Genomic DNA, 55,873 nt, shown 5'->3' on the forward strand with positions numbered 1-55,873 from the left:
CTGGGTGCCCGGCTGACCGAGCTCTCCAAGGAGCAGGCCTCGTACCTGGGCGTGCCGATCGAGGGCCCCTACAAGCCGGACCACTACCGCTACTGAGCTACGGCATCTGAGATCGGGTCGGCTTTTCAGCCGGCCCGATTTCGGTTTTTGGGCGATCAGCCGGCCCGGCTTCGGGTGTGGGGCGGGTCAGCCGGCCCGGTTTCGGTTTTTGGGGCGGACCCAGGTCCAGACGCAGTAGACCAGCCAGGTGACCGCGACCGCGGTGGCCAGGAAGCTGAGGTGCATCGCGTCGAGGAGGAGGACGACAGCCAGCACGGCGAGCCAGGGGAGCAGCACCTTCACCCCGGCAACGCTACTGGCTGGGGGTGTCCGCGGGACAGACAAGGAGCGGCGGGCCGGTGTTTGCCGCCACCGGGCCCGCCGTCCAGTCCCTGCGTCTCGATCAGAGCATGTGTTGGGCCTGTGGACCCACTACCTGTACAAGTTCTGACTCGAGCACTCGGAGCCACCGCCGCTGGACGCTACGCAGCGTCGTGACGATCGGGCGGCTGGGTGTCTCGTCGACCGGGATCAGCACCGCGTGGTCGCCAGGGAGAACCATCAGCCAGGCGACCACACGCCCGCCCGCGCCATCCTCGCCACGCTGGTAGAGCGCGAAAAGGGTCGGCTTTTCATCGACGAACACCAAGCCGAGTCGCAGCTGCCAGGGCAGCTCAGGAAGCTCGGGGACCAACGTCTGCTCGTCCAACACGGCTGCCTCCCACGGTCTCGACCCGACTTGGTGGCTGCTCGTCGACTTCGTTGTCGCGGTACATCCCCAGAGTGCATGGCGCGCGTCACAGATGCAAGTGCATCTGATGCCATCTTGTTGCAACCTCGCAGCTCAACTTGCGTGTACGGTATGCACGATGGCAGTGAAGCCAAGCCCGACCACACTGCGACGGCAATTGGGCGCCGAGTTGCGCCGCTTACGCGCCGACCGCACGGTGGCGGACGTGGCCGCTGAGCTCGGCTGGTCAGAATCCAAGCTGAGCCGCATCGAGACCGCCCATACGGGCGTCCGGCCCAAAGACCTGGACCGGCTGCTCGAGGCGTACGCCGTCGCCGAGGACGCCCGAGTACGAATCCGGGCGCTCGCGGGGCAGTCCCGGCAGCGCGCGTGGTGGGAGGCTTACGGTGACGTGCTCCCCAACGCCTACGAGACGTACATCGGCTTCGAAGCCGAAGCGGTCGCCATCTACAACTACGAGGCACAGATAGTGCCCGGGTTGTTGCAGACCGCGGAGTACGCGAGCGCCGTCATCCAGGCGGATGGCATCTACGAAGAGGACGAGGTGCACGGCCAGCGGGTGGCTGTGCGGATGGCACGTCAGGCTGTGCTGACGCGCGATCCGCCACCCAAGCTTTCCGTGATCCTCGACGAGGCGGTCCTGCGCCGTCAGATCGGCGGGCCGGACGTCATGCGCCGCCAGCTCGGCAGCCTGGCGGAGGCCAACGAGCGCAAGATGGTCACGGTCCAGGTCCTCCCCTTCTCGACCGGTGCCCACCGTGCCTTGGCGGGATCGTTCATCATCCTCGAATTCGGCCGGGACGGAGAGCATCCGCTCGTCTACAGCGAAGGCATGACCGGCGGCGTCTTCCGCAGCCGCGCGGACGAGCTCCGGAGCTACTGGATGAGCTTCGAGTCGCTTCGCGCCACCGCGCTCAGCCCGAGGAAGTCGGTCGACTTCATCCACTCGGTCGCGCAGGGCGAAGCCTGATCAACCAACATTCCGAGAGAGGAAGTACCGGGGAGATGTTCCCTGCGTCCAACGACGAAGGGCTGCTCTGGTTCAAGAGCAGCCGCAGCGCGGGCAATGGTGCCTGCGTCGAGGTGGCTTTGGCGGGGTCCGACGCGATCGCGATGCGCGACTCCAAGGATCCGCGTGGCCCCGTCCTACGCTTCTCTGCCGCTTCCTGGCAGCGCTTCGTGGCTGATGTTCGAGTGGGGGAGTTCGACCAGCCGCGGTCCTGAGGTAGACAGACACATTCAGGGCGGTCCCTTTCGGGTCCGCCCTGATGCATTCCCGCGGCCTGTAAAGGGTCTTCAGCGGCCTCTTCGCCTCTGGCCTCTGAGGCCGAGCGCTCTTCGCCCCATGATCAGTCGGGTGTGGCGCGGCGCAGCGTGCTGGCCACCGGCGGGCGGCGCATGCCGGTCCAGTCGGGCTGCTCGGCGGTGGGGCCCAGCCACGGCGGCCTCGGCCAGGCGTGGCTCGGCCAGTCTTGCGGCGCGCCGGGCGGCACCGGCACCGGCGGGCGGGTCATCGACGTCGCCGGGCGCGACGGCATCGCGAGGCCCGGCCAGAGCGCCGCGGTGGCCGCGCGGGCACGGGCGAGGCGGTGGGCGGCCCGGCGGTGGCGCTCGGCGAGCACGGCCGCCAGGTAGGCCCAGCCCGGCACGCCCGGCGGAGGCGGCGGCGTGGTCTTGGCCAGGATCTCTCCGGCGAGCGACTGCCCCAGCCGGCTCCGCTCCGGCTCGGAGAGGCCATGCCCGCGGGCGAGGAAGTGGCGCACGGCCAGCGCGAGGTCGTCGTCGAGCCCGGTCAGGTCGAGGGTGGCCGCCCAGGCCGCCAGCGGCGGCGGCATGCCGGGCACCCAACCCCACGAGGCCGGCGTGCGCTCGTGGATCACCATCGTGCCCGCGGCGAGGTCGCCCAGGCGCTTGCCGCGCGGGTTGGCGAGCATCGTGGCGAGGCTGGCGACCCAGGTGACCAGCGGCAACACCAGGCCGGGCCACTCCACCGCGACGCCGACCAGGCTGCGGGTCAGCGCGTGGCGGAAGCGCACCGGCCCGCCGTCGTCGCGGACCACCCGGAGGCCGACCGCGAACTTTCCGACGGTGCGGCCGCCGGTGAGCGTCTCGCAAAGTGTCGGGTAACCCACGAGCACCAGTACGGCACCCACGGTGAAGAGGGCGCCCTCCAGGGCGGCGTCGACCGGCGCGCTGGACAGCACCACCGCCACGATGATCAGCAGGGCGACCGCGAGCACGAGCTGGACGGCGATGTCGACAAGCAGCGCGAGGACCCGGGAACCGACCCGGGCCACGCGTACCTCCAGCTCGACCGCCTCACCGCTGACGAGTACGCCGGCGGGGGCGTGGACTTGCGCGGTCACCCGACAAGTGAACACCATGTCGGGCGTGGACCTCGACGCGTACGTCGCCGAGCACGACGCCGAGTGGCGGAGGCTCGAGCAGCTTTCCCGCGGCCGGCGGCTGACCGCGGCCGAGGTCGACGAGCTTGTGGCGCTCTACCAGCGGGCCGCCACGCACCTGTCGGTCGTACGCAGCCGCTCGCCCGACCCGGCGCTCGTCGCGCGGCTGTCCCGGCTCGTCCTGGCCGCCCGCGCCACGATCACCGGCGGCAGCCGACTCTCCTGGCGGGAGGTCGGCCGCTTCTTCACCGAGGGCTTCCCGCTCGCCGTCTACCGGGCGTGGCCGTGGTGGTCCGGGGTCGCGGTGGCGTTCACGGTGCTGACCGGCTTTCTCATGTGGTGGGTGGCCGGACATCCGGAGAGCGCGGCCGCGTTCATCGGCGAGGAGGCCGCCGAAGACCTCGTCGCGTCGGAGTTCGCCGGCTACTACACCGAGTTCCTCCCGTCCACGTTCGCGTTTCACCTGTGGACCCACAACGCCTGGCTGGCGGCTCAGTGCCTCGCCTCGGGCGTGCTGATCGTGCCGGTCCTCTGGCTGCTGTGGAACAACGCGCTCAACCTCGGCGTGGTCGGTGGCGTGATGATCTCGTACGGCCGCGGTGACCTCTTCTTCAGCCTGATCACGCCGCACGGCCTGCTGGAGCTGACCGGCATCTACGTGGCGGCCGGCGTCGGCCTCCGGATCGGCTGGTCCTGGATCGCGCCCGGCCCCCACCGCACCCGCGGCCGCGCGGTGGTCGAAGCGGCCCGAGACGGCATGCTCGTCGCCGTCGGTCTCGTCGGTCTCTTCGCGGTGTCGGCGGTGATCGAAGCGTTCGTGACACCGTCGCCGCTGCCCACGGTCTTCCGCATCGGCATCGGCGCGGCGGTCTGGCTGGCGTTCCTCGGCTACGTAGTCATCCTGGGCAGCGCCGCGGCGGCCAAGGCCCGTGCGCAGTCTCAGTGACCGACCACCCAGACCCAGATTCGAGCTACCGCGACGTCCGTCGTGGTCCAGACCGCTGCTCCCGCGGCCGCACCCGTCCGCCGCTGGTCGCGCTCACCCCTGCGCGCAAGCGGCGGGAGGAGAATGAGGGCAGGCGGATTGAGCTCGCGCCAGGCGGTGGCCGACGTTTGTCCACAATGCCCGTTGCCGGATCGGCAATCTGGGAAAGCAACCGGGGTTTCGTCGCCGTGAGCGGCGCGATGGCGGAGGTAGGCCCCCGAAGACCGCCAACGGGGCTTGTCCCGCGGACCTGGCAGCGGACGGCCGGGGATCTCGGCTCGGTCTGCGAGCCGCCGGCCGGGAGCGGTGCCCGCGGGAGCATACGGTCTGCCGCTGACGCGGACACGGGCAAATATGCCTCGAAGAAACGCCACCACGGACCGCGACGCTGACTCCAAAGGCTTTTTACAGCTTTCCGGCCTGCTTGAGGGCTAGGTAGGTGTCGGCGACCCGGGAGGCGAACGCGTCGACCGGGGCGTCGAGCACCTCGACACCGTGCCGGCTGAGCGCCGAGCGCACCCGGTCGCGCTCGCCGAGCGTGCGCAGCGCGGCGGCCGCCAGGTAGGGGTCTCCCTGGGCCTCGGCCAGCAGCGGGTCGTGTACCGCCGCCACGAGCACCTTGTGTCGGGTGGCCAGCCGGGGCAGCACCGGCAGGAGGCCGTCGCCGAGTGCGCCCGGCTCCAGGGCGGTGAAGAGCACCACCAGCGCGCGCTTGCGCTCCCGCCGCAGCACCTCGCCGACCACCAGCTCGAAATCGGTCTCTACAAGGGACGGTTGGAGCGGCGCGAGGGCGTTGACGAGCCGGGGCAGCAGCACGTGCCGGCCGCCGGAGGCGGACGCCCGTACGGCCGTGTCGACCGCGAGCAGGTCGACCTGGTCGCCGGCGCGGAGGGCGAGCGCGGCGAGCAGCAGGGCGGCGTCGATGGCCGCGTCGAGCCGCGGCTCGGCACCGGCGAGCACAGCCGAGGTGCGGCCCGTGTCGAGTACGCACACCACCCGCCGGTCGCGCTCGGGCCGCCAGGTGCGCACGAGCACATCCGAGCGGCGCGCGCTGGCCCGCCAGTCGATCGAGCGCACGTCGTCGCCGATCACGTACTCGCGCAGTACGTCGAACTCGGTGCCCTGGCCCCGCCCGCGGGTGACCGTGGCGCCTTCGAGCGTGCGCAGGCGGGCGGTCTTCTCCGGCAGGAAGCGCCGCGAGTCGAAGCGGGGCAGCACCCGGAGCGTCCACTGTGGCGTCTCGGGGCGGCCGGCGCGCTGGCGGAAGGCGAGCCGCATCGGCCCGTACGAGCGGAGGGTCAGCCGGACCGCCGGCCGGTCGCCACGACGGGTCGGGGTCAGCGAGGTCTCGACCGTCACCGCGCTGCCCGGCTCCACCACGACCCGGTGCACCGAAGGACTTGCGCCGGCCGAGGGCACCCACGAGTCACGGATGTCGGCGTGCAGCACCCGCGGCGAACGGTTGGCCACGCGCAGCGACACCGTCGCAGTCTCGCCGGAGCGCACGGTGCGCGCGCCGTCGCGGGTGAGCTCGATCTCCCGCAGCGGGGCGGCGAGCGCGAGGTCCATCGTGGACAGCACCAGCACCGCGCCGGCGAGCACCGCCAGCCCCAGCCACGGCGACGGCCACAGCGGCAGCGTGGCCGAGGTGAGGGCCAGCAGGAGGGCGGCGCGGCCGGTGACCATCAGCGCGGCGTCGGCACGGTCGCGAGCACCGAGTCGAGTACCGAGTCGGCGGTCACGCCTTCCAGTTCGGCCTCGGGGCGCAGCCGCACGCGGTGCCGGAGCGTCGCGCGGGCGACCGCCTTGATGTCGTCCGGGGTGACGTAGTCGCGCCCGGCCAGCCAGGCCCAGGCCTTCGCGGTGATCAGCAGCGCGGTGCCGCCGCGCGGCGAGGCGCCGAGCTCCAGCGAAGGTGAGGTGCGGGTGGCCCGGCAGAGGTCCACGATGTACGCGAGCACCTGCTCGGCCACCCCCACCCGCTGCATGCTCGCCCGGCCGGCGGCCAGGTCGGTGGCGGTGGCGACCCGCTGCACGCCGGCCGCCTTGAGGTCACGTGGGTCGAAGCCGGCGTGGTGCGCGCGCAGCACCCCGATCTCCTCCTCCCGCGCCGGCAGCGGCACGGTCAGCTTGAGGAGGAACCGGTCGAGCTGGGCCTCCGGCAAGGGGTACGTGCCCTCGTACTCGATCGGGTTCTGGGTGGCCGCCACGATGAACGGCTCGGGCAGCGGCCGGGGGATGCCCTCGACGGAGACCTGGCGCTCCTCCATCACCTCCAGCAGCGCGGACTGGGTCTTCGGCGGGGTGCGGTTGATCTCGTCCGCGAGCAGGAGGTTGGTGAAGACCGGCCCGGTGCGAAACTCGAAGACCGCGCTGCGCGGGTCGTAGACCGGTGAGCCGGTGACGTCGCCCGGCATGAGGTCGGGCGTGAACTGGAGCCGCTTGGCATCCAGGTCCAGCGCCGCGGCGATCGTGCGCACGAGGAGCGTCTTGGCGACACCGGGCACGCCCTCCAGCAGCACGTGGCCCCGGCACAGCAGGGCGATCACCAGGCCGGTGACGATGGCGTCCTGGCCGACCACGGCCTTGGCCACCTCGGTGCGCAGCCGGTGCAGGGCGGCGCGGGCATCGTCGGATCCCGCGGGAAGGGTCACCGTGCTCTCCTTACGGCTTCGACCAGTGCGTCCAGGTCGGCCTGGAGGCGCCGCAGGTCATCGTCGCTCTCGGGGGTGGGGCCGTCGAGCAGGCCCTCGATCAGCTCCGGGTCTCGCCCGGTCGCCGCGGCGGCGGCGTCCACAAGCGACACTTCGGGCGTGGGGTTGAGCAGCTGCGCGAGCCGGTCTCGGGCCGCCGCCCGCAGCATGTCAGCGGTGGGCCCGCGGGCCTTGGCCCGGCGGTAGAGCCGGCCCCGGCCGTGTACGGTCTCCGCCGCCCGCACCGTCACCGGCAGCGGCTCGGTCACCGGCGGGCCGAGCCGGCGCGCCCGCCACAGCGCGAGCAGCACCACGGCCAGCGCCAGCTGGATCAGCAGTGCCCAGAACCATGGCGGAAACGCGTCCCACAAGGGGTTTTCGTCGTCCACATCGGAGGCTGACGGGTCTCCCGACGACTCCTCGCCGTCCGGACCGCCGGAGCCGTCGCCCTCCCCGGAGGTGCCGTCACCGGAGCCGTCGCCTTCCCCTTCGCCCTCGCCGTAGCCGCTCTCACTCGGGTCAGGGCCGAGCGAGGGCGGTGCGCCGCTGGACGAGCCGGGCTCGTCGGCGACGCCGGGCGGCGGCTCCAGCTTGTGCACGTCGAGCCAGACCACCCGGGAACGGGCGGCGAGCAGGCCGGTGGCGAGCGCCTCGTTGCCGTGCTCGCCGATCCGGTCGTTGCGGAACGGGTCGCTCGCGCCGATCACCACGAGGTCGGCCCGCTGCCAGGGCAGCCGTACGACGCCGGCGCCGTAGCAGCGGATGCCCTCGCCCTGGTACCGCTGGCGCAGCGCCGCCGCCCGGCCGGCCGTGCGCGCCTCCTCGACCGGGCAGTCGGGCAGCACCGCCTGGGCCGCCCAGCGCCGCCCGCCCGGGCTGAGCGGGATCCCGGCGCTGTCGAGCGCCTGGCGGGCCGGGTCGACGAGCACGATGCGCGTGGTGGGCGGCATCAGCCGCAGCATCGCGAGGTAGTCGGGGTGCACCACCCGCGGCACCGGCACGAAGAGGGTCGCGTCGCCGTCGTACGCCGCGACGAGCGCGTCCGACGTGCGGGTCATCCGCTGTACCTGTACGCCCCGCGCCGCCAGCGCCCGCGCGAGCCGCTGCCCACCGATGCCGTCCGCGCTCGCCGGGCTGAGGAACGCGGGGTCGCTCGGGTCCGGCTCGTTCACCGCGTACGCCACACCGGTCACCGCGAAGACGAGCCCCACCACGCCCAACGGGATCGCGAACCGGTGCCATCGCCTCATGAGAGCGCCCGGTGTAGCTGGTCGGACAGCTCGCGCATCCGCTGGTCGTGCTGCGCGCCGGCGGGGCGCTCGCCGTACCAGACCTCGGAGAAGACGCCGCCCGCGGCCCGCAGCGGCGCGTCGACGACCGGCCGGGCTCGACCGGCCGCGCCGGCCAGCTCGGATACCGTCCACCCTGGACGGTGCTCGACCACCTGCCGGTCGACGAGCTCGCGCACCATGGCGCGGAGCCGCTCGCGGACCGCCTCGGCATACCGGCCCTGGGCGGCGAGCCGGTCGGCCAGCGAGACGAACGCGGCCGCCGGGAGGTCGGGCAGCTCGTCGCCGCTCGTGTCTAGCACCGGCCGCACCGGCTCCTGGACGTCCCGCTTGCGGCGGCGGAACGGCCAGTGGAAGCGGGGCCGGCGGAGGCGGGGCATCCGCAGGCGCGGAAACCGGCGCGGCACCCAGCGCGGCCACCAGTACCAGCCGGCACCGGCGAGGGCCGCCGCCAGCAACAGGGCCAGCGCGGCCAGCGGCAGCGGGACCACGTCACCGAACGCCGCGACCCCCTCGGTCCACCAGCGGCTCACCGCGCCACTCCCAGCAGGGCCGGGGTGACCTGGCCGCGGCGTCCGGCCCGGGAGAGCAGGATGTCGAGGCCCTCGGTGCGCATCCGGGTCTCCAGGTGCAGCACCGCGTCGAGGCAGGCCAGCGTCGGGTAGGCCACGGTGTTGACCAGCAGCCAGGCCAGCGCGCTCATCGGTGCGGTCCACTCCGCGCCGCCGAGGCTGAGCGCGTCGAGGGCGGCGTAGGCGCCCAGACCCAGGGCCACCCGGATGGCCAGCCAGGCCACGTAGCCGAGGACGCGGATGCTGGCGGCGCGCAGGCCCGCCCGGCACGCCAGCCTCGCGGAGCGCCACAGCGCCCGACCGGGTCCGAGCCGGTCGAGTACGACGACGGGAGCGGCGAGCCCGAGCAGCCCGTACACGAGGAACCAGGCCGGACCGGCGATGGCGGCGACGAACATCGTGGCACCGACCACGACGGCGACCACCGCCACCGCCCCGAAGCGGCCACCGGCGGGTCGCAGGAGCTGGCGGGCCGGCGGCCGCTGCCCGAGCAGGTCGGCGCCGGCGGCCCGGGCGGTCAGCCCACCCAGCAACGCGATGATCGTGACCTCGGTGGCCGCGCCGGCGGCGAGCAGCACCCAGAAGATCTCCAGGTGGCGCAGCTCGGGGAAGTCGGGCAGGTAGGCCGGGGGCTGTGCGTCGGCGGCCAGGCGCAGCGGGGCGAGCAGCGCCTGCTCGACCGCCGCCAGCACCGCCGCCACGGGCAGTAACGCCCGCCCGTTCGCGCGCAGCAGCGACACCGCGGCGTCGAGCAGCTCGCCGACGGTGAGCGGGCGCAGCGGCAGCAGCACTGCGCCATCCTGGCACGGGTCCGCTAACCGGTCGAACCCGTGCGGTCTCCGCTGCTAGATCGCCCGATTTGTCATAACCCCTGGTGAGGGCGGTCCCATGGATCGGACGCGAGGTGGAATATTGAACGCATGAGGGCACGGGTACTGGTTGTCGACGACGATCCTGCGCTGGCCGAGATGCTCGGCATCGTCCTGCGCAGCGAGGGCTTTTTGCCGTCTTTCGTCGCCGACGGTGAGCGGGCGCTGGCCGCCTTCCGGGAAAACCGGCCAGACATCGTGCTGCTCGACCTCATGCTGCCCGGGATGAGCGGCATCGACGTGTGCCGGTCGATCCGCGGCGAGTCCGGCATCCCGATCGTGATGCTCACGGCCAAGAGCGACACCGTCGACGTGGTGCTCGGCCTGGAGTCGGGCGCCGACGACTACGTGGTCAAGCCGTTCAAGCCCAAGGAGCTCGTGGCCCGGATGCGGGCCCGGCTCCGCCGGGGCGAGGATGCCGCCCCCGAGCTGCTGACCATCGGGCCGCCGGGCAACCAGATCACGATCGACGTGCCGGCCCACACGGTCAGCCGCGACGGCGACGAGGTCAAGCTGACGCCGCTGGAGTTCGACCTGCTGGTGGCCCTGGCCCGCAAGCCGCGCCAGGTGTTCACCCGCGAGGTGCTGCTGGAGCAGGTCTGGGGCTACCGCCACGCGGCCGACACCCGCCTCGTCAACGTGCACGTGCAGCGCCTGCGCGCCAAGATCGAGCCTGACCCGGAGCGTCCGGAGATCATCCTGACCGTGCGAGGCGTGGGCTACAAGGCGGGCACCGGATAGCCTGGTTTCGCCGTGGCTAGTGATGTACGTTCCGTAGCCGCGCTGGGTGCGCGGGCGCTGGCGGCTGCCCACGACCTGTGGCGCCGCGCGGCCCGCCGGGGTGCGGTGGTGGCCGCGCCCCTGCACAACACCTGGCGGCGCTCGCTGCACTTCCGGGTCGTGGCGATCACGCTGGTCGCCTCCAGCCTGCTGGTCGGCGCGTTCGCCTACCTGGTGGCCACGCAGAGCACCAAGATCCTGCTCGACCGCACGCAGAGCGCCGCGCGGACGCAGCTGGAGGCCGACGCCGAGTACGCGGGTGAGCAGCTGAGCATCTTCAACAACGCGTACGACCCGAAGGTGCAGACCACCCTCTTCCAGATCGCCACCAACCTCTCCCGGGGCGACCCGGAGCAGGGCGGCGCGATCGTCGCGTTGACCGCTCGCGAGCAGCCCAACCTCAAGCCGGTGCAGGTCACCCCGGTCATCAGTGCCGAGCTCCAGCGCGGGGTGGCGGTCGACGGCCGGGTCAAGTACCAGATCCGCACCCACGACTTCGGCGCCGGCCCGACCAAATATCTCGTCTCCGGCACGCCGGTGCCGACCGGCTTCGGGCAGGTCGAGCTCTACTACATGGTCCCGCTGTCGACCGAAAACCAGACGGCCGTGCAGATCCGCACGATGGTGCTGCTGACCGGCGTGGCGCTGGTGATCCTGCTCGGCGTGCTCTCCGCGCTGGTGACCCGGCTGGTGGTGCGGCCCGTCCGGGTGGCCGCGCGCACCGCCCAGCGCCTCTCCGCCGGCCTGCTCGACCAGCGCATGGCCGTGCACGGGGAAGACGACCTTGCCCTGCTCGCCGCGTCGTTCAACCAGATGGCGACCAACCTCCAGCGCCAGATCGTGCGTCTGGAGGAGATGTCCCGGCTTCAGCGGCGCTTCACCTCGGACGTTTCGCACGAGCTGCGCACGCCGCTGACCACCGTGCGGATGGCAGCCGACCTGATCTTCACGGAACGCGACGAGTTCGACCCGGCGGTCGCCCGCGCGGCCGAGCTTCTCCAGGCCGAGCTCGACCGGTTCGAGAGCCTGCTCACCGACCTGCTGGAGATCAGCCGTTTCGACGCCGGGTTCGCGATGCTCGACGCCGAGCCCACCGACCTCGTGCCGGTGGTGCGCCGCGTGGTCGACCGGCTGGAGAGCCTGAGCGAGCGCTGCGGCGTGCGGGTCGAGCTGACCATGCCGGAGACGCCGGTGATCGCCGAGGTGGATCCGCGCCGGGTGGAGCGGATCCTGCGCAACCTCGTCGGCAACGCGGTGGAGCACGGCGAGGGGCGCCCGGTCTCGATCGCGCTCGGCGTCGACGAGTCCGCCGTGGCGGTGACCGTGCGAGACCACGGCATCGGGCTGCGCCCCAGCGAGGAAAAGCTGGTGTTCAACCGGTTCTGGCGGGCCGACCCGTCACGGGCGCGGCAGACCGGTGGCACCGGGCTCGGCCTCTCGATCAGCCTGGAAGACGCACGGCTGCACGGCGGGTGGCTGGAGGCCTGGGGCGCCCCGGGCCAGGGCGCTCAGTTCCGCCTCACCCTCCCGGTGCGGGCCGGCGACCGGCTGACCTCGTCACCGCTGCGGCTCGTTCCGCCGGACGCCGTGCCCGGACACGCGGTGGATGCCCGGCCCACCAATTCCACGCTGGAGGTGACCGCGTGAGGCGCCGCACGGTCCTGGCCGCCGCGGCCGTGGCGGCGGTGGCGATCGGCGTGGCCGGGTGCGGGATACCGGACGAGACACAGGTGCGGGACATCGGCGCCGGTCCGGCTCCCGGGTTCGCCACCGGCGGCACCCCGGGCCAGGGCCCGCCCAGCCGAGACAACGCGACCACCAAGGAGGGCTTCGTCACCGACTTCCTGGCGGCGGTGGCCGGTGACCCGAAGAAGACGAAGCCGACCGATCGGATCCGGCGCTACGTGACCGAGAGCGCCCAGGATCAGGTCAAGGAGCGCGAAGACGCCGTCATCAACGTGGTGCGCCGGCAAGGGGAGCCCGTGTTCGCCAAGCAGAAAGACGGCACCTGGCGGGTCACGCTCAAGGTGGACCAGATCGGCGTGCTCAGCGAAGTGGGCTCGGTCGATCCGGCGGTGCTTCCCGCCGGGCAGCACACGTACACCTTCTACATCGGCGGCACGGAGGGCAAGACCGACTGGTTCGTCACGAAGCCCCCGCAGGACCTGCTGTTGAGCACCGAGGCGCTGCGCGACTACTACCTCCAGCGGACGATCTACTTCTGGAACAAGGACCGGACCGCACTGGTGCCCGACAACCGGTACATGCCCAGCGAGCTGGAGGAGGGCCAGCAGCCCACCGAGATCGTGCGGTGGCTGACCACCGGTCCGTCGGCTTGGATCAAGCAGTCGGTCAGCCCACTCAACCTGGGCAGCCAGGGCAACCAGAACGTGCCGTACCCGAGCGAGCGGCTCGAGGTCGGGCTCAACGCCGAGGCGGCCGAGCAGCCGATGCCCGCCATGAAGGACGTCGACGTGCTCGACCAGCTGGGCAAGCAGCTGATGTGGTCGCTGCGGCCATATCTCAGCGCGGGTCTGGAGCTGCGGGTCGAGGGGCAGGGGCCGCGCACGTTCGAGCCGGACGCCGCGTTCTTCGCGGTCAACCCGGCGCACCGGCGGTCCAATGCGCCCGGCCAGGAAGCCGTTCCGCAGCGGTTCGCGCTGTACCAGGGCAAGATCTACCGGCTCAAGGGTTCGGCGGGCGGCGGCACGGACCCGTTGCCGCAGCTGCTTCTCGAGCAGGGCGTCAACGAAGGGCTCGACTCCGCCACGCTGGCCCAGGAGACCGGCGACGACGGCGTGCAGACGGCAGCGGCACTCGTGTCGCGGCAGGGCCAGCAGTTTCGGCTGCGTGTGGGCGACGGCACCAACCCGTTCACCAAGAGCGGGCCGTACGCGGAGATGAGCCGGCCGGTCCTGCTCAAGATGCCGATGGACGCGGGGCTCGTCGTGATCAACAAGCGCCTCTACCGGTTCACCCTGGACGGCGGTGTGCTGGAGCAGGTGCCCGTGGCCAAGCTCGACGGGACGATCACCGATGTCGCCGCCGCACCGGACGGCAGGCGGATCGCGCTTGTCGCCGGGGGAAAGGTGTACGTCGCGGGCCTCGCGCGCGGCAGGCAGATCGAGCTCGCCAGCGAGGCAAGGGTGGTGCCGACCCGGGTCCGTGACGCGACCGCGGTCGACTGGGGCGAGGAGACGTGGCTCGTCGTCGCCGGCACGGTCGACCTCAAGCCGGCGGTGTGGCACGTGACGGCCGACGGCGCGATCGAAAACCAGCACACCGAGGACGCCGGGGGCAGGATCAACCACCTGGTGGCGTACCCCGTCGATCCGGTCGTCGGCGGCCCGGCCCAGGCCCTGATGTTCGACCGCGGGGGCGCCGCGTTCGACCAGGCAGGTGGCGACAAGCAGGTCGAGGCGGGCGAGGTGGTGGGTGCGCCGGGCGAGTTCGACCCGGCTGACGTGACGGCCCCGTTCTTCCTGATGGACTGACCCGATGGGCGGCTGGGCGGGTCTCGTCGACCTCGTACTGCCGGCTGGCTGTGCGGGCTGTGGCGCGGAGCGGATCCCGCTGCGGTACGGCGTCTGCGCACCGTGCGCCGAGGCGCTGGAAAGCCTTCCGCCCGCTCGGACCGCACCGACGCCCGTGCCGCCGGGGCTGCCGCCGTGCACCGCGCTCGGCGTCTACGACGGGGTGCTGCGGGACGTGCTGCTCGAGTACAAGGAGCGCGGCCGGCACGGCTTGGCGGTGCCGTTGGGCGCGCTGCTCGCGGACGTCGTGGCCGCCGCGGTCGGCGGCACCGGCGAAGGTGTACTCCTCGTGCCGGTGCCGGACACCGCGAAGGCCGCGCGGGACCGGCACGGTGACCACATGGTGCGACTTGCCCGGCGGGCCGCGGCGCGGCTGCGGCGGGCGGGCTGGCCGGCGGCGGTGGCCCGGCCACTGCGTGCGCTGCCTCGGCCCGACTCGGTGGAGCTCGGTGCGGCGGAGCGGGCCGCGGCGGCGGAGTCGGCCTTCCGGATCCGGGCCGGACGGGTGCCCGCGCTGCGCCGGGCGGCCGCCCGGCGGGCGGTCGTGGTGGTCGACGACATCGTCACCACGGGCGTCACCCTGGCCGCGGTCAGCCGGGAATTGCAATCCGTCGATGTGCATGTCGACGCGGTCTCGGTGCTCGCAGCCACTCAGTTGCGTTACGGGTAGTAGGGCCCTTTTCACCCCATCGTGCTAGGTGGGCGAATCTTCCCGAAACGGTCTTGGGCGGAGGGGTGACTAGTGAGCGCATAGGAGTTAGCGTCGTCTTCACCGGGGTAGGACCATCGGTTCAACCACCGGAAGGGCAGACGCAACCGTTCTGCCCCTCGCAGCCGGAGAGGAGGCGCAAATCCTTCACCGTCATCCGGCATCCGGCCGGTGACGTCACCACAGAACCATCGTGGGGGAGGTCACGCGTGGACATCGTCGTCAAGGGGCGCAACGTCGAAGTGCCCGATCACTACCGCGTACATGTAGGCGACAAGCTCGCCAAGATCGAGCGCTATGACCAGAAGCTCATCCGTGTCGACGTCGAACTATTCCACGAGCGAAACCGGCGACAGTCGGACTACTGCCAGCGCGTAGAGATCACCGTCTACTCTCGGGGGCCGGTCATCCGGGCTGAGGCGTGCGCCAAGGACTTCTACGGCGCACTCGACTCCGCGATCGCCAAGCTCGACACCAGGCTGCGCCGTGCCGCCGACCGGCGGCGGGTGCACCGCGGCCGCCACACGCCCGTCTCCGTCGCCGCGGCGACGGCGGGCCTGCCCACCTCGTGGCTCAACGAATCCACGGCTGCCGCGCCCAGCGGATCAAAGGCCGCCACGGCCGTCGCGGCTCCGGTGGAGGAGCACGACGACGACCAGCCCTGGCACATCGTCCGGGAGAAGGAGCACCCGGGCGAGCCGATGACCATCGATGACGCGCTCTTCCAGATGGAGCTCGTCGGGCACGACTTCTATCTCTTCCTCGACAAGGAAAACGGCCGGCCGAGCGTCGTCTACCGGCGCAAGGGCTACGACTACGGGATCATCGCCCTGTCAGTCTGAGCCCGCTCCACGTCGCCGGCGAGTAGGCCGTACACAACGTCGTCGACGCGGGTGCCGGAGATGCCGGGCAGCCGTCCGCGGAGGTATCCCTCCCGGCGGAATCCGGCTTTCTCCAGCACCCGCTGAGACGCGGCGTTGCCCGGCAGGGTGCCCGCGGTGAGGCGCCCGATGCCGGCTTCGCCGAGCGCCCAGCGAGCGAGCAGGCGCACCGCGCGGGTCGGCATGCCGCGACCCCGCCACGCCGGCAGCATGGCGTATCCGATACCGGCCGTCGCCGTACGCGGGTCCTCGTAGTAGATGCCGATCGTGCCGGCGGGCGTGCCCGTCGCCGCGTCGGCGATGACGAGGTCGGCCCGCTCTCCGGCCAGCCACCACCCCTCGGCGCGGGCGCAGCGCAGCTCGACCTCTTCGCGGTCGGGCACGATCGGCGGCACGCTGGTGCCGGCCACGTCCGGCAGTGACAGCAGGGCGTGCAGGAAGTCGGCGTCGCCCGGGCCGACCGGCCGCACGGCCACGACACCGTCGCTGAGCGCGCCGCCGGGCAGGTCGGGCAGCAGGCGCCGGGTCGGGCCCGGCGGATCGCCGGCGAGGCGGGCCCAGACCACGAGGTCGTACCGGCCGTGCATGCCCTGCCCGGCGCCGCGGCGCACTCCCTCGCGCTGGAATCCCACGGCGAGCGCGACCCGCTGGCTCGGCGCGTTGGCCGGGTCGGTGAGCAGCTCCAGGCGGCTGAACCCGCGGTCGAACGCCCAGGCCGACAGCGCCCGCGCGGCGGCCGTGGCCACGCCCCGGCGGCGGGCCCACCGCGCCACCCAGTAGCCGATCTCGCCCTGGCCGCGCTCCGGCACGATCCGGTTGATGCCCGCGCCGCCGATCAGCCGGTCGGTGGCCGGGTCGGCGATGGCGTACGCCGCGCCGCCGGCCGCCCACGCCGAGGGCACGCTGTGCGTGATCCAGTGCACCGCGTCCTCTCGCGTGTAGGCCTTGGCGTGCGGCTCCGAGTACCCGGCCGCGAGATCATCGACGTCCGCCTCACGAAACGGGCGGAGCCGTACCCCATTCGCGTGAATGACCATCACGGGACGAGCCCTCCCACCCAGGCGTCCTTGCGCTCGCCGCGGTGGGCGAGGCCGGCGCGTTGCGTGCCCTCGATGGTGAACCCGGCCTTCTCCGCCACCCGCCGGGAAGCCACGTTGCCGACGTGCGCCCGCCACACGATGCGGGCCAGGCCGAGCGAGCGGAAACCCCACTCGCAGATCGCGGACAGGGCCGCCGTGGTGTATCCGCGGCCGCGCACCCCGGGCGCCGCCAGGAAGCCGATCTCGGCGACGAGCGGGTCGTGCGCCGAGACGATCAGGTCGATCGCGCCGACCCAGGAGCCGTCCGGATCGGCGATCGCGTAGATCGCGCCCTCGCCGCGCCCCCACCTGGTGGGCGTGATGCGCAACGCGAAGTCTTCGGCGTGGGTGCGGTCGTACGGGTCGGGCACGGTGGTCCAGCGCACGCTCTCCGGATCGCGGCAGGCCTCGACCATCGCGTCGAAGTCGCGCGCCTCGGGCGGGCGCAGCCGCAGGCCGCCCTTCACGGTGAGCACCGGCTGCTCCCCGTCGAACAGCCGCGCCCGGCGCACCACCAGCTCGTCGAGCACCGGATCCATCGGGGCGCCGGGGAGCAGCGACCCCACCCAGGCGTCCACGCCGCCGTCGGCCAGCCGCAGATAACCCTCTATCCGGAACCCGGCGCGGAGCGCGACGAGCCGGGAGGCGTGGTTGCCGACCGCGGCCTGCCACACGACCCGCCGCATGCCGAGACCGTCGAAGGCCCACCGGGAGACCGCCCGCGTGGCGCGGGTGGCCACACCCCGGCCCCGGGCCCAGGGCGCGGTCCAGTAGCCGACCTCCGCGGAGGAGAGCACGCGGTCGATGGTGACCAGGCCGCAGGAGGCGAGCAGGTCGCCGCTGTCCGGGTCGACGACCGCGAAGTGCGCGCCGGTGCCCCGCTCCCACGCCGCGGCCGAAAGCTCGGTGACGTAGTAGCGGGCGTGCTCGGGCAGGTAGGGCGACGGCACCTGGGTCCAGCGCTGGATCGCCGGATCCTGGCAGGCCCGGTGGACCGCGTCGGCATCCGTCGCCCGCCACGGCCGAAGAAACAGTCCTTGATCGTGGATCTCCGGTTGGATGTTCGCTCGCGCCCCCACGCGGTCATGTTGCCGTACTGTTCGCGGCGGGCATAACCGTATCGGCCACGTCTCTGAGGCAAAATGTCCGCTTTGGCGCTATCGCCGGAGACGTGGCTGACAGTTGCGCCGAAGGTGCGCCTACGATGGTTCGGCAGACTGCCCCAGGGGAGCGTTGACCCGTGACGATTTTGGAAAAGGTCCTTCGTGCCGGCGAAGGGCGCATGCTACGGCGGCTCAAGGCAGTCGCCACCGCTGTCAATTCACTCGAGGACGAGTACACCGACCTCACCGACGCGGAGCTGCGGGAGCTGACCGATCAGTACCGCCAGCGGATCGCCGACGGCGAGACCCTCGATGACCTGCTCCCCGAGGCGTTCGCTACCGCTCGCGAGGCGGCGTCCCGCGTGCTCGGCCAGCGACACTACGACGTCCAGGTGATGGGCGGTGCCGCGCTGCACTTCGGCAACATCGCCGAGATGAAGACCGGGGAGGGCAAGACGCTGACCTGCGTCCTGCCCGCGTACCTCAACGCGCTCTCCGGTAAGGGCGTGCACGTGGTCACGGTCAACGACTACCTGGCGCAGCGCGATGCCGAGTGGATGGGCCGGGTGCACCGGTTCCTCGGCCTGAGCGTCGGCGTGATCCTGCCCAACCGCCCCTCGGCCGAGCACCGCGCGGCGTACGAGTGCGACATCACGTACGGCACCAACAACGAGTTCGGCTTCGACTACCTGCGCGACAACATGGCCTGGTCGAAGGAAGAGCTCGTGCAGCGCGGGCACAACTTCGCGATCGTCGACGAGGTCGACTCGATCCTGATCGACGAGGCGCGCACCCCGCTGATCATCTCCGGCCCGGCCGAGCAGTCCGCCCGGTGGTACACGGAGTTCTCGTCCGTCGTGGCCCGGCTCCAGCCCGGCAAGGACGGGGAGGGCGACTACGAGGTCGACTACGCCAAGCGCACGGTCGCGATCACCGAGCGGGGCGTCGCCAAGGTCGAAGACCGGCTGGGCATCGACAACCTCTACGAGTCGGTCAACACCCCGCTCGTCGGCTACCTCAACAACGCCATCAAGGCGAAGGAGCTGTACAAGCGCGACAAGGACTACATCGTCAACGACGGCGAGGTGCTGATCGTCGACGAGTTCACCGGCCGCATCCTGCACGGTCGCCGTTACAACGAGGGCATGCACCAGGCCATCGAGGCCAAGGAGCACGTCGAGATCAAGCAGGAAAACCAGACGCTCGCGACGGTGACGCTGCAAAACTACTTCCGGCTGTACGACAAGCTTTCCGGCATGACGGGCACCGCCCAGACCGAGGCCGGCGAGTTCAACAAGGTCTACAACGTCGGCGTGGTGTCCATCCCGACCCACCGTCCGATGATCCGCATGGACAAGCCCGACGTCATCTACAAGACCGAGAAGGCCAAGTTCAACGCGGTCATCGAAGACATCGCCGAGCGGCACGCGATCGGCCAGCCGGTCCTGGTCGGCACGGTGTCGGTGGAAAACTCCGAGATCCTCTCCCAGCTCCTGCGCCGCAGGGGCATCCCGCACGCGGTGCTCAACGCGAAGTTCCACGCCAAGGAAGCCGAGATCATCGCGCAGGCAGGGCGTAAGGGCGGCGTGACCGTGGCCACCAACATGGCCGGCCGCGGCACCGACATCCTGCTCGGCGGCAACCCTGAGCACTTGGCGGCAAACGAGCTGCACCAGCGCGGCCTCGACCCGGTCGAGCACGAAGACGACTACCAGAAGGCACTGGAGGAGATCCTCCCGCGCTGGAAGCAGGCGTGTGAGGAGGAGGCCGAGGAGGTCGCCGCCGCCGGTGGGCTGTACGTGCTGGGCACCGAGCGCCACGACTCCCGCCGCATCGACAACCAGCTGCGCGGCCGCTCCGGCCGGCAGGGCGACCCCGGCGAGTCCCGCTTCTACCTCTCACTTCAGGACGAGCTGATGCGCCGCTTCCGGGCCGGCGCGGTCGAGGCCGTCATGGAGCGCTTCAACATCCCCGAAGACGTGCCGATCGAGTCCAAGATGGTCACTCGGCAGATCAAGAGCGCGCAGGGCCAGATCGAGGGCCAAAACGCCGAGATCCGCAAAAACGTCCTCAAGTACGACGAGGTGCTCAACAAGCAGCGCCAGGTGGTCTACGCCGAGCGCAAGCGGGTGCTCGACGGCGAAGACCTGAGCGAGCAGGTCAACCACATGATCGACGACGTCATCGAGGCGTACGTCATGGGCGCCACCTCCGAGGGCTACGCCGAAGACTGGGATCTCGAGCAGCTCTGGACCAGCCTCAAGCAGCTCTACCCGGTCGGCGTCACCATCGAAGACCTCGAAGAGGAGGCCGGCGGCGAGCGCAACAACCTCGACGCCGACTTCCTGACGGCCCGCCTCAAGGAGGACGCGCACGCCGCGTACGAGCGGCGCGAGGAAGAGCTGGGCTCCGAGGCGGTCCGCCAGCTGGAGCGCATGGTGCTGCTCCAGGTGATCGACCGCAAGTGGCGCGAGCACCTCTACGAGATGGACTACCTCCAGGAGGGCGTGGGCCTGCGGGCGTACGCGCAGCGCGACCCGCTGGTCGAGTACCAGCGCGAGGGTTACGCGATGTTCGCCACGATGATGGACGGCATCAAGGAGGAGACGGTCGGCTTCCTCTACAACCTGGAGGTCCAGGTCGAGGAGGCGGCGCCCGCCGCACCGGCCGCCCCGACCGGCCCGGCCCCGCTGCCGATGCCCGACGACGCCACGGTCGAGATCCGCGCCAAGGGCCTGGGCCGCCAGCGCCCGCAGCAGCCACTCCAGTACTCCGCCCCGACCATCGACGGCGCGGCCGGTGACGGCGCCGTCTTCGTCGAGCAGGAGCAGGACTCCGCGCCCGCACTCGGCCTGGGCGGCCCGACGCCTCCCCGCGCCAGCGGCCGCCGCCCGTCGCCGTCGCCGAGCCAGGCCTCGAGCGGCACCGGCCCATCCCGCAACGCGCCCTGCCCGTGTGGCTCCGGCAAGAAGTACAAGCGCTGCCACGGCGCACCCACCGCCGGCGCCTGACAGCTAGGCAACGATCGAGGGCCCCCGTCGTGGGGGCCCTCGTTTTAGGCACATTTGCCCCGGTCCGCGCCAGCTGCGGACCGTATGCTCCCGCGGGCACCGCTCCGGTCGCGGCTTCGGCGTCGCTGGCGCTCGCCGAAACCTCGACGCTCCGCTGCCAGGTCCGCGCGACACGACGGGCGTCGCGGTAGCTGGAGCCCCGGGGCGCCCACCGCCTACGTTCGCAGATGAGCGCCCTGGGGGTCGGCACGCCGGGACTGAGTAGGGCTCGGGGCTTGTCAGACAAGGCGGACGGCGGCGCACTGCCAACGGCCGCGCTTGCGCTCCAGGCGGAAGGCCACCGCCCAGGTGCGGTCGAGCAGCCCGAGCGCGGCGGCGCCCTCCGCGACGCCGGCTCTGGGCTCGCAGACACGGAGGTGGCGCAGCACCACGAACTTGGCCTCGCGCGGGAGGAGGCGGGCCGGGTCCTGGAGGCGGCGGAGGCCGTCGGCGCGCTCTATGCAGGCGGCCAGCTGCTCGATGATGGCCGCCGCGTTGTAGCCGGTGAGCCCGCGGATGTGGCCGACCGGGCGGTAGCCGTTGAGGATTTCGAGGCAGACGTCGAGGAAGCGGCGGGCGGCGCGCTTGGTCTCCGGCGAGGCGTCGGCCAGGGCGGAGGCGGGTGGGGGCGTCGTGTCGCCGGCGCTGGCCTCGGCGGCGGGGAGCGAGGGGACGCCGGAGCGGACCCGCGGCACCGGGATCGGCGCGTGCCGGCGGTGGCGGGTGGCGCCGTCGAGCTGGAGGGGGAGCTGGTCCCAGAGCTGAGGGGTGGCCTCGTCGTCGAAGGGCGGGTCGAGGGCGGGCGCGGGCCGGAGCCGGATGGCAGGGCGAACCTTAGTGATCATGCAACACCCCGATCAGGGTCAGCGATCTTGCGTTTGCCTTCGTTTGCCTCCGATACCATCAGTTTCCGGCAACAACCAGCCACCCGTCAACGACCTGTGGATAACCCGGATTGGGGCTCACTCCACCAGCGGGTTGCTCTGCACCCACTCGGCGGTCTCGGTGTACTTGCGCTGGATGTACTCCTCCAGCTTGGCCCTCTCCACCCGCCACTGGCCCCGCCCGCCAATCTTGATCGCGGGGAGCTCGCCACTGCGCACCATGTGGTAGACCTGCGAATCCGAGACGTTGAGCTCGGCCGCCACCTCGGAGAGCAGCAGGAAACGGGGGGTCACTGCTTTAGTTTGCCATCGACGGCTTGCGAATCGACCGTGCGGCTCGCGAGTGGGCTGGAGTACACCACGCTGGTCGTGACCGCGCCCAGCCCGCTGATCCGGCCGGCGACCTCCTCCAGGTGGCGCATCGAGCGGGCCACGACCTTGAGCACGAAGCAGTCTTCGCCGGTGACGTGGTGCGCCTCGATGATCTCGGGCGTGGAGTCGAGCAGGGCGTGAAACGGCCGGTAGTTGCCGTTCGGATAGCGGAGCCGCACGAACGCCATGATCGAAAGGCCGACCCGCTCCGGCGAGACGGTGGCGCGGTAGCCCGTGATCACGCCGGACTCCTCCAGGCGCCGCACCCGCTCGGCCACCGCGCTCGGCGACATCGCGACCGCGCGGGCGAGGTCGGCGAAGCTCATCCGCCCGTCGTCTTGTAGCGCGTCGATGATCCGCCAGTCGGTAGCGTCGAGCACCGGTGATTCCACGGCCATTCGACGAGACTACCGGCGAGGCAACGGCGTGAGAAGCCCGCTGCCGTGCGACGGGGGTGTAGGGATCAAGATCAAGGCCGTACCGTCAACAGGCATGGACACCCAGCAAGCCGTCGCCTGGTTCGAAGCCCGGCTGGCCTTCCAGACCGACGTCTCCGACGTACAGGCGGCCCTGGCCGGCGGCGACCCCGGCTTCACGCTCGTCGACACGCGTGACCTCGCCGCGTGGCGGCAGGGGCACATCCCCGGCGCCGTCCACCTGCCCCGCGCCATGATCCCGGTGCGCGGTGACCGCCTCCTCGACCGCGCGCGTCCCGTCGTGACGTACTGCTGGGGGCCGGGCTGCGACGGTGCCACCAAGGCGGCGCTGGAGCTCGCCCGCCGCGGCTACGCGGTCAAGGAGATGATCGGCGGCATCGAGTACTGGATCCGCGAGGGCTTCCCGGTGGAGACCGCCGAGGGCCTGGTAACGCGGCCGGCCGACCCGTTGACCGCCCCGGTTCATCGTTGATCAACCGGAGGGTGTAGGACATCAAACGACAGGGGGGTCGAGCCCGGGGGAGTCCGCGCGTGCCAGATCAGCTCATCCGGGTGTACCTCCCGGCGACGCTTTCCATGCTCTCCGCGCTGCGGGAGCGGGGTGAGATCCTCGGGTCGGAGGCGCACGCCGTGACGCCCGCGCTCCGCGAGTGGTACGCGGAAGGTGACGAGGAAGAGCTCGAGTACGTCGCCTTCACCCGAGCCGCCCAGGGTGCGCTCCGCCTGCTCCGCCACGACCCCGCGGCGCCCCGCCGGCGCGTGGTGGTCTCGGCCGACCTGCCGTCCGGCGCGGTCACCCGGGAAGATCGCGAGCTTGGCTCCAGCGAGGTGCGGCTGGCCGGCCCCGTGCCGCTCGCCTCGGTCGCCGCCATCCACATCGACGGCGAAGGCGCGGTCGACGACATCGCCGCGGCGGCCGGCGTGGTCGAAGAGGCGCTGGCCGGCGACCCCGACGCCCAGTTCACGGTGGATAGCGCCGAAGACCACCAGCTGGAGTGGTACGACGTGAGCGAGCTCGAAACCCTAGCGTGACCGAGGCAGTGTGCGACCGAAGGCGATGATCGCCACGATCGCGCCCACGAAGAGCACCACCAGCGCGTTGTTGACCCGCGAGCTGTCCATCATCTGCTGTGCCGTGGCGTCGGCCTCGCTCACCGAACCGGCGAGGGCCAGCACGTCCGCGCCGAGCGTGCGGATGATGAACTCGGCGGCCACCAGCAGCAGGCCCGGACCCGCGCCGGCGATCGCGTAGGCCGGCCACTTCGGCGGCACCGCGTCGTCGCCGGCCCGCCTCGCCGCCCGGCGCAGGTAGAAGAAGGCCACCAGCCCCGCCGCCAGGCCGGTGCAGACCGCGATCGTGAGCGCGGACCAGCCGGACGCGCTGAGCCGGGAGGAGGGGTCGTCTTTGCTGCCGTAAAGCGACATGAGGTTGGGCTGGAAGTTGTCGAGCACCTGCTCGACCGCGAAGACCACCAGCCCGGCGGCGACGATCGCGCCGACGACCGCACGGGCCCGGACCGCGGCGAGCGCCCCGCCGGCCGTGACCGCGGCGGCGACCGTGCCGGCGAGCACCGTGCTGGCCTCGCCGCCGCCGTAGCTGACGACCACCACCATGGCCGCGACGACACCCACGAGCAGGCCGGCGCCGACCGACGCGGCGAAGCGCAGCGGCGCGCGCAGACGGCGGAGCAGGTGACCCACGGCGAGGCTGGCGGCCGCGCCGGCGACGAGGCCGGCGGAGATCACGGTGGGCAGCGACATCGCCGCCGACGTGATCGCGAGCGTGCCCTCCCCAGAGGTGATCTCGGCGTGCGACGACCACATCATCGCGGCGAGCCAGGCCAACGCGATGACCGCGAGGACACTCGACCCGAACGCCGGTGGACCTTCCGGCGCGGGAGCTTCGGCCCGCGCGGGCGGCGCGGCCTCGGTGACGCTGGACTTGTCGCTCATCGTCTCCCCTTCACCCGGGCAGCCAGGCAGCTTATCAGCGTACGCGGCACGCCAGGACCGCTCGCGGCGGCCGTTGACGACCCCCGCGAGCGGCGCGACATGTAAGGATGGAACAACGCAGAGATCCTGACAGGAGCCCATCATGGACGCCGCCTTCGACGTACCCGAACCGCACAACGAACCGGTACGTGGCTACGCCTCCGGCACCCCGGAGCGCGAGAGCCTCCAGCGCCGCATCGCCGAGCTCTCCGGCGAACGGGCGGAGCTGACGATGACCATCGACGGTGAGCAGCGCATGGCTGGCGGGGCGGCGATCGACGTGGTGCAGCCGCACCGGCACCGGCATGTGCTGGGAGTCACCCACAACGCAACCAACGCGGATGCCGCGGCGGCGGTGACGGCCGCGAAGAAAGCGGCGCCGATGTGGCGCGCCCTGTCCTACGCCGATCGGGCCGCCATCTTCCTGCGCGCGGCTGACCTTCTCGCCGGTCCGTGGCGCGACACGCTCAACGGCGCTACCATCCTCGGCCAGTCGAAGTCCGTGCAGCAGGCGGAGATCGACGCCGCGTGCGAGCTCGTCGACTTCCTCCGCTTCAACGTCCACTTCGGACAAAAGCTCCTCGGTGAGCAGCCGCTCTCCGCGCCGGGCATGTGGAACAGGTTCGACCACCGGCCGCTCGAAGGCTTCGTGTACGCGGTCACCCCGTTCAACTTCACCGCGATCGCCGGCAACCTGCCCGCCGCGCCCGCGCTGATGGGCAACACCGTGGTGTGGAAGCCCTCGCCGACCCAGCAGTTCGCCGCGCACTTCACGATGCGGCTCTTCGAGGCGGCCGGCCTGCCGCCCGGTGTCATCAACATGGTGACCGGCGACGGCATCGCCGTGTCCGAAGTGGCGCTCACCGACCCAGACCTGGCCGGCATCCACTTCACGGGCTCCACCAAGACCTTCCAGACGCTGTGGCAGACCGTGGGGCAAAACCTCGCCGGCTACCGGACGTACCCGCGGCTCGTCGGCGAGACCGGCGGCAAAGACTTCGTGATCGCGCACTCCAGCGCCGAGCCGGACGCGCTCGTAACCGCGCTGGTGCGTGGCGCGTTCGAGTACCAGGGCCAGAAGTGTTCGGCGGCCTCGCGGGCGTACGTGCCCCGGTCGCTGTGGGAGGGCGGCGTCCGCGACAAGCTCGCCGCCACCGCCGACTCCCTGTCGTACGGCGACGTCACCGACTTCGCCAACTTCGGCGGCGCGGTCATCGACGCGCGGGCGTTCGCCAAGCACGCCGCCGCGCTCGACCTGGTGAAAAACTCCGCCGCGTGCACGGTTGTCGCCGGCGGCACGGCCGACGACAGCGAGGGCTGGTTCGTCCGGCCGACGGTGGTCGAGTGCTCCGATCCCGAGCACGAGGTCTTCACGACCGAGTACTTCGGACCGATCCTCGGCGTGCACGTCTACGACGACGCCCGCTTCGAAGACGTGGTCAAGCAGGCCGAAGGAGTCGCGCCGTACGCGTTGACCGGCGCGGTCTTCGCCACCGACCGGCGGGCGATCGACTGGGCCTCGAAGGCGTTGCGGTACGCGGCCGGCAACTTCTACATCAACGACAAGCCCACCGGCGCCGTCGTCGGGCAGCAGCCTTTCGGCGGCGCGCGGGCCAGCGGCACCAACGACAAGGCCGGCTCCTGGCACAACCTGATCCGCTGGACCTCACCGCGAACCATCAAAGAAACGTTCGTCCCCCCAACCGACCACGCGTATCCACACATGCGATAGCTACGAGAGATTTCCCGGGTCCGCGTCAGCTGCGGATCGCTGCTCCCGCCGGAGACCGCGCGGGTCGGCGGCGAGCTGGCGCTCGCCGAAACCCCCGACCCGCGCTGCCAGGTCCGCGCCGCAAGCCCACCGGGCCGGACCCTTGTCGGACGGGGGTGCCCGCGGGTCGCACCGGTTATGACACGGCGCTATCAGCCCAGGGGCCGGGACTTCGAGATCTAGGAGACTTAGGGCTGATATGGCGCGCTAACTCTCCAAGATCTGGCATCGGAGGCTGCTCACATACCCTGCGGCCGTTACTGTCAGCGACGAAGCCTTGCCATCAACAGGCATTGCCGGCAAATCCCCTCCCGGAGGGGTGACCGCGACCAACCGTGAAGGGGCGAGGCCGCGGGAGCAACGGCCCGGACCACGACGGACATCGCGGTAGCCCAATCTCCGTCCTAACAGGAATTCAAAGCCAGTCCACCCCGACGCCGAAAGGTCTCTAGATCGCGGAGACCGACTCGATCCTGGGTAGGAGGAAGACGCGTTCGTCGTCGCGGAGTTGGCACCAGGCCGAGAGCTTTGGTCCGTCCAGCTCCGCGGGCTCGATGACGCGGCGGGTGGATTCGCCTTCGCCGTCGGTGTAGGAGATCTCGACCGGCGTGCCCTGGCTGACCGCGCCGATGAGCAGGAGCCGCTGCGCCGTGGAGAGGTGCGGCGCGTGGTCGCGTACGTCGCGCGCGACGCTCATCGGGGTAGGGCGGAGAGCGGCGGGCTCGGCGGCGCTGTCCACATAGGACGAAAGTAGCCGCTGCGCGAGTGCCTTGGCGTCGGTGGGGGTGCGTGGCGGGCGGGTGCGCTCCGGCCGGCGCGGTGTCGGCACGCGGTGGCGGGGCGCGCGTTCGACCGCGGTGATCCCGTCGGCGTCTTCGCCCGACGGCGCGTATCCGGCGGCACGCAGCGCGGTGAGTGTCTCGGCCAGCGGCCGTGCGCTGGCGAGCACGGTCGGCGCCAGCACGCTCAGCCCGAGCGGGCGCAGCGACCGCGCGCCGGCGATCTCGGCGAGCAGCGCGGGATCGTCGGCGCGCACCACGCACCCGACCGCCCGCACGCGCACCCGCCCGTGTTGCCGGCCGACGTCGCCGACGAGGTACTCCAGCACCTGTGGGACGGCACCGCCGACCGCCACGGCGCGGAGGTCGGCGATCAGGCCGTCGGGCGTGTGGCCGGCGTCGAGAGCCGCCCGCACCGACCCGGCCGAGAACCGCCAGGTGACCGCGCCGCCACCGGACTCGCGCACGGCCGCCGCGTCGAGCAGGCCGGCCAGCGCCGCCGCGGGGGTGCCCGGCACGACGGCGGTGAGGTCGTTCTGGAAGACGGCTTCGGCGACCGCGGAAGGCAGCAGTGACGCGGCCGCGGCGTCCAAGGAAGCTCCGGCGACCAGCGCCCGGCCGAGCGGCGTCAGCGCGCCGTGCGCCAGCGCGCCGACCAGATGCGCCTCCCGCCACAGCCCGTCGAGCAGGGCCGGCTCGTCGGCGAGCATCGGCAGCCGCCAGCCGAGCACGTCGACGAGCCCGGCCGCCGCGCCTTTACCGTCGGGCAGCTCGGCGGCGGCTTGGAGCAGGGCGGGGCGCAGGTCGTACGCCGCCACCCCGATCGCGTCCCGGGTCAGCGCCGCGCCGTCGGCGGCGAGCGGGGCGGCAGGCAGGTGCGGCCAGGCCCGCAGCAGCGGCACGAGGCGGCCGGCCGGCTCGGCGGCGCACCACCCGTCGTACGCCTCGGTGGGCAGCACCCGCATCTCGGAGACGCCGACGAGGCCGGCCGCGTACGCCAGCTCCAACCACAGCCGAACCTCGGGCTCGCCGCAGCCGACCGACTTGGCCAGCCGGCGCAGCTCGCGGGAGCCGACACCGCCGGCCCTGAGCAGCGCGACGGGCGCCGCGGCGACGGCGCCGAGCAGCGCGGAGGCCTGCTCGACCGCGGTGGTGGCCGCGGCGGCGGCTTCCCGGGCGACCGCCTCCGGCGACACGGCGACAAGGTCGGGCGCCGGCGGCAGCGGGTCGAACGGCGCCCGCCAGTCCGGACCGCGCAACGCCATCCCGACCTCGCCGGGCATCTGCGCGTGCTGCCAGCCGTCCGACACCAGCAGGCCGTGGCGCAGTGCCCAGGCGAGCGGTCCGTTGCCTGGACGGTCGTAGATGCCCATGACCACCAGCGGACCGTCCCAGGCGACCTTGGCGAGCAGATCGCGGGCCGCGACCGGGGCGGACGCCACCACCGCGCGCACGCGCTCACCGTCGGCGAGCGCGGCGCACACGTCGGCGAGAGCCGTCGCGCGGGTACGCCCGCGAGGGAGCCCCAGCGCCGAAGCGATCTCGTGCAGCTCGGTCACCGATGCGCCCTCCAGGAGGTGGCGCGCCGGCAGGCCGAGCTGGAGCGGGTGCTCGAACGCGTGCCACAGCGGGCCGGCCATGCGCAGCTCGTCACCGTCGGGCCAGACGAGGGCCCGCTGGGCGAGCACGGTGAGCGTGGCGACGAGCTCGGCGTCGTCCGGCTTGCAGCCGATGGCGGCCGCGACCCGGTCGAGCCCGACCAGCGGGCCGCCGAGGGCCTGGAGCACCTCGATCACTTGCAGCGCCGGCAGGGGCAGCGCGCCCGCGGCGGCGATCACCGTCTCGCTCTCCTGTAGGCGCCCGGCGAGACCGGTCAAACTGGACACTGGCGGGCCGGCCAGCACTTCCGGCCGGCGGGCCAGGACGGCGGCGAGGTCGTCGGCGGGGAGGCTGGCGAGCCATCGCACCAGAGGTGACGTCACGGAGGTCCACCCTCTCGCAGTGAGCGGCGGGTCGCCAGTCCCCGGTTCGTGCCAAACCCGTGTCGCGCCGCCCCGCGGGTGCCGCCAGCAGCCATAGCGTTCCATCCATGAGCGGGAGCCGCGAGGCTACGGGCCTTGGCTACGACGGCGAACGAGCGCCGAGCGGCGGAGCGGGGTAGGCATGGACGGGGTTCTGGACGGCCGCTACCGGCTGGAGGGGGAGATCGCTCAGGGCGCGATCGGCTCCGTGTGGCGGGCTGTCGACACGGTCACCGGGGGGTCGGTGGCAGTGAAGATGCTGCGTCCCGAAGCGGCCGAGCAGCCCGAGCTGGTCCGGGGTTTCCGGGCCGAGTTCGGGTTGCTCGCCGCCGTCAACCACCCGTCCGTGGTGCGCCCGCACCGGCTCGTCGACACGGGTGGCCCGCTCGCGATCGTCATGGACCTCGTGGAGGGGGAGGACCTGCGCCGGCGGGTACGCCGGGACGGGCCGGTGCCGCCGGCGATCGCGGCGAACATCGTGGCGCAGGTGGCCGACGCGCTCGCGTACCTGCACGAGCACGGCATCGTCCACGCCGACGTCAAGCCGGGCAACCTCGTCGTGCCGGCGGACGGCGGGCCCGTGCGGGTCGTCGACTTCGGCGTCGCGCGCCGCGTGGACGACTCGCCGCCGGCCTCCATCCACGCCACCCCGGAGTACGCCGCGCCGGAGGTGGTCGGTGGGGCCACTCCTTCGCCGACCGCCGACATCTACGCGCTCGGCATCGTCCTTTTTGAACTCCTGTGCGGCCGGAGTCCGTTCCGGGGCGGCGGTCCGCTCCAAGTGTTGCGCCGGCACGGGATGTGCGCCGCCGTACCGCCGCCAGGCCTGCCACCGGTCGTGTGGCCGGTCATCGAGGAGTGCCTGGCGCCGGATCCCGCGCAGCGTCCGGACGCCCGGCTCGTCGCCGCGCGGCTGCGGGGCGTGGAGCCGGCGCTCGACGGCGCGCCCCCGCTGCCGGCGCTCGCGGCCGACCAGATCACGTGGTGGCCCCGTCCCGCCGGAGCCGCCGCCGCGGTGGCGAGGGTGACCTGGGTGCCGCTCCGCGCCGCCCCGGTCTCGCCCGCTTCGGCGTACGTGGGGCGGATGGTGTCGATCCCCGTGGCCGGAATGGGTTCCGCCATCGAGCTCGGCGCGGCGTACGGCACCGAGAGCCCTTGGCCGGGCGCCAACACCGAGCCGGTGCCGGCGCCGGTGCCCGCGATGGCCGCTGCCGTGCCAACAGTCCCGCCACCGCCCAAGCGCCGCCGGCGCGGACCTGTCGTGCTGGCCGGCGCCGGCGCGGCCGCCATCGCCGCGATCGCCGTAATGGGCGCGCTTCTCGTCGCCGGCGGCGGATCCTCGCGTGGACCCGCGCCCGCCGGCCCCGCCGCTACGGCCACACCGCCAGTCGCTGCCGTCACACCGGCACCGGAGACGACTCCTTCCACAGTGGTCCCATCCACGATGGACCTACCGCCCGGGATGGAAGACTGGCCAGACATCGGTGATGTGCTGCCGACCCCGCGCCGGGCAGGATGATCACTTCTTGTGATCAACTAGCTACGCGTCCTCACCGGACTGTCGGGCACGGACAGTGCACAGTGGAGGATATCGCCCCGCGGATCACGCGAAATCCTGGACGCGGCGGCGACAAAGTGGCAGCGTGGAGGGCATGGCAGAAACTGCAATCAACCCCACCGCCGCAGCCCTCCTCGGGCTGCTCCACGAAGGACCGATGACCGGCGGCCAGCTGATGGCCTCGGCTGAGCGACGGCTCGGTCCGTTCTGGTCGATGACGCGCAGCCAGGTCTACCGCGAGTTGCCCGCCCTGGCCGACGCCGGCTACGTCCGCCTCGGCAAGCCCGGCCCGCGGTCGAGCCAGCCGTACGCGATCACCGCCTCCGGCAAGCGAGCCTTCACGCGGTGGCTGGCCGAGGAGCCCGGCCGCGACGCCGTGCGTAACCCGATCGCCCTCCGCGTGGCGTTCGGCGAGCAGCACTCCGCCGCTCAGCTCAAGGACCTCTACGCCGGCGCCACCAAGTACCACACGGACGCCCTCGCCTCCGCGCGGGAGCAGGCCAAGGAGGTCAAAAAGGACGGCGACAACTACGGTTCGGCGGCGCTCGAGTTCGCGGTGGCGTACCACCGGGCCGCCCTGTCGTGGCTGAAGACGGCACCGGGAGCCTGACGGCCTATCCTTGGTTGTTGTGACCGCTGCCGAGTTTGCCGACCAGCTCAAGACTCTCGACGCCACCTTGCGCAACATCGAGGCCGTTCTCGACCTCGACCGGCTGCGCCAGGAGAAGGCAGAGCTTGAGCAGCAGGCGTCCGCCCCCGACCTGTGGGATGACCAGGCGCGGGCGCAGCAGGTCACGTCGAAGCTGTCGTACGTCAACGGGGAGATCGGAAGGCTGGAGGGGTTGCGCCGCCAGCTCGACGACGCCCATGTGCTGCTGGAGCTGGCCGAAGCCGAAGACGACCCCGGCGTCCGCGCCGAGGTCGGCACCGAGCTTGCCAGCCTGCACAAGGCGATCGAGGAGATGGAGGTGCGCACCCTCCTCTCCGGTGAGTACGACGCGCGGGAGGCCCTGGTGGCGATCCGGGCGGGCGCCGGTGGGGTCGACGCGGCCGACTTCGCCGAGATGCTCCTGAGGATGTATCTGCGGTGGGCGGAGCGGCACGGCTACCCCACCGAGGTCTACGACACGTCGTACGCGGAGGAGGCGGGCCTCAAGTCGGCCACCTTCGCGGTCAAGGCGCCGTATGCCTACGGCACGCTGAGTGTCGAGTCGGGCACCCACCGTCTGGTGCGGATCAGCCCGTTCGACAACCAGGGGCGGCGGCAGACGAGCTTCGCGGGTGTCGAGGTGCTCCCGGTGGTCGAGCAGACCGACCACATCGACATCCCGGAAAACGAGATGCGGGTCGACGTCTACCGTTCGTCCGGGCCTGGTGGACAGAGCGTTAACACGACCGACTCGGCGGTGCGGATCACACACATCCCGACCGGCATCGTGGTCACGTGCCAAAACGAAAAGTCCCAGCTGCAAAACAAGGCGTCCGCTCTGCGGGTGCTCCAGGCCCGCCTGCTGGAGCGAAAGCGGCAGGAAGAGCAGGCCAAGATGGAGGGCCTGAGGACCGACGCCGCCGGCTCGTGGGGCGACCAGATGCGGTCGTATGTCCTGCACCCGTATCAGATGGTGAAGGATCTGCGCACCGAGGAGGAGACGGGCAACCCGGCCGCGGTCTTCGACGGTGACCTCGACGAGTTCATCGAGGCTGGGATCCGCTGGCGTAAGCAGCAGGAGCTCGAGCAAGGGTCGGCCTAGGGACCCATGTCGTGGGTTCAACGCCGCGTGGTTTTTTGTGGCAATGCGCGCGAACCGGTGCAGGGTGGACTTGGCTATCCGGTTACACCGCGTAGACTCCTGACCCGTGATTCAGCTCGAGCACGTCACGAAGACGTACCCCAAGGCATCCCGGCCGTCCCTGGACGAGGTGTCGTGCGGGATCGAGAAGGGCGAGTTCGTCTTCTTCATCGGCCCGTCCGGCTCCGGCAAGTCCACGATCATCAAGCTCCTGCTGCACGAGATCACGCCCAACCAGGGGCGGGTCGTCGTCAACGGGCGCGACGTGACATCGATGCGTTCCTGGAAGATCCCCCACTTCCGCCGCTCGATCGGCTGCGTCTTCCAGGACTTCCGCCTGCTGCCCAACCGCACGGCGTACGAGAACGTCGCGTTCGCGCTCGAGGTGATCGGGAAGACGAAGGCGGTGGCCCGCCGCGTGGTGCCCGAGGTGCTGGAGCTCGTCGGCCTCGGCGGCAAGGAGCACCGCTACCCCCACGAGCTCTCCGGTGGTGAGCAGCAGCGCGTGGCGGTGGCGCGAGCCTTCGTCAACCGGCCGCTGATCCTGCTGGCGGACGAGCCGACCGGAAACCTTGACCCTGACACGTCGATCGAGATCATGCGCCTGCTGGACCGGATCAACCGGACCGGCACGACGGTCGTGATGGTCACCCACGACTCCAACATCGTCAACCAGATGCGGCGCCGGGTCGTTGAGATCGAGAGTGGCCGGATCGTCCGCGACCAGGCGCGCGGCGTCTACGGCTAGTCCACCGACCTAACCCCCAGCGAAGGAACCCCCGATGCAGCGCGCTAAGTACGTCCTGTCCGAGGTCATGGTCGGGCTGTGGCGCAACGTGACCATGACGATCGCCATGATCATCACGATGGCCGTCTCATTGGCCATGCTGGGTGCCAGTGGGTTGATGTACCTCCAGGTCAACAGCATGAAGGACTTCTACTACGACCAGATCGAAGTAGCGATCTTCCTGAACAACGACGTGACCGATCAGCAGCGCACCGCGGTGGACGAGGCGCTCAAGGGCGACCCGCTGGTGGCCCAGGTCATCTACGAGTCGAAGGCACAGGCGTACGAGAAGTTCAAGACCATGTACGCGGACGCGCCCGACCTGGTCAACGCCGTCAAGCCGGGCCAGCTGCCCGAGTCCTTCCGCGTGCGCCTGAAGAACCCCGAGCAGTTCGAGCAGATCAACGAGAAGTACAAGAACAACGAGGGCGTCGAGACGATCGTCGACCAGCAGCGACTGCTCGACAAGATCTTCAACATCCTCGGCGCCGTCCAAAACATGGCGCTGCTGGCCGCGTCGATCATGGCGATCGCGGCACTGCTCCTGGTCGGAAACACGATCCAAGTCGCCGCGTACAGCAAACGGCGCGAGGTCGCCGTCATGAAGCTCGTCGGCGCCTCCAACTGGTTCATCCAGGCACCGTTCGTGCTGGAGGCGGTGGTCGCCGGCATCATCGGCTCGATCATCGCGTTCATCGGCCTGGTGCTGGGCAAGTGGTTCTTACTCGACGGCTCGCTACGCGACCTGACCGAGCTGCTGACGCCGTTGGGCTGGGGCGACGTGCTGCTCATGTTCCCGCTGATGGCCGGCGCCGGTGCCCTGGTCAGCGCGGTCACCGCCTGGGTCACGCTCCGCTTCTACCTGCGGGTCTAGCTACCGCTACTCTCCGTAATCGCCGCTCCCCGCACCTCGGGGGGCGGCGATTCGCGTTTGTACTGTTGAGAGCGTTGTGACAGGAGTACGGTAAAGACCACGTATGAGGGGAGTTGCCCGTGAGACCCCATCGTGCCTGGCTTGCCCTTTTCGTTGTGCTCCTGCTGCTGCCGGCGGGCCCGGCGCAAGGTGACCCGCGCGACGACAAGAAGCGTGTCGACGCCGCGGTCGCCACCGCCGCATCGATCCTGGAGGGCGCCACCGAACGGGCGCGGGAGGCCGCCAAGAGCCTGGCCGCGGTAAACGTCGAGCTGCCGGCCGCACGCGAGCACGCGGCTGCGGCCCGCGGCGAGGTGGTGGCCGCGGAGGTCGCCGCCAACACCGCCCGGCGGGAGGCCGCGGCGGCGGAGTTGGCGCTCGCCGCCGCCAGCGATCGGCACGAGGCGACCGCACGGCAGGTCGAGGTCGCTCGGGAGCGGGTGGGCAGGTTCGCCGAGTCCGCGTACAAGGGGAGCGACCTGGTCAGCTTCAACCTCCTGGTCGACGCGCGCACCCCGATCGACGCGGCCGAGCGGCTCGGCTACTTCGAGCGGATCATGAGCACCGAGAAGGAAGCACTGGACGGGTTCGTCACCGCGCGCCGGGCTGCCAAGCAGGCGGAGAACGACGCCGGGCTGGCTCAGCGTAGGGCGGAGGCGGCCCGCCTCGCGGCCGAGGGGGCGCTGGCCGAGGCCCGTGCGGCCCAGGCCGCGGCCGACGCGGCGGTCGCCGAGGTCGCCGCGCTCGCCGACCAGCGCGAGGAGGCACTCACGGTCGCCGAGGAGGAGCGCGACGCGAGCCTGGCCAGGTACGAGGAGGCGAAGGCCGAGGCCGAGCGCGTCGAGCAGGAGCTGCGCGAGTGGGAGGACCGGCAGAAGGTCACCCGCCCGGGCGGCCGGGTGCCGGCGATTCGCCCCGGCGCCCGCCTGCTCATGCCGGTGCAGGGGTGGAAGTCCAGCGACTTCGGCATGCGCTACGACCCGTACTACAAGGTGTGGCAGCTGCACGCCGGCGTGGACATCGCGGCCGGCGGCGGGCAGCCCATCCTCGCCGCCGCCGACGGGCGGGTGATCCGCGCAGGGTGGAACGGCGGCTACGGCAACTACACGTGCGTCAGTCACGGGCGATACAAGGGGCGCGGGTTGAGCACCTGCTACGCCCACCAGTCGCGGATCCTCGTGTGGCCCGGCCAGCAGGTACGGCGCGGCCAGGTGATCGGCCGGGTCGGCACGACCGGCGCGTCGACCGGCTACCACCTCCACTTCGAGGTGCGCCTCTCCGGCACCCCCGTGCAGCCGCTCAAATGGCTGCCGGGTTGCCTTTGCTGACCCTGCTTGTCGGCGCGCGCTCCGCGCGCAAGGCCCCGGCCGCCGGGGCCTGTACCATTGCGCGGTGCCGAGGGAAAAGGGTCGTAAGGTCGTCGCGTCGAATCGCAAGGCGCGGCATGACTACGCCATCCTCGACACCTATGAGGCGGGCATGGCGCTCACCGGCACCGAGGTCAAGTCGCTCCGCGCCGGCCGGGCGTCCCTCGTGGACGCGTTCGCCCAGGAGAGGGGCGGCGAGCTGTATCTGCACGGGATGCACATCCCGGAGTACAGCCAGGGCACCTGGACCAACCACGAGCCCCGCCGCACCCGAAAGCTGCTGCTCAAGCGCATCGAGATCGACCGGCTGATCGGCAAGCTGCGGGAGAGCGGGCTCACCCTCATTCCCCTTTCGGTGTACTTCTCGGACGGCTGGGCCAAGGTCGAGATCGGACTCGCCCGAGGTAAAAGGGCCTACGACAAGCGCCAGGATCTCGCCAAGCGCGACGCCGACCGCGAGATCAACAAAGCGATGGGCCGCCGCGGGAAGGGCATGGAGTAGCCCAAGGCTCTACAGTTCCCCGGTGACCGAAATCCGGATCGACTTCGACTTCGGCCATCCGCCCGCGCTCGTGTGGCGTGCGCTCACCGAGCGCCGGCTGCTCGCGCGCTGGTTCATGCCGGCCGATTTCCAGCCGATCCAGGGCAGCAAGTTCCAGCTGCTTCCGGACGCGCTGCCGGGTTTCGACGGCCCGATCGCCGGGCAGGTGCTGGAGGTCTCCGCCGAGCGGCGGCTGGTCATGCGGTGGAAGGGCGAGCAGCTGCACGCCCGGGTCGCCTGGGAGCTGAAGCCCAAGCCCGAGGGCTGCCTGCTGATGGTGAGCCAGTCCGGCTTTCTCGGCGTGCGGGGCAGCGCCCGCCGCCAGGCGCTGGTGTCCACGTACGACCGACTGTTCGGCGAGCGGCTCCCGGCGGTACTCGATGGGTTGGCTGGAAAGGGTGACCCGGTCGTGCCCGGAGCGCCGCGGCTGCCCGCGCCGGTCGTGGCGCGGCCGCACCGGCGCCGCCAGGTCCTCGCGATCGTGGCGGCCGCGCTCCTGATCGGGCTTGTCGCCGCGCTGCTCGCCAACCTGCCCTCGAAGACCAGCGCGCCCGCCGAAGCCGTGGCGACCGGGTCGAGTGGCCAGCCGGCGGCGTACGCGTCGGCGACGGTCACCGCCGCCACGGCGACCGGCGCCACCCAACGCCCGCCGACCGCGTCGCCGTCGCCCAGCGTCTCCGCCACGACCCGCCGGCCGGCCACCACCCCGCCCGTCACGCGCCGGGCGACCACCGAGGCCACGGCCGCCGCGCCTGCCGCGCTGGCCGCCAGCTACCGCACCGTCTCGACCAACGCGCTCGGCTACCGGGGCGAGGTGGTCGTCGAAAACAAGGGCGGCACCGCCTCCGGTGGCTGGACGCTGACGATCACGGTGCCCGCGCTGTCGCTGGTGACCAAGGTGGAGGGTCCGCAGCCAAGCCTGGGCGGGTCGGGGTGGGCGTTCAACGGCGCGGCGGTGCCGGCGGGCGGCTCGGCCCGGGTCGTCTTCGACGTCGTGCTGGACCTTCCGCTCGTCTCGCCGCAGCGGCCGCTCAGCTGCAAAGTCGGCGCGACGGCCTGCGCAGGGTTGTGAGCCGAGTGCTTGGAGTAGCGCTCCCAACTGGGTCGGCACGCCACGTGCGAATGTCTGTAAGGTCTCCCGGTGAGCGAAATCCGGATGGATGTCGATCTCGAGCACCCGGCCGAGCGGGTCTGGCGGGCGCTTACCGAGGAGAAGCTGCTTTCCCAGTGGCTTGAGCTGCCCGGATTCGCGCCGGTCGGCGAGGCCGAGGTGACCGGCGTCGAAGGGCAGCGACGGCTGGCGATGCTCTGGGACAAAGACGAGCTCAGCACCCGGCTCGTCTGGGAGCTGACGCCGACCCCGGACGGCGCCACCCTGATCCTCCGCCAGTCCTGCGTCTACGGCGAGTGGGAAGACGCGGAGCGCGAGGAGCTGCGCGCCGCGTACGACGCGGTGCTGCACGAGCGGCTGCCGGCGATCCTCGACTGGCTTGCGTTTCAGGAGGTCGACCTCAACGCCCCGGCGCCGGGGAGCCCGGCCGAGCCGGTCACCGAGGTGATCCCGTTCGTCGCTCCCGACCACCGTAAGAGCCGCGGGCGCCGGCGGGTGGCGCTCTCCACCGCCGGGCTGGTTTTGCTGGCCATCGTGGCCGTGGCCGCGCTGACCCGCACCGGCGACGGGGAGCCGGCCGCCGCACCGCAGACCGGCGCTCCCGCCGCTCCTTCCCCGACGGTCACTACGCCGGGCGGTGTCGCCGGGCTCGGCACCGGCGCGGCCTCGCCCAGCCCGTCCGCGAGCCCCACCACCGGCACACCGACCCGGCCGGCGACCAGCGCTCCGCCCAAGGAGGGCACCACCGCTCCCGCGGCGCCGGCCGTGCTCGGCGCGGACTACGAGACGACGTCGCGTGGCATCCTCGGGCTCGGGTACGAGGGCAAGGTCACCGTCAGCAACACCGGCAAGGGTGCCGCCGCGCAGTGGGCCGTGATCATCACCCTGCGGGGCAGGGCGCAGGTGACGGAGGCGGACGGCGCCGAGTTCCGCCAGGAGGGCAACAAGGTCACCTTCACCGGCGCCGACCTGGCCGCCGCTGCCTCGGTGACGTTCGAGTTCGTGGTCGACTCGGGCCTTGCCGACGAGGGGCCTGAGGCCTGCGAGGTGGACGGAAAGCCCTGCTCGTAGCGCCTGCCGGCCGGGCGGAATGTATCGGGTTGCCGAAGGCGTTAGGCTATCTGTCTGGAGATCCTTCGAGGGGGTGACTGGTTTCGACTTCGTACGTCGAGGTAGGGGAAGCGAGCCGAGGAAGCCGACGTCGTCTCGTGAATCGGTCGTCGGAAACCAATAAGCGCCAACAACAAGCGCGCTGACTTCGCTCTCGCCGCCTGAGGCGGGTAAGCGAGTCTGTCGGTCTGGAATCGCCTTCGGTCCAGTAACCGGCATCAGCTAGAAGGCTGGCCAACCGAGCCCGGTCGCGGGGCTCGCGCGGTGAGACTAATCAGCGACTGGGCCCGTCACACCGACTCGCTCGCGTGATCGGAGGGGCCGAGTAGAGGCACAGCGAGCTGCGCTCGGAGAAGCCCTGTCAACACGCCGAAGGACCCGGGTTCGATTCCCGGCACCTCCACCAGCGACGAGCGACCTCTGTCCGCGAAGAGCGCGGACCGAGGTCGCTCGTTATGTCTGCTCCGGGGGCGACCCCCGGACGCCCCGCTCCTGGCTATGAGGACGCGTACAGGCGGGCGCGGGAGGCCTCCCCATCGGGTACCGGCCAGGTCGGGTCTGGTTTCCAGCCTTCCCAGGGGCTCCACCAGCGCTCGTCGCGGTCGAGGGCGGCCGCCACCTTCTCGGTCTCGGCCCACACCGCGTCGGCCTCGTCCTGGGTCAGGCGGCCGGCTTGGACCAGGTGGGCCACGTCGGCGCGGTCCTTCCACTGCCACTTCGGTCCGCCGCCGGGGATCCAGATGTCCACGCCGTGGTCCACCGTGTCGAAGCCGTACTCCCAGCGGCGTGCCGGCGCCTCGAAGTTGACGTACCAACCCGTGAAGGCGCCGTCCTGGTAGAAGGCCCAGAGCGAGTAGGCGTCACCCGTCCGGTGCACCTGGAGGAGGCTGCTGCCGGTCCACTGCTCCTGTCCCTGCCAGGGGTGCGGGCCGAACGGGTGCGCGGGAAAGAGCAGCGGTGTACCTTCCGCCAGATATGTGACGAGGATGTCGCCGCTGTCCCAGACGACGCGGACCGGGGTCGCCAGCCACGTGCGCCCGTGCAGCACCTCTCGGCGGTCGATCACCGTGCCCGGTGCGAAGAGCTCCATACGATCGCACCATAGCGATGATGTCGTTGATGCCCATGTTTCTTAAGGGGCTTATGAGAAAGCTTTTGGGGCTGGACAGGGAGTGAGCCTAGGGCGACCATCGGCTAATAGCTCGTGGCGGGAGGTGCGTCATGGTGGCAGGACCGTCTCACCCGACAGCGGCAGAAAACGCCGCGTCGCTCGCCGTCGCCCGGCGCCACCGCGTCGCGCTGCTGCACAGCATCCAGTCTTTTGAGCGGGCCCTGGCAGCGCCGGCCGGCGATCCGGGGTGGCGGCCGCGGGTGAGCACCCGGCTGCACGGCCTGCGTGGGGCGTTCGCCGAGCACATCGTGGTGACCGAGGGCGCCGACGGGTTGTACGCGGAGCTGCTCGACCACGCGCCCCGCCTGGCCCGCAGCGTCCACGTGCTGGTCCGCGAGCACGCGGCCGTCGCCACCGCCATGTCCGCGTTGCAGCGGCGGGTCGACCAGTCCGGGCCGTCGGTGGAGGAGCTGCGGGCGTGGTCGAGCGACCTGCTGCGCGAGCTGTCCCGCCACCGCCAGCGCGGGGCCGACCTCGTCTACGAGGCCTACGCGACCGACATCGGCGGCGAGACCTGACCTTACGGTCCGCTGACAGGCCTACACGCGGCCGTGAGCGAGACCTACGCTCGCCAGATGGGACAGCGCGTGCTCGTCGTCGACGACGATCCGACCGTCAGCGACGTCGTCCGCCGCTACCTGGAGCGGGCCGGCTTCGAGGTGGCGCTCGCCGCCGACGGGCCCGCGGCCATGGTCGCGTTCGAGCAGCGCCGGCCCGCTCTCGTCGTACTCGATCTCATGCTGCCCGGGATGGACGGCCTGGAGGTCTGCCGGCGGATGCGGGCGCGCGACGGCGATGTGCCGGTGGTCATGCTGACCGCGCTGGGTGAGGAGGCCGACCGCGTGGTCGGCCTGGAGATCGGCGCCGACGACTACGTGACCAAGCCCTTCTCACCCCGCGAGCTGGTGTTGCGGGTGCGGTCCGTGCTGCGCCGGACCGCGCCGCAGGAGACCACCCTCGTGCTCCGCGACGGCGATCTCGTGGTCGACGTCGCCCGGCGGGTCGCCCTCCTCGGTGACCGCGAGCTGGCCTTGACGGTACGGGAGTTCGACCTGCTCGCGTACCTGCTGCGCCACCCCGGCCGCGCGTTCAAGCGGAGCGAGTTGCTCGACGCGGTGTGGGGCTGGACGTTCGGCGACCACTCGACCGTGACCGTCCACGTGCGACGGTTGCGGGAGAAGATCGAGGCCGACCCCGCCGACCCCACACGGATCGTGACCGTGTGGGGCGTCGGCTACCGCTACGAGCCGGCTACGGCAGAGCGAACGGTAGCGTGATCCCGTCGAGCGCCGACCCGCACGGGCACCCACGTTTCGCCGGGAGCGCGGCGATCGCGTCGAGGAGGACGCCGCGCAGCCGGTCGGTGTTTTCCCGGAAGACCCGGAAGACCTCCTCCTGCGTGACCCCGTGGTCGCCCTCCACGCCCGCGTCGAGGTCGGTGACGAGGGCGATCGCGGTGTAGCAGAGCGCCAGCTCGCGAGCGAGCACCGCCTCCGGGTGGCCGGTCATGTTGACCACCGTGCCGCCGATCGCGGTGAACCACCGCGACTCCGCGCGCGTCGAGAAGCGCGGCCCCTCGACCACCACCATCGTGCCGGCCGGCTCCGCGGTCACACCGTGCCGCGCCGCCGCCTCGCGCACCGTGTCCCGCCCCACCGGGCAGTACGGGTCGGCGAACGACACGTGCACCGCGCCCTTGTCGTAGTAGGTCTGCGTACGCCCGCTCGTCCGGTCGATCAGCTGATCGGGGATCACGAACGAACCCGGCCCCAGCTCGGGTCGCAGCCCGCCAACCGCGCACGGCGCGAGAACCTGCCGTACCCCGATGGAGCGCAACGCCCACATGTTGGCCAGGTAGGGGATGCGGTGCGGCGGGTAGCGGTGGTCCCGCCCATGCCGGGGGAGGAACGCCACCGTCCGGTCACCCACTTCGGCGATGGTCACTGGGTCGGACGGTGGACCGTATGGCGTGTCGACGGTGAACTCCGTCGCGCCATCCAGCAGGGCGTACAGGCCAGAACCGCCGATCACGGCAAACTCAGCACGTGGGCTCACGATTGAGACCTTAACCAGGGGCAGATCCGCAAGCTATGGTGCGATGCATGGCAAGCGAGTCTTGTATTTCTGGGCCCCACGAGTAGCGGGGGCGTCCGTGCACGGAGAGGGGCAGCGGATCGGGGGGCGGTCGATGGAGTCGATGACCGGGCAGCTACTGGTCGCGACCCCGGCCCTGAAGGATCCCAACTTCGACCGCACCGTTGTGCTGCTGGTCGCGCACGAGCCGGGCGGTGCCCTGGGCGTCGTGCTCAACCGGGCCACCGAGGTGCCGGTCTCCGAGGTGCTCGGCAACTGGGGTGCGATGGCTCGCGATCCCGCCGTCCTCTTCGAGGGTGGCCCGGTGCAGCCGGAGTCCGCGATCTGCCTCGCCCGCACCCACCCTGGCGTGCGCCGGGCCCGCGGCTTCCACCGCGTGTCCGGCTCGATCGGCACCGTCGACCTCTCCGTCGACCCCGAGTCGCTCCAGGAGAGCCTGGCCGGCATCCGGGTGTTCGCCGGATACTCGGGGTGGTCGGCCGGGCAGCTGGAGGAGGAGATCTCCTCGGGCTCCTGGTTCGTGTTCGACGCGCTGCCCGGCGACGCGTTCGTCGAGCGCCCCGACGACCTGTGGCCGATGGTGCTGCGCCGGCAGGGAGGCATCCTGGCCGCGGTGGCCCACTTCCCACCGGACGTTGCCCTCAACTGAGCGGCGCGCCGGCACCTGCGAGATGACCCCCGGGTTGGGGGTGTGTACTATTGCGCGGGTGCCCGGGAGACCGGGGATGTTTGGGGCCGTGGCGCAGCTGGTAGCGCACCACACTGGCAGTGTGGGGGTCAGGGGTTCGAGTCCCCTCGGCTCCACCCAGATCCACAGACGACAAACGCCCTGGCAGGGAGGAATCCCAGACGCCAGGGCGTTTCTCGTCTCCGCTAGCGCTCAGTCGCCGCGTGCCAGATCCGTGCCAGATCAGGCCGCGACGGAGTGTCTCGCGCCTCCGTGATCAGCGTGTCTAGCGCCGCCGCAATCGCGTGGTCTCGATCACGGGTCGCGTGCTGGTAGATCATCGCCGCTCGGGTACTGGAGTGGCCGATCCTGGCCATGAGTTCCTTGAGCGTCGCGCCGCTCTGCGCCGACCACGTGCTACCGGTGTGTCGTAGGTCGTGCAGATGTAGATCCATCTCGGCAGGGATGCCGGCATCCCTGAGCGCCTTCTTCCAGACGCGGTTGAAGTTGCGCCGCCGAGGAATGCCGCCTTGCGGACCGACGAACAGCCGACCGTTAGGGCCTGTTTGCGCGAAGCTCTCTAGGTGAGCCTGGATGTCCTTCTTTAGGCCAGCCGGCAGACTGATTGGACGTTTGCCGGCATCGGATTTGGGGTCGTCGTCTACCTGGGTACCGTCCTCCATTTCTGCCGTTGCGCGCCGCACACGCAGTTCCATCGAATCGAGGTCAACATTGCGCCGCCGGAGCGCTACTAGCTCGCCAAATCGGAGCTGTGCGAACGTCGCCAGCAACACCAGTAGCCGATAGCGCGGCTGAATCGCGTTGGCGATAGCGAAGACCTGATCCAGCGTCGCGGTAGGTCGCTCCTCGGCCTTATCTTGACCCGCTCCCTTGATCCGACACGGGTTGCGGCGGATCAGGTCGTCATCGACAGCCGTAGCGAAGATCGCGTGCAAAATCCGGTACGTCTTGGCGACGGTGGACGTACCCACGTCGTCGGCGAGCCGATCGGCCCGCCAGCCTCGGATGCGCGGCGCCGTGACCTCGTTGAGCGCGAGGTCGCCCAGGAACGGCCGGACGTGGAGCCGAATGTGCCGCTCGTACTCCTCTCGCGTACGCGCCTTAAGGTCACGTTCGCGCACCCAGTCGTCTGCGTACTCGCCGAGGGTGATCTTTCCCGCGTCCGGATCTATCCATTCCTTTCTGAGAATCTCGGCCTCGGTCCCCACTAGCCATTGCTCGGCGTCGCGCTTCCTGTCGAACGTGTCGGGTGCCTTGCGCGGTAGTCCATCGGGACCGATGTAACGTGCCTGCCACCGTCCAGACGGCAGTTTTCGTACGCTGCCGAACCGTCGTTTCCGACCCTTGCTGTTGCCGCTCACCTAGGCGGCCCTCCTGTTCGACGCTCGACGGATCGGGGACACAGTGCACGACTCGATATAGGCGTCCAGCACGCTTTCGGCGATGCGGACGTGAGTTCCGAACTTCTTGAATTCGATCCGCCGCTCCTCGATAAGCCGGCGGGGGAACCGCTCGGTCGTGCCGAGACGCTCGGCGGCTTCAGGGATGGAGAGGTATCTCTCAGCCACGGGTAGCAGCTCCCTTCAGGGTTAAGCAGGGGTTTCTATGCCTGAAAGCGAGACAGGGTGCCCTTCTCTGACCGGCTGAGAAGCGCTGAGAGCGCCTACCGGTGTGTGAGGCAACCCGCGTGATGGGTACGGGTGCGGACGCTCAGCGGGCCGTAGGGCGGCCCGCTGAGAGCCACGTAGAGCCAAGATCTGTGATGGCCTGGTGTGATAAGTAGCGGCAAGTCCGCTCAGAGCCTCTGAGAGGCTTATGTGGCGGTATGTCTAGCTGATCTTGTCACTCTGCTGTCACTCATGATCAGAAGCGTTTCCGCAGGTCAGAGGCAGTTGAGTGACACGGGTGACACGGGTGACAGTCAGGACACGCCTGTATCGGGCAGCGAGTAGCGGCCGGCGGCGTCGCAGGTGACCTGCGCGTCGGCGAGCATCCGGGTGCAGGTCTGCCGGACGGTGGCCGGGTTGAGACCGGTCGCCTCGGCGATGACCTTCGGCGCGCTGCCCGGGTTGCCGCGCAGGTGCCGGATGATCGCCGACCGGGTGTCGCCTAGTTCGTGGTCGGTGGCTGGGCCGTCGAGCATGAGCCACGCTCCGGCGTGCGCGTCGAACGCCAGCGGGTACTCCGCTTCGTCTACGTCGCGGCCGGTCACGTGCAGCACGCCATCGGCTTGCCCGCGTGGCCGCTTGAGCACCAACGTGGCGTCGGCGGCACCCGCGATGCCGTTCGTGCCGGACACGGCCTCTAGGAAGTCCTCCGAGCCGGCCTTGCGCACGTGGTGGACCATCAGCACCGCGATCCCGTAGGCGTCGGCCACCTTCTTGATCCGGCCTACGGCGGCGTAGTCGGCGTCGTAGGCGGACATGCCCGGCGCGGACGCGCCGCGCATCTTGGCGAACACGTCGATGATGACCATGCGCGCGTCGCGGTTGCGGTCCAGCCAGGTCGCGATCGCTTCGTCGCCACCCTGTGGCAGCGGCGGGCACGAGGTCGCGAGCGTCAGCGCGGCCGGCGCGGGTTGCCCGGCCAGCACCTTGCCGATCCGCGACTGTAGCCGGCGCGGCGTGTCCTCCAACGCGAGGTAGAGCACCGGTCCGGCCTGCACGTCGATGGCGCCGAACGCCATGCCGCCGGCCGCGACGGCGAGGCCGAGCGCGAGCGAGAGCCAGGACTTGCCGACCTTCGGCGGGCCGGCCAGCAGGTTGACCCCCTCGCAGATGATGCCGGGCACGGCCCACCGTGGCGGGGGAAACTCCATGCCCATCAGGTCAGCGGCCGTCCATGCCGTGCGGAGACGGCCGGTCTCCCGGCGCACCGGGGAGAGCACATCGGGCTGTTCGTCGGCACGCACGACGTGCAGCTCCGGCCGCTCGGCCGGCGTCGCGGCGCTCATGCTGCCACGCTCCGCGGTCGCGCCGCGCCGGCCTTGATGCCGGATCGGATCGTGCGGTCTGTCTCGCGTCGGGTGAGGCCGGCGGCGCGTGCGGCCGGCCACAGGGCCGTGTACACGTCCTCCTCGGCGAGCGCGCCGCCAGCGGCGAGTTGGCCGAGCGCGACGGCGGACAGGTACAGCGCCCGGTTGCGCTGGCCTTGCGGCGCTTCGGCGATCCGCCGGCGTTGGGCGTCGATGGCGGCGCCGACGTACGCGGCGCGGCGGCCGGCCCCGCGCAGCAGGACCGGCGCGGCTTCCTCGACCGGAAGCGGCCGCAACTCGGCGGTGAGCAGGTCGGCCAGCCATCCGGGCAGCGGCGCCGGGTCGACGTCCCACTCGACGGTGTACGGGTTGCTGTCCACGATGCTGCCGGCCGCGACCACGTATCCGCCGTGTGCGCGGGTGTCGATCAGCCAGCCGAGCGCGCCGGCCGTGTTGCGCAGTTCCGGCCCGTCCGGGTGCTGCCAGTACAGGTGGGTTCCACCGCTGGCCGTGGTGACCGTGTACGTCTCGCACGGGTACGGCTGGCCGCGCCGCTCGGCGAGTACGGCGAGCGTGTCGCCGCCGTCGTTGACGCCGGGGATGCGCCACACCTCCGGCGCTACCTGGTCCGGCTTGGGCCGGTCGAGGTCGATGACGACCAGGCCGGACGGCCCGCACGCGATACCGACGTTGTACGCGCCGGCTGACCAGCACCGGGCGATCCGCGCGGGGTCGCAGGTTGCGCGGGTTTCCCAGTCCTTGACGGCCGGGCGCTTGTCGTCGGGCCGGAGTGGGAATACGTGCCAGCCGCGCCGTGCGGCGCTCAATGCGTTGTCCAGTAGGGTCATGAGGGTCGCTCCCTCCATTGTGGTCATGCGGTACGCCGCCGGGCGGCGTCGAGGTCGATCAGCACGCCGCCGGAGTCGTCCGGCCGCGCGTGGTGGCGCTGGCGGGGTGCGGCGCTGGCGATGTTGAGGCGTAGGTACTGGCGGTAGCGGCCGGCGTCGGTGCCGTGCATGGCCCTGCGCGGTGCCTGGTAGGCGATCGCGCCGGCCTCGCCGAGCGCCGCCGTGATGGCGTGCAGCTCGGCGAGCGTGCCGGTCAGCCAGACCTCAGCGCCGGTCAGCGGCGGATCGCGGAACGACGGCCCGTCGCGGCGGTTGTCGGCCATCACGCGGCGGTCCGTCCACTGTGGCGCGGCGCGGGTCGGGCGGCGTTGCCGACGCGGGTTACCAGGTCGCGCAGGTCGGCCAGCACGGCTTGCAGTTGCCGACGTGCGGCCGGCTCGACCGGGTGCAACGCCAGACGCGCCCGGATCTCGGCGTACTCGCGACCGTGCTCGTCAGCCACGCGGGTAAGCACGGCCCGGCCGTAGCCGGGCAGGGTCACCACGATTTCGTCGGAGCGGTGCTCGCGTAGGTTGCAGCGGTGGTCCCGGGCGCACCATTCGGTGTGTGGCAGGCGGCGGCTCATCGGGCGTCCCGGCGGATGCGGTGAAAGTGGTTGAACAGCCAGCGGCCGGCGCGTAGCCGGCGGCCGGTGCCCTCGCAGCGCCGGCACAGCCGGAACGCGCGGCCCATCGGGCTGCGCCGTTTGCCGCTGCCGTGGCAACGGGGGCAGTGCTTGAACGGCCACACCCAGCACGTGAACGCGTAACCGAGGGTGACGGCCGGGAGGATGAGACAGAGGACGCTAGCAGCGACAGCGGGGGTGTCCACAACAGGCTCCTAGGGCTGTTTTCGGGTACGAAGCGCCGTGAGCTGCTATCCGCTAGATCGCAGCTCAGGATCGTGATCAGGTGCTAGCGGGTCTGCTAGCGCTAGCAGCGCAGGCCGCTAGCGCTAGCAGACCCCGGCCATCAGTCCCCGGACCGTTTGTGGTTACGCTCCGCGATCGCGGCGAGGACATCGGCGCGGGCGATGCCGCGCCGGGTGACCGGCTTACCGTCGATGCGCCGCCCGACGTCGGTGACCTTGACGGCCGGGAACGGCTTCAACGCCGCCGTGAGTTGCGCAGACTCCCAACCGCCGTACACGTCCGGGCGCAGCTCGCGCAGGTTCGCGCACAGGGTTTCGTTCCACGCCTTGTCCTCGCCGTCCGGCCAGATCTGCGCGAGGTCGGCGAGCACGTCGGCGATGTGCGCCGCGTCCCGGGTCTGGCTGTCCGGCTCAGGTAGCGTGCCGGCCTTGCCCCGCAACACCATCGCGCGCTCGACCACGCGGGCGGCGGCGTTGGTGTCCACATAGAACGACTTGCGCGGCGCCGGCTTGTCGAACCCGGCCAGGATGCCCCAACCAGCCTCGACCACCGGGCGGAACACGGTGGACCGGTAGCCGCGCTTGTACATCGACGTGCCCAGGATCATGTCGTTCGCGGTCTGATCGGCCACGGACAGGCAGAACCGGGTGTTCACGTTGCGGGTGATGCCGGTCGGCAGGCTGTCCTTGTCGGGAATCTGGGTGCCCATCAGCAGGATGATGCCCAGCGCGCGGGCGAGCTTGATGACCTTCTCCAGGATCTCCCCGGCCGCCTTGCCGTACTTGGGATGGGTGAACAGCTCTTGGATCTCGTCGATGAACGCGACGAGCGGGTGTAGGCCAGAACCCTTGAGGGAAGCCAACTCCGGCGTCACCTTGTTCTCCGGCGCCTTGCCCAGCTTGGCGTAGTGCTCGATCCGCTTCGACCGGCGCCGGCACTCCTCGTACAGCCAGTCCACGAACGCGGCGCAGCGGGCGATGGTGTCGTCATCGAACCCGTTGCCGTACTCGGCGCACAGCGGCTCCACCACGCGGAAGTCACCGACGCCCTTCAACTCGTAGCCGCGAAGCTCCACCCGCGGGTCGAGCGATGCCGCCAGAACCAGGAGGCGAAGCGCGAACGTCTTGCCGGAACCGGGCTGGCCACCGAACAGCCAGTTACGGAACATCAGCTCGACGTGAACGAACTCCATGCGCGGCGTCAACGCGAACGCGAACGGGCTGAACACGTCCACCTTGCCGTCACGAACCAGCGGCCACACAGGGGGTTTCATCGCCGACGCGGGCTCATAGCCGACCCACAAACCGAGCCGTCCGGTGTGTCCCTCGGCCGGTTCGGGCCAGACCTGATCCATCGGTAGGCGCAGCGCTGAGGCCAGCTTGCCGCGGCGTGCGACTACTTCGGACGCTTCGACCCCGTAGGGCAGGTCCACCACGGCCAGGTGTCCCGGTCCGTCGCGGTGAATGTCCATCGGGAAGCTGATCGCGCGCGGGTCCTTGGCGACAGCGGAGTTGATGGCGGCGATGCCCAACGAGGTCAGGCCACGGCGGACCAGCTCAGCGGTCAGCTTGCGGTAGCGGGTCGCCTCGGTAACCCGGTCCGTGATCGGCCTGTCATCCGGCCGCCCGGCCCGCGCCAACACACCCACCGCCAGCGCGATCGCCGACCACTGCGACCACGCCGGTACCGGCCCGTACAGCAGTACCAGCACGGCCACGGTCAGCGCGAGGGTGGCGCCCAGCAGCAGCCACCAACGCCACGTCGACTGACGCTGACGGCGCGCGTCGAGCTTGAGCCACACGTCAGCCTCGCCACGGTTCGCGGCCGCCTGCCGAAGCGCCCAGTTGCCTTCCTCGGCGGTCGCCCAGTGCAACACGCGGCCGGTACCCCGGAACAGCCCGACCGGCGCCCACAACGCCACCTTGACCCCGTACTTGGGTACCCGCACGCCGTGGAAGGCCAGCACGTAGCCGGCGTCCTTGAGTTGGTGGCGGATCGCGGCTTTCCAGCCGCGCACCGTGTACGCCCACTGAGGCAGCACCGGCCGCCGGTTCGGGCGTGGCGGCGTGAAACCCGGGTCGTCTGGCCGATCCACGGGCGCACCCAACACAGGAGCATCGTCCTCAATGGACTCCGCGTCCTCGTACACGTCGCCATCGTCGTCCGTGTCCACAGTGGCCGGGCCGGAAGCGCGGCGGTTGCGGGCGGCGTCGAGGTCAACGACCTCGGCGTCCGTCAACTCAGCCTCGGCGGCGCTCCAGTCGAAGTCTTCCGGGTTGGGGTTGACGGTCACGGCGTAGCCTCCTTGCAGGTCAGGCCGGTGAAGGACAGATAGTCGGCCAGTGCGGCGGACAGGTCGTGGTCGTGAGCGCGGATCTCGAACACGGCAGACCACGCGGCGGCCGGCTCCCGTTGGGTAATGGCCGATGCGAGGTCGGCGAGGGTGGCGGCGAAGTTGTCCAGATCCGTTGCCACGTAACCGATTTCAGACTGTTCGGTGTGGACGGTCACGAGGTACCTCCGGCGATGAACAGGGCGGCGAAGAACAGCCAGCCGACGTGCCAGGACTGGTCAAGCGCGTACGCGCCCGTGCCCAACGTGGGGTTGTCGTCGTAGCCCGGCCGAGGGGCGCCGAGAATCCAGAACCGGCCAGAGCCGAGCGCGCAGGCCAGTCGGAACAGCAGCGTCCGCCGGTCGGCGATGTAGTGCGAGACGGCCGAGATGCTCATGCCGATCGCCAGGTGCCACGGGGACGGGCGCCAGCCGGTCGCGGCGGCGACCGCGAACAGCGCGAATAGGCTGGTCGCGGTGTAGGTCGCAACGTGCGCCGCGCACGCGAGGCGGCCGAGCCAGCCGGTCCGGCTCTTGGTGTCGGCCTGCCACTGTGTCTGAATCCAGTGGTCGGCGACCTGGTGAGCGGCGTACAGGGCAGCGAAGACAGCGCCGAACGTGCCCAGCTCAGCGGTTGGATCTGCGAACATGGGAATCCTCCGAGGGTTCCTGCAAAGGGGCTTGACGAGGACCGGCGGCGCGGCACGGGTTTGCGAGGCCATGGGCCGCGCCGCCGGGCGGTGCTAGTGATCAGCGCGCATCAGGTGGGCCAGCGCCGCACCCATGCCGAGCACGGCGACGGGCAGACAGGCGACAAGCGCGGTGACCGGCCACGGTGCCGACGTCCAGCCGGCGGCGGCCATCAGGTGGTAGCCGACCTGACCGGCGGCGCCGATGGCGAGCGAGACGATCGCGGACCACTTGGCGAACCGGCGGGCAGCGCGCGGGGCGCGGCCGGACAGCCACACCCACAGCGCGTACGCGGCGTAGGTCTCCATGCCGATCGGCAGTGTGATCGCGATGTCCAACGTCACGCCATCGGCGATACCGGGCAGCAGGCTTGCCTTGCCGAACCCGGTGAGCTTGCCCAGCTCGACCCAGCCGGCCCAGATGGCGACGAACGCGGGCGCGGCCAGCAGCAGGACCGGCCACACCACCGGGCGGCGTCGCTCGGCCGGCGCGGGCGCGGTGCCCTCGGCCGTGATGTTGGCGCCCGGGTCTGCGTCCCTGCCTTCCAGCGGCGAAGCGTCCAGCGGCGGCGTCTGCTCGGCCGGCGCCAGGTCCGGCGCGCTCGGGGGCGGGCCGATCAGGTCCGGGGTGGTCTCGGTGGGCTCCGGCGCCTCGGCCGGCGCCGGGGGCGATGCGAGCAGCTCGGCCAGCGCGTCGCGCAGGGCGTTCGCCTTGGGGGAGCCGACGCGTAGCTCTTTCTTGATCCGGTTACGGGAGGGGATCTCGCCGAGCGCCTCGGCGAGCGCGCGGGCGCGGGGGAGCAGGTCTTCGATCGGCGCCGGGTAGGCGCTGCTGACGGTCGGTGCGGCGGTCATCGGTTACCGTCCTTCGTTGCAGTCGAGGCACTCGCCGAGCGAGCGAGGGATGTAGTAGGGCCGCACGCGGCGGCAGATCGGGCAGGTGCGCCGAGCGAGTAGCGCCCGGTCGATCGCGGCGCGCTGGCGCGTCGTGGCGGTGCGCTTCGGGCGGGCCAGGTCGAGGCGGTACAGGTAGGCCACCCGGGTGCCGCCGATGCCGCGCCACAAGATCTGAGCGGCGATCGGCTGTCCGGCGGGCCGTAGTCCGCGGTCGCGTAGTTGGCGCCGGGTCGCGTAGCAGGCCGGCGCGCCGCGCCACCAGTAGGTCGGGATGCCGTACCGGTCGCCTTCCGGGTCGTAGTAGGCGGCGCGTATCCGGCTCACGGCTATGGCCTGCCGGATCGGAGCCAGCGGCGCACGTCGTAGACGCCGAGCACCACGGCCGGCGTTCCGGCGGCGATCGCCAGCAGAGCGCCGGCCGTGCCGATCACGCCGGGTATGGCTGACAGTGCGGCGCCGATGCCGGCGATCGGGCCGAGTACGCGGGCCACGCGGCCGGCGCGGGCCAGCGGGTGCGCCGGTCGCGGCGTGTTGTGGGCGCTCATTAGGCCACCTGCCGATGCGGCGCGGCGGCGCTCGACGTGCGGCCGTAGAACGCGGTCGCCTCGCGCAGTACGCGAGTTTCGGCCCGGCGCAGGCGGCGCCAGTCCAGGTCAGAGGGGTTGTCGTCGGTCGTGATGATGCGGATCTCGGCGTCCAGCAGGTCAAGCTCGGCCTCGATCAGCGGCCACTCGGCGGCGATCGCGGCGAGGTCTTCCACAGTCGGGCCGGCCTCGGCCAGCGCGGGCAGGTCGAACGTTTCCATGTCGATTCCTCACAGGGGGTCGAAGTGGAGCCGCTGGCGGCACGCGGCATCAGCGCAACGTGCCGCCGGCAGAGACAGGGAAACCCCAGGTCAACCGGGGTAGGAGCGCACGGACCTTGGCGTGCGCGGTGACCTTTTCCGGGGAGGCCACGGCCCCTTCAGTTGTCAATGAGCCAGCGATCACGGCGGGCCGTAGGCGTGCGGTCCCCGAAGAGACCGCCTTCCCCGACACCCAGCCGGTCTTTGTGATGCCGGTAACCTAACAGTTGTTTGGACTACGGGTCAACTGGTCAGGTAGGACGTGGCACGAAGTGGCACTGAGCAGGGATGATGTGCCGTTGGTCACTGTTAGGTGACTGTTAGGGCACTGGTATGCTCGGGCTGATCAGATCGACGCCTAGCTCCGAGGGAGCGCGCAATGTCTTCACCCCGGCCACGACTGACGCGGGCAGAATCGTTACATCAGCAGGTCGCGCGGAATATCAGAAACGACATCGACGCGGGGGTTCTGAGGGATGGCGACGTATTGCCCTCAACGCGCGAGCTAGCACAGACCTGGGACGTCAGCGTCTTCACGATTAACGAGGCAATGAAGATCCTCATTGCAGACGGCCTAGTAGAGAGCAAGTCGCGCTCTAAGCGCGTTGTTCGGGCACCGGGTCAGACGAGGCGAAGCGAAGTGCGCCTACGAAAGCCACACGTGCTGTTGATCGGTGGATATGCCGGCAGCGGGAAGACCGAATTAGGCCGTATCATCGCAAGAGAAACAGGCTGGCCGATGCTCGACAAGGATACGCTTACGCGGCCTGTCGTCGAAATCGCACTAGAAATCCTGGGTCAGTCCCCGCACGACCGTGATTCCGACACCTATGTCAACACGATTCGACCACGCGAATACGAGTCGCTTATCGCCACCACGACAGAGAATGTTGAGTGCGGAAGCAGCGCTATTGTGACGGCGCCATTCGTGCAGGAGTTTGGCGATCCTGTGTGGATCGGCAGGACACAAGCGCTGTTCAGCGGGATGGACGCGGTCACAACGCTGATATGGGTGTATTGCGATGCCGATACGATGCACACCTACATTCGCCGCCGTGGCGCGGCGCGAGATGCCGCGAAGCTATCCGACTGGCCGGGTTGGCTGACAAGGATCAAGCCCGATTTCCGGCCGAGTGGTGAGCATGTCGTCATCGACAACTCGGCATCTAGCTCGCCATTGCAGGATCAGGCGCAGGAGTTGCTTAAGCGGATTCTTGGCGAGGCGGCATGAACGATGGTGTCATCCTGTACGGTCCTCCGGGGAGTGGCAAAGACACAGTTACTGGCGAGCTAACGAGGATCGATCCTCGTTATGTACTGTATCGCCGACTGAAAGCTGGGCAGGGGAGAACGGCCGGATATCGCATGGCGACAGAATCCGATATCGCCGCGCTTCGCGCGCAGCATCAGATTATTTGGGAAAACCGTCGCTATGGGTCTACCTACGTGATCGACCGGGCTATGCTCGCGAAGCAACTAGCGGAGAGCGTGCCAGTCGTTCACCTGGGACAGGTGGAAGCCGTTGCCGTAGTGGCCGCGAGCGTGCCGGATACGCGATGGCTGGTTGTCCACCTATGGTGTCCGCGTGAAGTCGCCGCGCAGCGCATCCGTGACCGAGGGACGGCCGACCTCAACGACCGGCTATCGGCATGGGATGAGACCGTCCCGCTAGCGACGGCTGACCTGACGTTCAACACAGCAGAAATCTCAGCGGCCGACGCCGCGAGAGAGATCTACAAGCGCATACAGGCCAGGGGGTGAGATGACCTGTGCGGCGCCGAAGGTGTCACCCGTGTCACCCGTGTCACTTAACCGCCGCTGGCCTGCGGAAACGCTACTGGTCATGAGTGACAGTCGAGTGACACCGGAAGAGCGGCTGAAACACGAGAGAGACAGCGAACCTCTCCGGTGTTTCAGCCGCTCTTCCCTCCCAGACCCTGTGCCAGATCCGTGCCAGTTAGACCGGTCGGCGCCGGGCACGGACGGGGAACCGCGGGGAAGGCGCTACCCCCGGCGCAGGTCACAGCGCTGCAAGGTCAGCGAAGTTCGTGAGATCGCCACTGGCAGTGTGGGGGTCAGGGGTTCGAGTCCCCTCGGCTCCACCCATTCGAGCGCCAGGTCAGGACACTAAGTCCATCGATCTGGCGCTATCTTTTTGGATCTTCTGCGCACATCTGTGCTTCCCCTTGCGCGGCCGGCGACCCTGGTCGATGAACGCGAGCACGGTGGGATGCCGGCGCGACGACAGTGAGACGTCATCGCGGCGAAAGCCGGCCGTGGTTGACTTCGGCCGACCGCTGTCGCAGCCGAGGCATCCACGTAAGGGGCATGCTCTTGCACTCTGACCCAGAAGACGGGGACGCTTCAGACGCGCGGGCCGAATCGGAACTGCTCAAGCTCATCTTCGGGTTCCGCTTCTCCCAGGTCATCTATGCGGCTACCCGGCTTGGTATTGCCGATCTCCTGGAAAATGGCGCGCAGGGTAGCGCTCAGCTGGCCGCCGCCACGGGGACGGACGTCCACGCGCTGACTCGACTGCTGCATGCGTTGACGCATCTCGGCGTAGTCGCCGAGGTGGCACCGGGGGTGTTCGGCCTGGCTTCGCTCGGACGGCCCCTGCGCGCCAACGCCGCACGTTCGGTCAAAGCACTCACGCTGGCGTCCTGCGACGATGCCTCGTGGCGATCCTGGGGTGGTCTGCTAAACAGCGTGGAGACGGGACAGTCGGCGTTCCAGCACATCTTCGGCATGACCATCTTCGATCACCTGGCCGAGCATCCCGAGCTTTCCGCCAACTACCACGAGGCCTCGGCGCGGGACACGAGCATGGCGTTCTCGCCGGAAGTCTTGACCCGCCTGGACTGTTCGCGTTTCCACACGGTTGTCGACGTCGGCGGGGGGCGTGGCGCCCTGTTGTCCGGGCTGCTCCGCGCCAACCCTGCCATGCGGGGGATTCTCTTCGATACGCCGGCCGGGCTTGCCGGGGTTTGCGCGACGGATCGGTGCCAGGTGGTTTCCGGCGACTTCCTCGAGAGCGTTCCGGAGGGCGGCGACGCCTATATTTTGAAATACATCCTGCTGGACTGGAGCGATGCGGACGCCGCAAGAATCCTCGCGAACTGCCGGCGCGTGATGCCGGCGGATGGCGTGCTCATCGTGATCGAGCTCGTGCTGCCGGACGAGCTGGGTAGTTCCGACCGCTACACGACAACGGGTGATCTCGGATTGCTCGTGACGACGGGCGGTCGCGAGCGCACCAGGGACGAATTCGCGGCGCTGCTGAAGTCGGCTGGTTTCGAACTGTCGTCGATCACCGCCCTGTCCGAAGACAACGACGTCAAGGCGATCGAGGCGGTGCCGACCTAGCCCAACACAATGGAAGGAGTGAGTCGATGGCCATCAAGAAGACGCCCATTCTGCCGGACAAGAAGTACAAGTCAGTTCGGATCACGATGGGCAAACCCACCGGGACCCCGAAGGGATCGTAGACGCTCCGCTAGCGCGTGATGCCGGCGCGTCGAATCGTGCACCACGTCGAGCTCAGTTGACGCGCCGGCATCTCAACATGCGTCACTTCTTGTAAGAACGGTTTAGGGGAAAACCATGCGGCTCACGCTCGCGGCGATGCCTTGGCAGGCGATCAACCGCCCGTCGCTCCCGATCGGACTGCTTCACAGCCTCGTCAGGCGCGAGTGCGCCGGCGTCGAGGTGGCCGAGTATCACGGCGGGATCCGATGGGCCGAACACATGTTCGCGCGGGTCGGCGTGCCGCCGTCGGACTATACGAAGATTGCCGACACGGGTGTCTTCCATGGCATCGGCGAGCTGGTATTCGCGGGCTGCCTTTACGACGACCCCGGGCGGAACGTCGAGGAGCTGCGGGAGACCGCCACGAACTTCGGCCTCGACGTCGACACCGTGATGAGGATGCGCGCCGTCACCGACGACTACCTGGAAACGGCAACAGCAGAGGTCTGCGCCTTCGAACCGGACATCGTCGGCTTCTCCAGCACCTTCATGCAAAACGTGCCGAGTCTCGCGCTCGCGCGCCGACTCAAGAAGGTCCGGCCCGATCTCATAGTCGTGTTCGGTGGCGCCAACTGCGACGGGCCGATGGGGCACGCGCTGCACAGAAACTTCACGTTCATCGACTTCGTCGTCCGCGGCGAGGGCGAGCGGGCGCTGCCCGCGCTGCTGGAGAGGATCGAAGCCGGCGGCGGGTTCCCCGATGTCCCGGGCTTGTGCTGGTGGGATGG

At 70.6% G+C, this 55,873-nt stretch carries 60 protein-coding genes, 1 tRNA gene and 1 other RNA gene (1 of these 62 cut by a window edge); 31 read left to right on the top strand and 31 right to left on the bottom strand.

Annotated elements, in window-relative coordinates:
* The coding region (locus tag ACTMTJ_RS31410) for an adenosylhomocysteinase (protein ID WP_441222463.1) at positions 1-96 on the top strand (96 nt) is incomplete at its 5' end.
* 90 nt (positions 97-186) lie between these two features.
* Here the strand turns inward: ACTMTJ_RS31410 and ACTMTJ_RS31415 are convergent.
* Together ACTMTJ_RS31415 and ACTMTJ_RS31420 are read right to left on the bottom strand one after the other, a co-directional pair.
* Positions 187-342, bottom strand: a complete 156-nt coding sequence (locus tag ACTMTJ_RS31415; protein ID WP_441222266.1) for a hypothetical protein — start codon at positions 340-342, stop codon at positions 187-189.
* A 100-nt stretch (positions 343-442) separates the two neighbouring features.
* Positions 443-751 carry a hypothetical protein gene (locus ACTMTJ_RS31420; protein WP_441222267.1) on the bottom strand — a complete coding sequence of 103 codons (309 nt, stop codon included), beginning with the start codon at positions 749-751 and terminating at the stop codon, positions 443-445.
* A 157-nt stretch (positions 752-908) separates the two neighbouring features.
* Between ACTMTJ_RS31420 and ACTMTJ_RS31425 the strand changes: the two genes are divergently transcribed.
* Both ACTMTJ_RS31425 and ACTMTJ_RS31430 read left to right on the top strand, forming a co-directional pair.
* Entirely contained in the window at positions 909-1,760 is an 852-nt protein-coding gene (locus ACTMTJ_RS31425; RefSeq protein WP_441222268.1) for a helix-turn-helix domain-containing protein, read from the top strand.
* Positions 1,761-1,795: 35 nt separating this feature from the next.
* Complete coding sequence (locus tag ACTMTJ_RS31430) at positions 1,796-2,014, top strand: DUF397 domain-containing protein (RefSeq protein ID WP_441222269.1); 219 nt, start codon at positions 1,796-1,798, stop codon at positions 2,012-2,014.
* Positions 2,015-2,139: 125 nt separating this feature from the next.
* Here the strand turns inward: ACTMTJ_RS31430 and ACTMTJ_RS31435 are convergent, their stop codons facing one another.
* Positions 2,140-3,156 (bottom strand): RDD family protein, encoded by a 1,017-nt coding sequence (locus ACTMTJ_RS31435; protein ID WP_441222270.1) that lies wholly within the window; start codon positions 3,154-3,156, stop codon positions 2,140-2,142.
* Between the two features lie 25 nt (positions 3,157-3,181).
* On the opposite strand from ACTMTJ_RS31435, the gene ACTMTJ_RS31440 reads away from it, so the two are divergent.
* On the top strand, positions 3,182-4,141 hold the full coding sequence (locus ACTMTJ_RS31440) for a stage II sporulation protein M (protein WP_441222271.1): 960 nt from the start codon (positions 3,182-3,184) through the stop codon (positions 4,139-4,141).
* A 444-nt stretch (positions 4,142-4,585) separates the two neighbouring features.
* Here ACTMTJ_RS31440 and ACTMTJ_RS31445 read toward each other — a convergent pair whose 3' ends face one another.
* The 5 genes from ACTMTJ_RS31445 to ACTMTJ_RS31465 are packed head-to-tail and all read right to left on the bottom strand — an operon-like array spanning position 4,586 to position 9,525.
* Positions 4,586-5,866 (bottom strand): DUF58 domain-containing protein, encoded by a 1,281-nt coding sequence (locus tag ACTMTJ_RS31445; protein ID WP_441222272.1) that lies wholly within the window; start codon positions 5,864-5,866, stop codon positions 4,586-4,588.
* Positions 5,866-6,834 (bottom strand): AAA family ATPase, encoded by a 969-nt coding sequence (locus ACTMTJ_RS31450; RefSeq protein ID WP_441222273.1) that lies wholly within the window; start codon positions 6,832-6,834, stop codon positions 5,866-5,868. The genes ACTMTJ_RS31445 and ACTMTJ_RS31450 overlap by 1 nt, the downstream gene beginning before the upstream one ends.
* Positions 6,831-8,123, bottom strand: a complete 1,293-nt coding sequence (locus tag ACTMTJ_RS31455) for a DUF4350 domain-containing protein (RefSeq protein ID WP_441222274.1) — start codon at positions 8,121-8,123, stop codon at positions 6,831-6,833. Before ACTMTJ_RS31455 ends, ACTMTJ_RS31450 begins: the two co-directional genes overlap by 4 nt.
* Entirely contained in the window at positions 8,120-8,695 is a 576-nt protein-coding gene (locus tag ACTMTJ_RS31460) for a DUF4129 domain-containing protein (RefSeq protein ID WP_441222275.1), read from the bottom strand. The genes ACTMTJ_RS31455 and ACTMTJ_RS31460 overlap by 4 nt, the downstream gene beginning before the upstream one ends.
* Positions 8,692-9,525, bottom strand: a complete 834-nt coding sequence (locus ACTMTJ_RS31465; RefSeq protein ID WP_441222276.1) for a hypothetical protein — start codon at positions 9,523-9,525, stop codon at positions 8,692-8,694. The genes ACTMTJ_RS31460 and ACTMTJ_RS31465 overlap by 4 nt, the downstream gene beginning before the upstream one ends.
* Positions 9,526-9,654: 129 nt before the next feature.
* Between ACTMTJ_RS31465 and mtrA the strand changes: the two genes are divergently transcribed.
* The 5 genes from mtrA (at position 9,655) to hpf (ending at position 15,467) form a co-directional block, all read left to right on the top strand.
* Complete coding sequence (mtrA, locus tag ACTMTJ_RS31470) at positions 9,655-10,344, top strand: MtrAB system response regulator MtrA (RefSeq protein ID WP_173039797.1); 690 nt, start codon at positions 9,655-9,657, stop codon at positions 10,342-10,344.
* 12 nt (positions 10,345-10,356) lie between these two features.
* Positions 10,357-12,030, top strand: coding sequence for an MtrAB system histidine kinase MtrB (gene mtrB, locus ACTMTJ_RS31475; protein ID WP_441222277.1), 1,674 nt, complete (start codon positions 10,357-10,359; stop codon positions 12,028-12,030).
* Positions 12,027-13,877, top strand: coding sequence for an LpqB family beta-propeller domain-containing protein (locus ACTMTJ_RS31480; protein WP_441222278.1), 1,851 nt, complete (start codon positions 12,027-12,029; stop codon positions 13,875-13,877). Before mtrB ends, ACTMTJ_RS31480 begins: the two co-directional genes overlap by 4 nt.
* 4 nt (positions 13,878-13,881) lie before the next feature.
* Positions 13,882-14,586, top strand: coding sequence for a ComF family protein (locus tag ACTMTJ_RS31485; protein WP_441222279.1), 705 nt, complete (start codon positions 13,882-13,884; stop codon positions 14,584-14,586).
* Between the two features lie 248 nt (positions 14,587-14,834).
* The gene (hpf, locus tag ACTMTJ_RS31490; protein ID WP_441222280.1) at positions 14,835-15,467 is read left to right on the top strand and encodes a ribosome hibernation-promoting factor, HPF/YfiA family; all 633 of its coding nucleotides are present in this window, start codon (positions 14,835-14,837) and stop codon (positions 15,465-15,467) included.
* Here hpf and ACTMTJ_RS31495 read toward each other — a convergent pair.
* Positions 15,440-16,543 carry a GNAT family N-acetyltransferase gene (locus ACTMTJ_RS31495; protein WP_441222464.1) on the bottom strand — a complete coding sequence of 368 codons (1,104 nt, stop codon included), beginning with the start codon at positions 16,541-16,543 and terminating at the stop codon, positions 15,440-15,442. The genes hpf and ACTMTJ_RS31495 overlap by 28 nt on opposite strands.
* A complete protein-coding gene (locus tag ACTMTJ_RS31500; RefSeq protein ID WP_441222281.1) occupies positions 16,543-17,664 on the bottom strand; it encodes a GNAT family N-acetyltransferase in 1,122 nt (373 codons plus the stop codon). Before ACTMTJ_RS31500 ends, ACTMTJ_RS31495 begins: the two co-directional genes overlap by 1 nt.
* Positions 17,665-17,825: 161 nt before the next feature.
* On the opposite strand from ACTMTJ_RS31500, the gene secA reads away from it, so the two are divergent.
* The gene (gene secA, locus ACTMTJ_RS31505; protein ID WP_441222282.1) at positions 17,826-20,699 is read left to right on the top strand and encodes a preprotein translocase subunit SecA; all 2,874 of its coding nucleotides are present in this window, start codon (positions 17,826-17,828) and stop codon (positions 20,697-20,699) included.
* A 278-nt stretch (positions 20,700-20,977) separates the two neighbouring features.
* Here the strand turns inward: secA and ACTMTJ_RS31510 are convergent, their stop codons facing one another.
* From ACTMTJ_RS31510 to ACTMTJ_RS31520, 3 genes are all read right to left on the bottom strand, one after another.
* The gene (locus tag ACTMTJ_RS31510) at positions 20,978-21,583 is read right to left on the bottom strand and encodes an Rv3235 family protein (RefSeq protein ID WP_441222283.1); all 606 of its coding nucleotides are present in this window, start codon (positions 21,581-21,583) and stop codon (positions 20,978-20,980) included.
* Positions 21,584-21,700: 117 nt separating this feature from the next.
* Entirely contained in the window at positions 21,701-21,916 is a 216-nt protein-coding gene (locus ACTMTJ_RS31515; protein ID WP_441222284.1) for a helix-turn-helix transcriptional regulator, read from the bottom strand.
* Positions 21,913-22,392, bottom strand: a complete 480-nt coding sequence (locus ACTMTJ_RS31520) for an Lrp/AsnC family transcriptional regulator (RefSeq protein WP_441222285.1) — start codon at positions 22,390-22,392, stop codon at positions 21,913-21,915. Before ACTMTJ_RS31520 ends, ACTMTJ_RS31515 begins: the two co-directional genes overlap by 4 nt.
* A gap of 94 nt (positions 22,393-22,486) precedes the next feature.
* Between ACTMTJ_RS31520 and ACTMTJ_RS31525 the strand changes: the two genes are divergently transcribed.
* Together ACTMTJ_RS31525 and ACTMTJ_RS31530 are read left to right on the top strand one after the other, a co-directional pair.
* Positions 22,487-22,903 carry a rhodanese-like domain-containing protein gene (locus ACTMTJ_RS31525; RefSeq protein WP_441222286.1) on the top strand — a complete coding sequence of 139 codons (417 nt, stop codon included), beginning with the start codon at positions 22,487-22,489 and terminating at the stop codon, positions 22,901-22,903.
* A gap of 59 nt (positions 22,904-22,962) precedes the next feature.
* Positions 22,963-23,463 carry a DUF6912 family protein gene (locus ACTMTJ_RS31530; RefSeq protein ID WP_441222287.1) on the top strand — a complete coding sequence of 167 codons (501 nt, stop codon included), beginning with the start codon at positions 22,963-22,965 and terminating at the stop codon, positions 23,461-23,463.
* Here ACTMTJ_RS31530 and ACTMTJ_RS31535 read toward each other — a convergent pair.
* Positions 23,455-24,384 (bottom strand): hypothetical protein, encoded by a 930-nt coding sequence (locus tag ACTMTJ_RS31535; RefSeq protein ID WP_441222288.1) that lies wholly within the window; start codon positions 24,382-24,384, stop codon positions 23,455-23,457. The genes ACTMTJ_RS31530 and ACTMTJ_RS31535 overlap by 9 nt on opposite strands.
* 142 nt (positions 24,385-24,526) lie before the next feature.
* Between ACTMTJ_RS31535 and pruA the strand changes: the two genes are divergently transcribed.
* Positions 24,527-26,155, top strand: coding sequence for an L-glutamate gamma-semialdehyde dehydrogenase (pruA, locus tag ACTMTJ_RS31540; RefSeq protein ID WP_441222289.1), 1,629 nt, complete (start codon positions 24,527-24,529; stop codon positions 26,153-26,155).
* 487 nt (positions 26,156-26,642) lie between these two features.
* On the opposite strand, the gene ACTMTJ_RS31545 is transcribed toward pruA, so the two are convergent.
* Entirely contained in the window at positions 26,643-28,955 is a 2,313-nt protein-coding gene (locus ACTMTJ_RS31545; RefSeq protein WP_441222290.1) for a helicase-associated domain-containing protein, read from the bottom strand.
* A 181-nt stretch (positions 28,956-29,136) separates the two neighbouring features.
* Between ACTMTJ_RS31545 and ACTMTJ_RS31550 the strand changes: the two genes are divergently transcribed.
* The 10 genes from ACTMTJ_RS31550 (at position 29,137) to ssrA (ending at position 38,577) form a co-directional block, all read left to right on the top strand.
* A complete protein-coding gene (locus tag ACTMTJ_RS31550) occupies positions 29,137-30,513 on the top strand; it encodes a serine/threonine-protein kinase (RefSeq protein ID WP_441222291.1) in 1,377 nt (458 codons plus the stop codon).
* Between the two features lie 133 nt (positions 30,514-30,646).
* Complete coding sequence (locus ACTMTJ_RS31555; RefSeq protein WP_441222292.1) at positions 30,647-31,162, top strand: PadR family transcriptional regulator; 516 nt, start codon at positions 30,647-30,649, stop codon at positions 31,160-31,162.
* Positions 31,163-31,181: 19 nt separating this feature from the next.
* Complete coding sequence (prfB, locus tag ACTMTJ_RS31560) at positions 31,182-32,303, top strand: peptide chain release factor 2 (protein ID WP_441222293.1); 1,122 nt, start codon at positions 31,182-31,184, stop codon at positions 32,301-32,303.
* Positions 32,304-32,409: 106 nt separating this feature from the next.
* Positions 32,410-33,090, top strand: a complete 681-nt coding sequence (gene ftsE, locus ACTMTJ_RS31565; protein WP_441222294.1) for a cell division ATP-binding protein FtsE — start codon at positions 32,410-32,412, stop codon at positions 33,088-33,090.
* Between the two features lie 34 nt (positions 33,091-33,124).
* Positions 33,125-34,003: a permease-like cell division protein FtsX gene (gene ftsX, locus ACTMTJ_RS31570; protein ID WP_441222295.1), complete on the top strand. Its 879-nt coding sequence runs from the start codon at positions 33,125-33,127 to the stop codon at positions 34,001-34,003.
* Between the two features lie 119 nt (positions 34,004-34,122).
* Positions 34,123-35,370: a M23 family metallopeptidase gene (locus ACTMTJ_RS31575; RefSeq protein ID WP_441222296.1), complete on the top strand. Its 1,248-nt coding sequence runs from the start codon at positions 34,123-34,125 to the stop codon at positions 35,368-35,370.
* A gap of 64 nt (positions 35,371-35,434) precedes the next feature.
* Positions 35,435-35,911 carry an SsrA-binding protein SmpB gene (smpB, locus tag ACTMTJ_RS31580; protein WP_441222297.1) on the top strand — a complete coding sequence of 159 codons (477 nt, stop codon included), beginning with the start codon at positions 35,435-35,437 and terminating at the stop codon, positions 35,909-35,911.
* 22 nt (positions 35,912-35,933) lie between these two features.
* Positions 35,934-37,022, top strand: a complete 1,089-nt coding sequence (locus ACTMTJ_RS31585) for an SRPBCC domain-containing protein (RefSeq protein WP_441222298.1) — start codon at positions 35,934-35,936, stop codon at positions 37,020-37,022.
* Positions 37,023-37,091: 69 nt separating this feature from the next.
* A complete protein-coding gene (locus ACTMTJ_RS31590) occupies positions 37,092-38,132 on the top strand; it encodes an SRPBCC domain-containing protein (protein ID WP_441222299.1) in 1,041 nt (346 codons plus the stop codon).
* A gap of 69 nt (positions 38,133-38,201) precedes the next feature.
* Positions 38,202-38,577: a transfer-messenger RNA gene (ssrA, locus tag ACTMTJ_RS31595) on the top strand.
* 90 nt (positions 38,578-38,667) lie between these two features.
* On the opposite strand, the gene ACTMTJ_RS31600 is transcribed toward ssrA, so the two are convergent.
* Positions 38,668-39,261 carry a DUF402 domain-containing protein gene (locus ACTMTJ_RS31600; RefSeq protein ID WP_441222300.1) on the bottom strand — a complete coding sequence of 198 codons (594 nt, stop codon included), beginning with the start codon at positions 39,259-39,261 and terminating at the stop codon, positions 38,668-38,670.
* Positions 39,262-39,395: 134 nt separating this feature from the next.
* Here ACTMTJ_RS31600 and ACTMTJ_RS31605 point away from each other — a divergent pair, with 134 nt between their 5' ends.
* Entirely contained in the window at positions 39,396-39,860 is a 465-nt protein-coding gene (locus ACTMTJ_RS31605; RefSeq protein WP_441222301.1) for a hypothetical protein, read from the top strand.
* 57 nt (positions 39,861-39,917) lie between these two features.
* The gene (locus tag ACTMTJ_RS31610) at positions 39,918-40,619 is read left to right on the top strand and encodes a response regulator transcription factor (protein ID WP_441222302.1); all 702 of its coding nucleotides are present in this window, start codon (positions 39,918-39,920) and stop codon (positions 40,617-40,619) included.
* On the opposite strand, the gene ACTMTJ_RS31615 is transcribed toward ACTMTJ_RS31610, so the two are convergent.
* Positions 40,594-41,397: an S-methyl-5'-thioadenosine phosphorylase gene (locus ACTMTJ_RS31615; protein WP_441222303.1), complete on the bottom strand. Its 804-nt coding sequence runs from the start codon at positions 41,395-41,397 to the stop codon at positions 40,594-40,596. The genes ACTMTJ_RS31610 and ACTMTJ_RS31615 overlap by 26 nt on opposite strands.
* A 133-nt stretch (positions 41,398-41,530) precedes the next feature.
* Between ACTMTJ_RS31615 and ACTMTJ_RS31620 the strand changes: the two genes are divergently transcribed.
* Together ACTMTJ_RS31620 and ACTMTJ_RS31625 are read left to right on the top strand one after the other, a co-directional pair.
* Positions 41,531-42,085 (top strand): YqgE/AlgH family protein, encoded by a 555-nt coding sequence (locus ACTMTJ_RS31620; RefSeq protein WP_377250352.1) that lies wholly within the window; start codon positions 41,531-41,533, stop codon positions 42,083-42,085.
* Positions 42,086-42,167: 82 nt separating this feature from the next.
* Positions 42,168-42,240, top strand: a tRNA-Ala gene (locus ACTMTJ_RS31625).
* A 69-nt stretch (positions 42,241-42,309) separates the two neighbouring features.
* On the opposite strand, the gene ACTMTJ_RS31630 is transcribed toward ACTMTJ_RS31625, so the two are convergent.
* The 14 genes from ACTMTJ_RS31630 to ACTMTJ_RS31695 all read right to left on the bottom strand — a co-directional run bounded on the left by ACTMTJ_RS31630 (position 42,310) and on the right by ACTMTJ_RS31695 (position 51,578).
* Positions 42,310-43,485: a tyrosine-type recombinase/integrase gene (locus tag ACTMTJ_RS31630; RefSeq protein WP_441222304.1), complete on the bottom strand. Its 1,176-nt coding sequence runs from the start codon at positions 43,483-43,485 to the stop codon at positions 42,310-42,312.
* Complete coding sequence (locus tag ACTMTJ_RS31635) at positions 43,486-43,692, bottom strand: excisionase family DNA-binding protein (RefSeq protein ID WP_441222305.1); 207 nt, start codon at positions 43,690-43,692, stop codon at positions 43,486-43,488. It abuts the gene before it with no gap.
* 353 nt (positions 43,693-44,045) lie between these two features.
* Positions 44,046-45,077, bottom strand: a complete 1,032-nt coding sequence (locus tag ACTMTJ_RS31640) for an AAA family ATPase (RefSeq protein ID WP_441222306.1) — start codon at positions 45,075-45,077, stop codon at positions 44,046-44,048.
* Complete coding sequence (locus ACTMTJ_RS31645) at positions 45,074-45,946, bottom strand: bifunctional DNA primase/polymerase (RefSeq protein ID WP_441222307.1); 873 nt, start codon at positions 45,944-45,946, stop codon at positions 45,074-45,076. The genes ACTMTJ_RS31640 and ACTMTJ_RS31645 overlap by 4 nt, the downstream gene beginning before the upstream one ends.
* A 23-nt stretch (positions 45,947-45,969) precedes the next feature.
* The gene (locus tag ACTMTJ_RS31650; RefSeq protein ID WP_441222465.1) at positions 45,970-46,269 is read right to left on the bottom strand and encodes a hypothetical protein; all 300 of its coding nucleotides are present in this window, start codon (positions 46,267-46,269) and stop codon (positions 45,970-45,972) included.
* Positions 46,269-46,571: a hypothetical protein gene (locus ACTMTJ_RS31655; protein WP_441222308.1), complete on the bottom strand. Its 303-nt coding sequence runs from the start codon at positions 46,569-46,571 to the stop codon at positions 46,269-46,271. Before ACTMTJ_RS31655 ends, ACTMTJ_RS31650 begins: the two co-directional genes overlap by 1 nt.
* Positions 46,568-46,816, bottom strand: coding sequence for a hypothetical protein (locus ACTMTJ_RS31660; protein ID WP_441222309.1), 249 nt, complete (start codon positions 46,814-46,816; stop codon positions 46,568-46,570). The genes ACTMTJ_RS31655 and ACTMTJ_RS31660 overlap by 4 nt, the downstream gene beginning before the upstream one ends.
* A gap of 140 nt (positions 46,817-46,956) precedes the next feature.
* Positions 46,957-49,149: a cell division protein FtsK gene (locus tag ACTMTJ_RS31665; RefSeq protein ID WP_441222310.1), complete on the bottom strand. Its 2,193-nt coding sequence runs from the start codon at positions 49,147-49,149 to the stop codon at positions 46,957-46,959.
* The gene (locus ACTMTJ_RS31670; RefSeq protein ID WP_441222311.1) at positions 49,146-49,367 is read right to left on the bottom strand and encodes a hypothetical protein; all 222 of its coding nucleotides are present in this window, start codon (positions 49,365-49,367) and stop codon (positions 49,146-49,148) included. Before ACTMTJ_RS31670 ends, ACTMTJ_RS31665 begins: the two co-directional genes overlap by 4 nt.
* Entirely contained in the window at positions 49,364-49,837 is a 474-nt protein-coding gene (locus tag ACTMTJ_RS31675) for a DUF3307 domain-containing protein (protein ID WP_441222312.1), read from the bottom strand. Before ACTMTJ_RS31675 ends, ACTMTJ_RS31670 begins: the two co-directional genes overlap by 4 nt.
* Positions 49,838-49,930: 93 nt before the next feature.
* Complete coding sequence (locus tag ACTMTJ_RS31680; RefSeq protein ID WP_441222313.1) at positions 49,931-50,731, bottom strand: ABC transporter permease; 801 nt, start codon at positions 50,729-50,731, stop codon at positions 49,931-49,933.
* Positions 50,732-50,734: 3 nt separating this feature from the next.
* Positions 50,735-51,097, bottom strand: coding sequence for an RRQRL motif-containing zinc-binding protein (locus ACTMTJ_RS31685; protein WP_441222314.1), 363 nt, complete (start codon positions 51,095-51,097; stop codon positions 50,735-50,737).
* A 2-nt stretch (positions 51,098-51,099) separates the two neighbouring features.
* On the bottom strand, positions 51,100-51,318 hold the full coding sequence (locus ACTMTJ_RS31690) for a hypothetical protein (RefSeq protein WP_441222315.1): 219 nt from the start codon (positions 51,316-51,318) through the stop codon (positions 51,100-51,102).
* On the bottom strand, positions 51,318-51,578 hold the full coding sequence (locus tag ACTMTJ_RS31695) for a DUF6284 family protein (RefSeq protein ID WP_441222316.1): 261 nt from the start codon (positions 51,576-51,578) through the stop codon (positions 51,318-51,320). Before ACTMTJ_RS31695 ends, ACTMTJ_RS31690 begins: the two co-directional genes overlap by 1 nt.
* A 418-nt stretch (positions 51,579-51,996) precedes the next feature.
* Here ACTMTJ_RS31695 and ACTMTJ_RS31700 point away from each other — a divergent pair, with 418 nt between their 5' ends.
* From ACTMTJ_RS31700 to ACTMTJ_RS31715, 4 genes are all read left to right on the top strand, one after another.
* Positions 51,997-52,848, top strand: a complete 852-nt coding sequence (locus tag ACTMTJ_RS31700; protein WP_441222317.1) for a GntR family transcriptional regulator — start codon at positions 51,997-51,999, stop codon at positions 52,846-52,848.
* Positions 52,845-53,378, top strand: coding sequence for an AAA family ATPase (locus tag ACTMTJ_RS31705; RefSeq protein WP_441222318.1), 534 nt, complete (start codon positions 52,845-52,847; stop codon positions 53,376-53,378). Before ACTMTJ_RS31700 ends, ACTMTJ_RS31705 begins: the two co-directional genes overlap by 4 nt.
* Positions 53,379-53,951: 573 nt before the next feature.
* A complete protein-coding gene (locus ACTMTJ_RS31710; protein ID WP_441222319.1) occupies positions 53,952-54,983 on the top strand; it encodes a methyltransferase in 1,032 nt (343 codons plus the stop codon).
* 237 nt (positions 54,984-55,220) lie between these two features.
* A protein-coding gene (locus tag ACTMTJ_RS31715; protein ID WP_441222320.1) for a RiPP maturation radical SAM C-methyltransferase crosses the window boundary here: on the top strand, positions 55,221-55,873 show its 5' end (the start). The gene runs 1,210 nt beyond the window's last position; 653 of the gene's 1,863 nt are visible here — the first part of the coding sequence; its start codon is at positions 55,221-55,223; its stop codon lies off the right edge, out of view.

The organism is Phytohabitans sp. LJ34, from assembly GCF_052068095.1.
Lineage (GTDB): Bacteria > Actinomycetota > Actinomycetes > Mycobacteriales > Micromonosporaceae > Phytohabitans.

Coding starts and splice junctions, on each gene's coding strand:
- ACTMTJ_RS31425 (WP_441222268.1), top strand. CDS start 909: ATGGCAGTGAAGCCAAGCCCGACCACACTGCGACGGCAATTGGGCGCC.
- ACTMTJ_RS31430 (WP_441222269.1), top strand. CDS start 1,796: ATGTTCCCTGCGTCCAACGACGAAGGGCTGCTCTGGTTCAAGAGCAGC.
- ACTMTJ_RS31445 (WP_441222272.1), bottom strand. CDS start 5,866: ATGGTCACCGGCCGCGCCGCCCTCCTGCTGGCCCTCACCTCGGCCACG.
- ACTMTJ_RS31455 (WP_441222274.1), bottom strand. CDS start 8,123: ATGAGGCGATGGCACCGGTTCGCGATCCCGTTGGGCGTGGTGGGGCTC.
- mtrA (WP_173039797.1), top strand. CDS start 9,655: ATGAGGGCACGGGTACTGGTTGTCGACGACGATCCTGCGCTGGCCGAG.
- ACTMTJ_RS31485 (WP_441222279.1), top strand. CDS start 13,882: ATGGGCGGCTGGGCGGGTCTCGTCGACCTCGTACTGCCGGCTGGCTGT.
- ACTMTJ_RS31495 (WP_441222464.1), bottom strand. CDS start 16,543: ATGGTCATTCACGCGAATGGGGTACGGCTCCGCCCGTTTCGTGAGGCG.
- ACTMTJ_RS31510 (WP_441222283.1), bottom strand. CDS start 21,583: ATGATCACTAAGGTTCGCCCTGCCATCCGGCTCCGGCCCGCGCCCGCC.
- ACTMTJ_RS31520 (WP_441222285.1), bottom strand. CDS start 22,392: ATGGCCGTGGAATCACCGGTGCTCGACGCTACCGACTGGCGGATCATC.
- ACTMTJ_RS31525 (WP_441222286.1), top strand. CDS start 22,487: ATGGACACCCAGCAAGCCGTCGCCTGGTTCGAAGCCCGGCTGGCCTTC.
- ACTMTJ_RS31535 (WP_441222288.1), bottom strand. CDS start 24,384: ATGAGCGACAAGTCCAGCGTCACCGAGGCCGCGCCGCCCGCGCGGGCC.
- pruA (WP_441222289.1), top strand. CDS start 24,527: ATGGACGCCGCCTTCGACGTACCCGAACCGCACAACGAACCGGTACGT.
- ACTMTJ_RS31550 (WP_441222291.1), top strand. CDS start 29,137: ATGGACGGGGTTCTGGACGGCCGCTACCGGCTGGAGGGGGAGATCGCT.
- ACTMTJ_RS31555 (WP_441222292.1), top strand. CDS start 30,647: ATGGCAGAAACTGCAATCAACCCCACCGCCGCAGCCCTCCTCGGGCTG.
- ftsX (WP_441222295.1), top strand. CDS start 33,125: ATGCAGCGCGCTAAGTACGTCCTGTCCGAGGTCATGGTCGGGCTGTGG.
- ACTMTJ_RS31600 (WP_441222300.1), bottom strand. CDS start 39,261: ATGGAGCTCTTCGCACCGGGCACGGTGATCGACCGCCGAGAGGTGCTG.
- ACTMTJ_RS31610 (WP_441222302.1), top strand. CDS start 39,918: ATGGGACAGCGCGTGCTCGTCGTCGACGACGATCCGACCGTCAGCGAC.
- ACTMTJ_RS31620 (WP_377250352.1), top strand. CDS start 41,531: ATGGAGTCGATGACCGGGCAGCTACTGGTCGCGACCCCGGCCCTGAAG.
- ACTMTJ_RS31640 (WP_441222306.1), bottom strand. CDS start 45,077: ATGAGCGCCGCGACGCCGGCCGAGCGGCCGGAGCTGCACGTCGTGCGT.
- ACTMTJ_RS31645 (WP_441222307.1), bottom strand. CDS start 45,946: ATGACCCTACTGGACAACGCATTGAGCGCCGCACGGCGCGGCTGGCAC.
- ACTMTJ_RS31650 (WP_441222465.1), bottom strand. CDS start 46,269: ATGGCCGACAACCGCCGCGACGGGCCGTCGTTCCGCGATCCGCCGCTG.
- ACTMTJ_RS31655 (WP_441222308.1), bottom strand. CDS start 46,571: ATGAGCCGCCGCCTGCCACACACCGAATGGTGCGCCCGGGACCACCGC.
- ACTMTJ_RS31675 (WP_441222312.1), bottom strand. CDS start 49,837: ATGTTCGCAGATCCAACCGCTGAGCTGGGCACGTTCGGCGCTGTCTTC.
- ACTMTJ_RS31680 (WP_441222313.1), bottom strand. CDS start 50,731: ATGACCGCCGCACCGACCGTCAGCAGCGCCTACCCGGCGCCGATCGAA.
- ACTMTJ_RS31690 (WP_441222315.1), bottom strand. CDS start 51,318: ATGAGCGCCCACAACACGCCGCGACCGGCGCACCCGCTGGCCCGCGCC.
- ACTMTJ_RS31695 (WP_441222316.1), bottom strand. CDS start 51,578: ATGGAAACGTTCGACCTGCCCGCGCTGGCCGAGGCCGGCCCGACTGTG.
- ACTMTJ_RS31700 (WP_441222317.1), top strand. CDS start 51,997: ATGTCTTCACCCCGGCCACGACTGACGCGGGCAGAATCGTTACATCAG.
- ACTMTJ_RS31705 (WP_441222318.1), top strand. CDS start 52,845: ATGAACGATGGTGTCATCCTGTACGGTCCTCCGGGGAGTGGCAAAGAC.